This window comes from Rhizobium sp. YTUHZ044, from assembly GCF_051123975.1.
GTDB lineage: Bacteria > Pseudomonadota > Alphaproteobacteria > Rhizobiales > Rhizobiaceae > Rhizobium.
On the sequence record NZ_CP101426.1, the window covers coordinates 2824296 to 2880050 of the forward strand.

A 55755-nucleotide genomic window follows, 5' to 3' on the forward strand; every position below is an offset into this window, starting at 1 on the left:
CATGATCGGCGGACGGTCCATGCGCGGCCTGACGCCGGCCCAGCGCAACGTCGCCATGGTGTTCCAGCAATATTCGCTCTATCCGCATCTGTCGGTCCGCCAGAACCTGGAATTTCCCCTGAAGTCGCCCTTGCTGAAGACGCCGCAGCGCGTGATCGACGAGAAGGTGAACGCGATTGCGGAAATCCTCCAGATCTCCCACAAGCTCGACAACAAGGCGACCGCGCTATCGGGCGGAGAAATGCAGCGCGTGTCGATCGGGCGCGCACTGGTCAGGAACCCGCAGATCTATCTGATGGATGAGCCGCTGAGCTCACTCGACGCCAAGCTTCGCGCCGATCTCCGAATCGAGCTCAAGAATATCCAGGCCAGATCCGGCGCGACGCTGCTCTATGTCACCCACGACCAGGTCGAGGCGATGACGATGGCAACCCATGTCGGCGTTCTCCAAGAGGGCAGGCTCGTCCAGTTCGGCTCCCCGCGTGAGATCTACGAACATCCGGTCAGCATCTACGCCGCGACGCGCCTCGGGCAGCCCCGCATCAATGTCATTCCCGCGGAGCTCTTCCCAGGCGCGCCGGCGAAGGCCAAATCGATCGGCTTGCGGCCCGAGCATATCGATCAGGGCGATGGCCAGGATGCGACGGTTACGCGCGTCGAACATCTCGGCGATCAGACGCGCCTCCACATCACGTTCAAGACACATAATCTGATCACCGTCACCGACGCCCATACCGAGCTCAAGGGCGGTGAAACCATCAAGATCCAGCCGAACAAGCCGCTCTATTTCGACGCGGCCGGCATGCGCTTAGTTTAAGGGAGGCGAGAATGTCACAGTTCCTCAACAGCAAGGAAAACGCGGTCACCGAAGCACTCGACGGCCTTCTGGCCGCATCCGGCGGCGCGCTCACCCGCCTCGACGGATATCCGCATATTCGCGTCGTCGTCCGCTCCGATTGGGACAAGGGCAAGGTTGCGATCGTCTCCGGCGGCGGCTCGGGACACGAGCCCGCACACGCCGGTTTCGTCGGCAAGGGGATGCTGACTGCAGCCGTATGCGGCGATGTCTTTGCCTCGCCGAGCGTGGACGCGATCCTTGCCGGTATCCTGGCCGTCACCGGACCAGCCGGCTGCCTGCTCATCGTCAAGAACTATACCGGCGACCGCCTCAATTTCGGTCTCGCCGCCGAACGCGCACGCGCCTTTGGCCTGAACGTCAGCATGGTCATCGTGGATGACGACATCGCGCTGCCGGATCTCCCGCAGTCCCGCGGCGTGGCCGGAACCCTGTTCGTTCACAAGATCGCGGGTGCGCTCGCCGAGAGCGGCGCCGACCTCGGGGCGGTGAGCAAAGCCGCGCGCCGGGTGATCGAAAACACCAGTTCGATCGGCATGTCGCTCGATACGTGCACAGTGCCGGGCTCTCCGAAGGAGCACCGAATTCCGGACGGTCACGCCGAGCTCGGTCTCGGCATTCACGGTGAAGCCGGTGTCGAGCAGGTCGAATATTCGGGTGCGAAAGGCGCGGTCGCCGCGATGGTCGAGCGTCTTGCGCAATCGATGGATGACAGATCTCACGTCGTCCTCGTGAACAACCTCGGCGGCACCTCGGTCCTGGAAATGTCGGTCGTCGTTCACGAACTCCTCCAGTCAGCCATCGCGGGCAGGATTTCACACATCGTCGGACCGGCGCCGATGATGACGTCTCTCGACATGCAGGGATTCTCAATCTCGGTCTTCCCTGCCGGCAAGGCAGAACTGGAGCTTCTTTCCAAGCCGGTTGAACTTGCCGCCTGGCCGGGCGTGACAGCCGTCAAACCTGTTACGGTGCTTTCGCTGCCGGACGGATTGACGCCGATCGCCCCGATTGCATCAAGGCACGAACCCACCCGCCAGTTCCTGACGGATTGCTGCAATCTTCTCATCGGCGCGGAGAGGGACTTGAATGCGCTCGATGCGAAGTCGGGCGACGGCGATACCGGTTCGACCTTGGCCGGTGCTGCCCGCGCGCTCATCGAGGCGCTTGATCGTCTCCCCCTCTCTGATCACACCCAGCTCTTCCGGGCCATGGGGCAGGAACTCAGCCAGACCATGGGCGGCTCCTCGGGTGTGCTTCTCGCAATCTTCTTTGCCGCGGCCGGCGATGGCGCATCGAGCGGGCTGAGCATTCGCGAAGCCCTCAAGGCCGGCCTCTCCCGAATGCAGGAGATCGGCGGCGCGCGTCTGGGCGATCGGACGATGGTCGATGCTCTCTCGCCGGCCCTGGATGCGCTCGACGTGGGATTTGCCGCGGCTGCGGAAGCCGCCCGCGCCGGCGCGGACCTGACCGCCACGCTCGTTCATGCGAAAGCCGGACGCGCCGCATACATCAACGCCAAGCAGCTCGAAGGCCATATCGATCCCGGCGCGGAAGCGGTGGCCCGGCTCTTCGAATTCCTGGCTCTCCGCCCCGATGAGGCGGCAGAGACTGGCAGGCGCATCACCGGCTGAATGTCGACAATGACGATTATCCAGGACATGGAACTTGGCGGGCCTAGCTCAGCGATCGAAATGAAGCGTTACCAACCTTAACGAGGTGAAACCGGCGAATGCGCAATGAAGGCGGCCGCTGTGTCGTGATGCGGTTCGGGCAGGCAGCCGAGGGCCACGAGTGTGGCTCTCACCGCCTCATCGATCGGTGTGCGCGGCTCCTTGCCGAGTTCGGCCACAAGCTTGGCGTTGCTCATCCTGAGCGGCACCTTCCAGAGATAGCGCATTTCCTTGATCTCCCTCATGATGGGCATAAAAGGCGCGGCGAGCGGCACAATCCACCACGGGAAGCCGGCGATCTTTGCTTTGCCACCGGAAACGCGCTTGATCATTTCCGCCATCTGCATGCCATCGGCATCCCAGAAGCCATCCATATGATAAACGGCAAAGGGCGGCAGCCGATCGGCCCGCTCGATGAGCTGGACGATGGTTTCCGCCATGTCGGGCAGAAAGGTCCACTGATGGCCGACGCCGCGCCGTCCCGGATTCTTGATCGTGCCAACCAGCTTGCCCGGCGTCACCAGCCCCGATGAAAACCAGCTGTTGGCCGTTGCGCCCGGACCGAAGAAATCGCCGGCCCGCACGATGATCGCGCCCGCGCCGGATTGCGATGCCGCCTTCAGCCGCGTCTCCATCTCGACACGGATCGCACCCTTCCTGGTCACCGGATGCTGCGGGCTTTCCTCCGCCGGCGCCGGCAGAGCATCGGGACCGAAATTATAGACATTGCCCGGCAGAACGATGCGCGCACCGACGGCGCGAGCGGCGGCAATGGTATTGTCGAGCATCGGCAGCACGAGCTTTTCCCAGTCGCGATAGCCGGGCGGATTGACCGCGTGGACAATCAGGTCAACACCTTCAGCCGCCTCCAGCACGTCGCTGGCATTCATCGCGTCGCCCTGCACCCATTCGAATGCCGGCTCGTTCTTCGATGCCTTGGCGGCGTCGCGGTTGAGCGCCCGGATGCGCCACCCGCGGGCGAGAAGCTTGCGGGCGATTGCGCCGCCGATGCCGCCGGTCGCGCCGAGAACCAGCGCCGTGATCTTCGTCTCTCCACTCATCGCAATCATCTCCTTTCAATTGCATGAGATGACTATGCCCCTGCTTTCCGATAAACAAAATTGACGAAATAAGTGGATCAGTTATACAAAAACATATGCCTCTCGAACCAAGCTGGGATTTCTACCGCAGTTTCCTGACCGTGCTCCAGCAGGGGTCGCTTTCGGCCGCCGCGCGCGAACTGGGGCTGACGCAGCCGACCATAGGCCGCCATGTCGACGCACTGCAACAGGCGATCGGCGCCGAGCTCTTCATCCGGTCGCCGAACGGCCTCGTGCCAACCGACGCCGCACAGGCGCTGAAACCCTATGCCGAAACGCTGGCGGCAACCGCCGCCGCCCTTTTGCGCACCGCATCCGGCGAGCGCGAGAGGGTAGCCGGAACGGTCAGGGTCAGCGCCAGCGAGGTCGTCGCCGTCGAGATCCTGCCTCGGATTCTCGGGCCGCTGCAGGAAGCCTATCCCGAACTCCACATCGAGCTCTCGGCATCCGATGCGATCGAAGATCTGGTAAATCGCGAGGCCGATATCGCCGTACGCATGGCCGAGCCGCAGCAGGATGCTCTCATCGTGCGCCGCATCGGCGACATCCCGATCGGCTTCCACGCCCACCGCCGCTATCTCGAACGGCACGGCATTCCGCAAACCATGGCGGACCTCGCCAACCACCGGCTCATCGGCTTCGACCGGCAGACGGCCTACGTCCGCATGGTGATGAAACGCTATCCGGCGCCCGAAGGGATCAAATTCTCCTACAGGACCGACAGCAATCTTGCCCAGCTCTCCGCAATCCGCGCCGGCGTCGGCATCGGCCTCTGCCAGATCGGACTGGCCCGCGAAAACCCCGACCTCGTGCATGTGCTTCCCGATGCGTTCGAGATTCCGCTCGGCACATGGGTGGTCATGCACGAAAGCCTGAAGACCTCACCGCGCTGCCGCGCCACTTTCGACGCGCTGGTCAAGGGGATCCGGGCTTACCATCGTCATTCCACCGGCGCACAAGCGGAGATCGAGATCGATTTTCGATGAGAATCATGGGCAATCTCGCAGCATCTATGGAGATAACGATGCACAAGCCGGTTGAACTCGTGAGCTATGACAGGGAATGGCCGGAAGCTTTCCAGCGCATCCGAGCCAAGCTGTTGGCTTTGCTGCCGCAGGCGCTCGCCATCGATCACGTCGGCAGCACCGCCATACCCGGTATGGCCGCCAAGCCCCTCATCGATATCGACATTGTCCTTCCCGGTCTGGAGCATATCGAGAATGCGACGCAGGTGCTTCTCTCGGAAAACTACGAACCGCGCGGCAACCGTTATGACGACGAGGTTTGGGCATTCTTATCGAGAGGTTCGATGCCGGCGGAGCGCGTCTACCTTTGCCCGGCCGGCAACGGCACGCATCGAAACAGGCTGGCTTTCCGGGATTATCTCATCGCGCATCCCGAGGCGGCGGCCGATTATGCCGCGCTGAAACGCAGGCTGGCAGCTGAATTCCGAATGGATGGCGATCGCTATACCACTGAGAAGCGCGAGTTTGTCGACACGATTGTCACGCGGGCATTGAGGGGCTAGGTACATGTCGCGCAAAAGCGCGCGGTTGTGCGATAACGGCATGCGCAAAGACAAGGACTTAAATCGCAGCGAGCGAATCTGAAAGATCACGACGCGCTTTAGGGTTAATGTCCAGCGCTCTGCGAGGCTCCAGCCGATCGCTCCTGCCATAAGCCGTCGACCACCTCGGTTTCCGGCCGGTCACCGCCCTCAGCATATTCCTCATGCCATTTGCCGTTTTCGTCCTGCCAGCTGATCTCGGCGGAATCGCCGCCGACCTGCTGTTCGGCCGCGACGATGCGCGCAGCTTCGAGCGCCTCGGCATGGGTCGGGAATGCCTCGGAATAGACGCCTCCAAGCCTGTAGGCCCAACCGCCGTCATGCGGCACGACTTCATAGACCACCTTGATCATGCATCCGTCTCCTCATCATCTTGTTGCGCATTCGCATGCTTCCGGACAGGGTCCGGATCATCGCGGCCGCGTGACGAGAATTCGAGGACGCCGCGATCTGCTTTCCGGCCCCGATGGCGTTCAGTATTCCATTAAACGCCGAAGACTGCAAATAGCAGAGTGCCACCGTGCGCTTCCCTTCCGAAATCAGTGACTTAGTTAAAAGGCGTGAATCACAACGGGAGCCGAGGCTTGGGTATCGCGTCACGCCTTAACGAGGAGAGGTTTCTGGTCACCGCACTCGTCGTCGCGGTGATGGCCTATCTTCTGGAACACACGGTTATCGAGATGGGGCGCGGCTTGGCGCTCATCGCCACCGCCGCCTTGGTCGCCACTATCGTACTCGCCTCCATCCGCGTCGCCCATCATGCCGAACTCCTCGCCGTCAAGGTCGGTGATCCCTACGGCACGATGATTCTGACACTTTCGGCTCTCGCCGTCGAAGTCATCATCCTCGCCACCATGATGAGCGGCGAGAGCTCGCCGACGCTCGTGCGCGACACGATCTACTCGGCCCTGATGTTCGATATCAACGGCATCCTCGGCCTCGCGGCCCTCCTTGGCGGCCTCAAGCATGGGGAGCAGCCCTACAACGACAATTCGGGCAAGACCTACGGCGTGATGATCCTGACCGCCATGGGCATTTCGATGATCGTGCCGGAATTCGTGCCGAGCGATAAGTGGCACTATTATTCCGCCTTTACCATCGTCGCGATGATCGCTCTCTACGGCCTCTTCCTGCGTATGCAGGTCGGCCAGCACAGCTATTTCTTCAGCTACAGCTATCCGCGCTCCGAGCGGAAGCGGGAAAGTCAGGAAGAACACGGCGCCGACGGACCGGCCGCTGTCTCGATCGCCACCATCCTCGTCGGCGTCGTCATCATCGGCCTGCTGGCGGAGTTCATGTCGGCTTTCATGACCGAAGGCCTGCGCGACAGCGGCGCGCCGATCGCGGTGACCGCCGTCGTCGTCGCGGCGATTTCGGCCGCGCCTGAAATCCTGACCGCGTTGCGGGCGGCGCTCAAGAACCGAATGCAGGCGACCGTCAACATCGCCATGGGCGCCTCGCTGTCGACGGTGATCCTGACGGTGCCCGTCATGGAGGCGATCGCACTCTATACCGGCCAGCCCTTCATCATGGCGATGACCCCGGTGCAGACGGTGATGGTAACGATCACCTTGATTGCCGCCGCGATCAACCTCAACGACGGCGAGACCAACGCCATAGAAGGCATGACGCATTTCATCCTCTTCGCCACCTTCGTCATGCTGACGGCGCTTGGTCTCTGAGGGCTCCCTCACCGCGGAAAAAGGGAAAGAACAGGCTGTTTAGGCGGACTGTTGGGCGAAGAGCAGGCGTTCGCGGGCCGCGAACCATTCCTCGGCGTAATCGTCGTTCTTGTGTTCCTCGAAATAAGGCCCGCCATCGGTGAAATGGACGTTCTTGGCGTCTTCGCGGTAGTCGTATTCATTGACGAGGTAATTCCACGTCACCGGCAATTCGCCGATGAGGTCTTCATTCTCCAGCCATTTGAACTGATGGAGTTGCAGCCCGGTCGCGGTATTGACGTAGTCGGGCGTCAGCGCGCGGCATTCGTCATTGTTGAAGAGGATGAGGCTCGACCAGTTCTTCTTTTCGTACTTGGTCTGTGCCTGGCCGAGGAACTTGGTGTCGATCTTCGGCTGGTAATCGTGTTTGACGCACATGGCGGCGTAACGCTCGTCGCGCAATGCCCAAAGCTCGGCGATATCGGCACGCATCAGCATGTCGCAATCCATGAAGATGCTCCAGCCGTCGTAACCGCTGAGATAGGGCGTCAGGAAACGCGAGAAGGAAAACTCCGTGGATTGCATCGCGTTGCGCTGGCGGGTGAAAATCCCGCCAAGGTTGGAGAGCGCAATGGGCGAGAACTCGATCGGGATCGACGACTTCTCGATGATGCTCTGCACGAGAACGTGGTAGGCGACCACTTCCTTGGGATCGAATCCCACAAATATTCGAACGTTCTGTTGTTCCATTGTCCACCTTGATCGCCAGTATCGGCAACAGCTTTCGTGGCCACCCACGCCTGTTAGCAAAGGCCCGCGACAGTCATCCCTTCGACTTTTCGAGAAAACGCTGCTTGCGGGTTTTCGGTTTGAACCGCCGAAAGAAATTGTCGACGGCGCGGATGAACTTGGTGACGGACATCAGCCTGTCGATCTGGCTGTTCGTATTGTCGAGCCGCTCCGACAAGACCTCAGCCGCAGTCATCGCGATCTCGATCGGCGGCACCTCAGGAAACCGTTTGGCGAGCGCCGAATAGGGGCTGGCATCGACGCCGCCCATCATCGAGATCGATCCCATGCGCGCAAAGAGACGCAGGAAGATCTGCTCGAACGTCCAATCGTGCACGTCGAACACCTTCCACTTCTCGCTCCGTTTCGCCGAAAAGCCGGCAAGCAGGATCTTGCCCGGCAACTGCAGATCGGCGAGCCACAGCGCCACCGCAAAGCCGCTCGTCGCGATCTTGCCGATCGGATAGAGATCGGCGAGCATTTGCGTCAGATCAAGGTGACGGGCCTTAGCGCCTTCGAAGCGGCTCTTTTCGCTGAGATTTTCCTCGACGGAGACCCGGATGTTGACGACGCCGAGGAAATCGTCGCCGCCAAAGAACCGCAAGACATCCGCCGCCTCGCGCCGGTGGACGATATGGGCGCCCATCACGTCGCTGCGGGCAACCAGCATGGAATGGCCGACGAAGGGTTCGTCGAGCACCTTGTAGACCTTGTTGAAGAAGACGTAGAGCGCCGTCTCCGGCAATTCGCTCCGCAGCCGTTCAATATCGACCGCCTCGCTGTTTGCTACCAGCACGATATGGGAATAGCCCGACAACAACGCCTTCCACGCTTCCGGCGTCAGGAAATTGAAGCCACCATCCGGAGTGGTCGTAGCCTTGTTATCGCTGGGGATTGCTTCCATATCGCCTCACATGCACTTTCCAAGGACGACGCGTTCCGCCCGCCCGACTAGCTGTTGCTGAAATAGGCGCGCATCCGGGCAAGCCGCGTCAGCCCGCCGATCTGCTTTCCCACATGCGAGAGGAAGCCCGCCACTCGGTCCGTCGTCGACGGTTGCCTGCAGAAAGACGCCCAGGACGTGTTGCGAAGATCTTCGGCATAACGATCGGCCATCCGCCGGTGCACCCAGGGAACGTTCGCCTGCCACGGCTTCTTGCGGCCGGTAAAATGAAAGATGGCCGGCCGGCCGACGAAAGGCAGCAGGCCCGTCTGCGTATTCCAGCGCGGATCGAGCACCAGCCAATCGCTATCGAAAGTGACGTTCAGTGCATCCTGGTCGTTGTTCTCGAACAGGTGCGACCGTTCCTCGAAGATCTCCCGGGTCCTTGCGAAAAGCCCCCTCGCCCGGCAGGCCGACCAGTCGAACAGCAGCACGCCGGCATTGAAGTAACGGCCGCCCTCGCTCATGCCGATCTTGCGCTGGCGTGCGCCGGCCTTTTCGGGAAAGGCCATGACATAGTCGTCGACGGCAGCAAGCGCCTTGCCTTGGAGATCCCGCGTGAAGAGTTCGTCGACGGATGCCACCGCGAGCACATCGGCATCGAGGTAAAGCAGGCGCTCGATATGTTCTGGTATATCCCGATCCATATAGAGCCGCGCCAGCGTGGCGGCGGACCAGCGGCCCCGCGCCTGGAGGCCGGTGTCGGGCGTCTTATAGGGCAACACCCTGATCGCCATACCGTGAAGCCGCCCAAAATTATCGACCTCGGCGACCTCGTGCGGCTTGAGGTCAATGCCGAGAAGCAGGAACTCTACATCAGCATTGGTAAGATTGCGCTTGACGGAAAGCAGAGTGCAGCAGGCGGCCGGGAGCATGTTAACGTCAGAACAGACGATGACGGCACTCTGCTGCAAAATCCGGACCCCCGAAGCGGCAATTTGAACTTGATGCCGGATATCTAGTTGGTTTGGCGTCCGCCCGCAACAGCAGATCACCCGCCCCACCGGCACTCCCCGTCACGTTTTGAATCGGAATTCAACGACTTGCGAGGCGAAGTGGATTCAATGCGGCAACGGGTTGAATCGGGATGTGAACTTGGAGCCTTTCCTGGTCAGATTGCAGCATTCTGTTGGCTCAAACGGAGTTGGATGGTCGACCGGCCGGCGCGCGTCGGGCGATCGGCTCGGACGTACCTGCGGGTATGCCCGTCGCCAATCGCCTTTGCCCTGACGAAAACCTGCTCCGGCAGAACGCTGCAATCTGACCAGGAAAGGCTCTAAAGCCGCAGCGCCAAAGGATGATCGACGAGCAGCCGGTCGACGGTGGCAAGCTGCAAGCCTTCGACCTTGCACTGCGCCAGCAGCAGCCGATCAAAGGGATCACGCGTCTCCGGCTCGGGGTCGGCGGCAGTAATCACATGCTGAATTTCGATCCCCAGCAGGATCAGCCCTATTTCCTCAAGAGAACCGGCAATGTCTTCGAGCGGCATGCCGGGATCCAACTTTCCCAGACGAGCCTTGATCGCCGTTTCCCAAAGGCTCGCGACGCTGACGAAGCCCACGGTTTTGCTGTCGCCGAGCAGCGACGCGATCTCCGGAAATCGCGCGCCAGCATCCTTCCTCAGGATCGCGAGAACGATGTGAGTATCAAGAAGAAGTCTCATGACTCCGGCAAAGGCCTCAGGAGGAAATCCTCCGGCAGCGGATCGTCAAAATCATCCGCGATGAACGGCACCGGATTGGTAATACCCCGAGCACGAAGATAGGCCTGACCGGCCTCCAGATTCAAACCGCCGCGTTTCTGATGCGGCACCAGGTCGAACACCGGTCGGCCGTTCCGCGTGACGACAATGGTCTCGCCTGCCTCGACCTCGCGGGCAAGCTCGGTCAGGCGGTTCTTCGCGTCACGGATCGAAACGGTCTTCATGATACCAAATGTAGCCACATGCAGCCACACCGTCAACGCCGGATAAATAAAAGGCCCGCCGTCACCGGCAGGCCTTCGATCGATATGATCGCGGTTCGTTTTACTTGCAGGCGCCGCAGAAGCGCTGGATGCGGCGGCAGGCTTCCTCGAGCAGATCTTCCGACGTCGCATAGGAGATGCGGAAATTCGGGCCGAGGCCGAAGGCGGAGCCGTGAACGACGGCGACGCCTTCCGATTCCAGAAGCTCGGAAACGAAATCTTCGTCCGTCTCGATGACCTTGCCCGACGGCGCCGTCTTGCCGATCAGGCCGGCGCAGGACGGATAGACGTAGAAGGCGCCTTCCGGCACCGGGCAGACGATGCCCTTGGCCTGGTTCAGCATGGACACGACGAGGTCGCGGCGACCTTCGAAGATTTTCTTGTTCGCCGGGATGAAGTCCTGCGTGCCGTTCAGCGCTTCGACAGCCGCCCACTGGGCGATCGACGTCGCACCCGAGGTCTGCTGACCCTGGATCATGTCCATTGCCTTGATGAGATGGAGCGGGCCGGCGGCATAACCGATACGCCAGCCGGTCATGGCATAGGCCTTGGAGACGCCGTTCATCGTCAGTGTGCGGTCGTAGAGGCTGGGCTCGACCTCCACGGGAGTGACGAACTTGAAGTCGCCATAGGTCAGGTGCTCGTACATGTCGTCCGTCAGCACCCAGACATGCGGATGCTTCATCAGCACGTCGGTCAGCGCCTTCAGTTCGGCATGCGTATAGGCCGCACCCGTCGGGTTGGACGGCGAGTTGAAGATGAACCACTTGGTCTTCGGCGTGATCGCCTTTTCGAGATCGGCGGCCTGGAGCTTGAAATTATGCTCCTGGGTGGCCGAAACGAACACCGGTGTGCCGCCGCAGAGCGCCACCATCTCCGGATAGGACACCCAGTAGGGCGCCGGAATGACGACCTCATCGCCCGGGTTCAGAGTCGCCATGAAGGCGTTGAACAGGATCTGCTTGCCGCCGGTGCCGACGATCGTCTGCTCCCAGGAATATTCCAGGCCGTTCTCGCGCTTGAACTTGGCGGCGATCGCCTTGCGCAGCTCAGGGATACCGGAAACCGGCGTGTACTTCGTCTCGCCGCGGTTGATCGCGTCGATGGCGGCCTTCTTGATATTGTCGGGCGTATCGAAATCCGGCTCGCCCGCGCCGAGGCCGATGACGTCGCGTCCTTTCGCTTTCAGCTCGCGCGCTTTCTGGGAAACGGCGATGGTGGCTGAAGGCTTCACACGGGAAAGAGCATCGGCAAGGAAGGCCATGATATCGGTCCTATTGGTTAAAACGGGCAGAAAGCCGGGACCGGAGTTCTGCGGTTAGCTCTATGTCCAATGTATGACGGCATTTCAAGGGCAAAGGCGTGATGGGGGCAATGATTCTTATCGATCGTTTTGCCGCACCGGCGGGCGGACCCGCCGTCGTTCTCACCGGGACTTGCAGCGCGCAGTCGAAACGCACCGCACACTCTTGTTTGGCTGGCCGCAGCTGTCATCCTCTATCTGGCTGCGGCGGGCGAGATCACCAGCAATGTATGGAACTTGCACATCTTCCATGTGCCGGCCGCGATATTTGCGGCCACGGCGCGCTTCTTCTGGCAAAGCTTTCATCTAAGACAACCCCGGCGGTCGTGCTCCGCTTGATCTGCATCGTGGTCGTCGCTGTGGGCTGGTCGACCCTTCCCCCTCGTCAGGACGATGAAGAAGCCAATCGCCATGAAGGGCAAGCTGCTTGACGAGGAACTGGCGCGGCTGGCGAAACCGGGCGACCTTGTCGTCGCCATCGCGCCCGAGGGCCGGCGATCCCGTCGCGGTCTATTACAGCAGGGCGCGCGGATGGGTGTTTCCACCCGGCGGAGGCGATTCCGAATGGTCGAAATTCGTCGCCAATGACGCCACGGCGATCGGGCAGCTCGAGGACCTGCGCGGCAGGGGGCGGATCTGTTCGGCGTGGCGAAGAACGCCGCCGACAAGCAGGATCTACGGTTCATCGAGCATCATGTCGGCGTCATCGATTATCTGAACAAGACCGCAACCAAGCTTGTGGATTCGGATGATTTGCTGGTCTACAGAATTACCCATCCATGAACGTCACGACAATTGGGGGCACGGGATTTGGGCAGGGTATGACCCCGGCCGCGGTATTTTCACGGTGACGATGATCATGTTTTTCGTCTTTTAAAATCAGAGAGATCGCCGGATTTCAATCGCGCCACGAATAAGCCGCAACAAATGCCGCCCGCCGCCGCAATTCGGTCGCGAGCGCGCCGAGATCGAAGCTGCATCATTCCCTCATCCAAAATTGGTTATTGAGGGTAGGCCAATGTTTCTGGAAGATGAGTTCGCCATTGGGCGCATGCGCATGCGCCGGATCTCCATTTCATGTCTTGTCGCCGTCACCGCCTTTGTCGCCTGCATCGCTGCGATGCTGGGGCTTGCCTCTGCCGCCCGCGCCGAGACGCGGCAGGCATCCGGCCAGCTCGCGGCCCTTCTACGGCCGAACGACGTCAATAGCGGCTCGCTGCTCTTCCCGTCGAAGGAACCGGGCTTTTATGTCGAAGCGCCGCGGCTGAAGACCGACGTCGCAATCGCTGTTTCCGGCCCGATCGCCAGGGTGAAGGTGACCCAGCGTTTCCAGAACCCGAGCCAGGGCTGGGTCGAGGGCACCTACGTCTTCCCGCTGCCGGACAATTCCGCCGTCGATGCGCTGAAGATGCAGATCGGCGAACGCTTCATCGAAGGCCAGATCAAGCCGCGCCAGGAAGCCCGCGAGATCTACGAGCAGGCCAAGGCTGAGGGCAAGAAGACAGCGCTGCTCGAACAGCAACGGCCGAACATCTTCACCAACCAGGTCGCCAATATCGGTCCCGGCGAAGAGATCGTCGTGCAGATCGAATATCAGCAGACGGTCCACCAGTCCGGCGGCGAATTCTCGCTGCGTTTCCCGATGGTCGTCGCGCCGCGCTACAATCCGGCGCCGATCGTCCAGACCGTCGAGTTCAACAACGGTGCCGGCTTCGCAACACCGAGAGACCCGGTGGAAAATCGCGAGAAGATCGAAGCCCCGGTGCTCGATCCGCGCGAGAATGCCAAAATCAATCCGATCTCGTTGACAGTCAATCTCAAGGCTGGCTTCCCGCTCAGTGGAGTGAAGTCGTCCTTCCACGACGTCGATATCCGGGAGGACGGCGACCAGGCGAGAACGATCAGCCTGAAAGGAGACGCGGTTCCTGCCGACAAAGATTTCGAGCTCACCTGGAAAGCCGCTCCGGGCAAGACGCCAGGCGCCGGCCTCTTCCGCGAAGCGATTGATGGCAAGACCTATCTGCTTGCCTTCGTCACCCCGCCCACCGCGCCGGATGCGGCAGCGCCGGCAAAACGCGAAGTGGTCTTCGTCATCGACAATTCCGGCTCCATGTCCGGCCAGTCGATCGAGCAGGCAAGACAAAGCTTGGCGCTTGCCATCTCCAGATTGAACCCGGACGACCGCTTCAACGTCATCCGTTTCGACGATACGATGACCGACTATTTCAACGGCCTCGTCGCCGCTACTCCCGATAACCGCGAAAAGGCCATCGCTTACGTCCGGAGCCTGAACGCCGATGGCGGCACGGAAATGCTGCCGGCGCTCGAGGATGCACTTCGCAACCAAGGCCCCGTCGCAACCGGCGCTCTGCGCCAGGTCGTCTTCCTGACGGATGGCGCGATCGGCAACGAAAAACAGCTCTTCCAGGAAATCACCGCAAACCACGGCGATGCCCGCGTATTCACCGTCGGCATCGGCTCGGCGCCAAACACTTATTTCATGACCAAAGCCGCCGAGGTCGGCCGCGGCACCTTCACCCAGATTGGCTCGACCGACCAGGTGGCAAGCCGCATGAGCGAACTCTTCGCCAAGCTGCAGAACCCCGCAATGACCGATATCGCCGCAACCTTCGAAGGCATCGAAGCCGAGGATATCACGCCGAACCCGATGCCCGACCTCTATAGCGGCGAGCCCGTCGTTCTGACTGCGGAATTGCCGCAGGAAAAGCCTACCGGCAAGCTGCAGATCGTCGGCAAGACAGGCAACCAGCCCTGGCGCGTCGAGATGGATATCGCCAATGCCGCAGACGGCAACGGCATTTCCAAGCTCTGGGCGCGACGCAAGATCGACGATTTCGAGGCCCGTGCCTATGAGCGCCAGGACCCCGCGGCACTCGACAAGGACATCGAGACGGTGGCGCTCGCCCACCACCTCGTCTCGCGCGTCACCAGTCTGGTCGCCGTCGACGTCACGCCGTCGCGGCCGGCAACCGAACCGCTCGGCTCGACGAAGCTGCCGCTCAACCTCCCCGAAGGTTGGGACTTCGGAAAGGTCTTCGGCGAAAATGCTGTCCCTTCTGGCGGCGCCGAACGCCATGGCGCGGCCACGCCGGTTGGAAGAGCCGAACCGCAACGGACCGCAGCCGCACCCCAGGATCTCACCGCATCGCCCGAGATCGCCAACTTGATGGCCGCGGCGCCGACGGCGAAAGCCGCCATGCTGATCGCGCAGAAGAGCTCAACCGTGAACTTGCCGCAGACGGCGACGCGCGCCGACGAGCAGATCATGCGCGGGCTCACCATGCTGCTGCTGGCGCTGGCGGCGGCGAGCGGGCTCGCCATCTGGCGCCGCCGCCTCAAGGGTCTCGTCACTGCCGGAGCCAAGCGCGATGGCTTCTAGCAACAATCAGGAAGCGGCCGAATTCGAGCCGCTTCCGACCTATCTGGAACTCGCCATGGCCGCCGCCACGGCCCACGACATGCCGAAGGCACGGAGGAGAAAGGGTTTCTTCCTCTGGCGTCTTTCGCCGATCGAAAAGACGATCGCCTTCGCCATTGCCGGTCTTGCTTTCTACGGCTTGACGCTGATCGGCGACGGCCTCCTGCTGAAGGCGAAGGCAGAAATCTCTCAGGTCCTGCTGAAGCGTGCTTTTGCCGCCGAACTGAGCGGCAAGGAGACGAAACCCTGGCCTTGGGCCGATTTCATCACTGAAGCGAGGGTGCGTGCGCCGCGCCTCGGCAAGGAGGCGATCGTGCTTTCCGGCGCCTCCGGCCAAGCGCTCGCCTTCGGTCCGGCCTGGCTCGCCAATACACCGCAGCCGGGCGACGAAGGCACCTCCGTCATCGCCGCCCATCGCGACACCCATTTCCGCTGGCTGCAATATATAAGGCCGGGCGATACGATCGAAGTTACCCGCCGCGACGGCAAGCTATTGACATTCAAGGCCGGCGAAGGCCGCGTTGCCCCCTGGGACGCGAGCGGCATCGACCCCTCCTCCGATGGCCGCCGCCTTGTACTGACCACCTGCTGGCCTTTCGATGCGACCGAACGCGGGCCGCTGCGCTACATCCTCGAAGCCGAACTGGTCGATGGTAACGCGGCCGGCTCCGTTCAACCGGCAAACACAAAGCCGTTATTACAGACAGACTGAGGCTTGAAGCTCTGCCCTGCCCACTCCACGTTCCGGATGGAGAGACGACGGGGAAGCAAATGACAAGAATATCCGCCTTCCATTTCGCCGCGACGCTGATTCTTTTCGGCGCCACTTCGGCCAATGCGGCCGATACCGTCAACACGCAGGGTCCTACGGTTCGCGTCGAAAAACTGGCCGATGGTCTCGAACACCCCTGGGCGGTCGAAGTGTTGCCCGACGGCGCCTATCTCGTCACCGAGCGGCCGGGCCGCATACGTATCATCCGCAATGGCAAGCTTTCCGAGCCGATCGGCAACGTGCCCAAAGTGAATGCCCGCGGCCAGGGCGGTCTTATGGACGTGGCGCTTGCCACGGACTTTGTCGCGAGCAGAAAACTCTATTTCACCGCCGCCATCGCCAACAAGCAGGGCTCCGGCACCGAGGCCTTCAGCGCGACGCTATCTCCTGACGAAAAGACGCTTGAGGCGGTGACGCCGATTTTCACCATGAAGCGCTTCACCTCAGGCAACATCCAATATGGCGCGCGTATCGCGATTGCCCCTGACGGCACGCTGTTCATCAGTGTCGGCGACCGCGGCGACCGCGACCGCTCGCAGGACTGGCAGGACGATGCCGGCTCGATCGTTCACATCAATGCCGACGGCAGCATCCCCGCCGACAATCCGTTCAAGGACGGCGGCAAGGCGCTGCCGGAGATCTGGTCGAAGGGCCACCGGAACCCGCAGGGCATCTCTTTCGATGCCAAGGACGGCAAGCTCTACACCGTCGAGCATGGCGCACGCGGCGGCGACGAGATCAATCGGATCGAAGCCCGCAAGAATTATGGCTGGCCGATCATCACCTACGGCCGTGACTATTCGGGCGCCGAGATCGGCGAAGGCACCGCCAAAAAAGGGCTGGAGCAGCCGCTGCACTATTGGGATCCTTCGATCGCGCCCGGCGCGCTCGCTGTCTATCGCGGCGCCATGTTCCCGGAATGGGACGGCGACTTCCTCGTCGCGGCACTGAAATTCCAGCTGCTCTCGCGCATGCAGCGCGACGAGAGCGGCGCCTTCGTCGCCGAAGAGCGCTTGTTCGAAGGTGATTACGGCCGCATCCGCGACGTCATCGTGGCGCCCGATGGCGCGCTGCTGATGGTGACGGACGAGGACGACGGCGCGCTGCTCAGGGTCTCGCGCGCTCCGGCCAGCAACGGTTGAGCGATCACAGCGCGCTGCGCAATTCCTTGCGAATGACGAATTTCAGCCCCGACCAGGTCCCGTCGACAGCGCAGACCTTGATGTCGACCAGGCCAGTTGGCAGCAGGATCTCCCGCAGCACGTCTTCGGTGATATCGGTCGGCACGCGTGAACTCTTCTTCGGCCAGGAGATCCAGATCATGCCGTCGGGCTTTAGGACCCGCAAAAGCGTTGGCGCCGCCGCTTCCAGCACCATGCGCTCAGTGACAAATAGATGCACATAGTCAAACGCCCGCAAAAGCGTCTCGGGAAGCACGCGGACGACCGAAGCAAAACCGGCGAAACCAACGATGTCTTCGATCGTTTCGGGAACATCGAGAAGAGCGGCAGCCTGCCCATGCGCAAGCCCGAGCTTCCTGGCAAGCGGCGTACCGGAATAGCTTGCCGTTCCGGGTGCAGCCATGTCGCTCGCCGGCCGCTGTTTTTCGTGTTGCATGCCTCCACCTCCCCCATCAGCACCAAGTCTTCGCCCTTGCCTAGCGGAAAGGCAACTGCTAACCGCTCGGACACATCTCCCTTCCCTTGGAGGACGACATGACGCGCATTCAGGCGAATCTCCTCCTGTTGTTTGCCGCCGCCATCTGGGGCGGCGGATTCGTCGCACAATCGACGGCGATGAAGGCGATCGGCCCCTTCTGGTTCATCGCCCTGCGTTTTGCGGTTGCCACATTGGCCGTCTTGCCTTTCGTTCTTCTGGAAGCGCGCAAGGCAGAGGCGAAGACCAGCGCGCGCCATGCCAGGCTCTACGTCCTTACCGGCCTTGCCCTTTTCAGCGGCGCTGCCACCCAGCAGGTCGGCCTGCAGACGACGACGGTAACGAATTCCAGCTTCATCACCGGCCTCTATGTCGTCTTCGTGCCGCTCATTGCCGTGTTCTTCCTGCGCCGTGCCCCGCATTGGATCATCTGGCCGGGCGCGCTGATGGCGCTCGCCGGCATCTATCTCCTATCCGGCGGTCATCTTTCGGCGCTCACCTCAGGCGATCTCCTGACCGTGGTCTGCGCCGTCTTCTGGGCGATCCAGATCACCCTTGCCGGCACGACCGTCTCCGAGAACGGAAGGCCACTCGCGCTGGCGGCCACGCAATTTGCCGTTACCACTGTCTTCGGGCTGGCCATTGCCGCAACGGTCGAACCGATCAGCCTTTCCGCGATTTGGTCCGCAGGACCCGAGATCCTTTATGTCGGCATCTTCTCGTCCGGTCTGGCCTTCGTGCTGCAGGTAATCGCGCAGCGCTACACGACGCCGTCGCAGGCGGCGATCTTCCTTTCGTCCGAAGCGCTCTTCGGTGCATCGCTCGCAGCCCTGATTCTCGGTGAGTCGATGCCGGCGACAGGATATACAGGTTGTGCGCTAATGTTTATCGCTATGCTTGTAGTCGAGATCGTCCCCGGATTTGCTCGCCGCCGCTTGCCAGCCGTCTGAACACGCCTCCAAATATGGGTGGACGCCGGATCTGGAAAAAAATTTTAGGAACCCGCAAGGCCCGTTTACGTTGCATTTTTGGCAAAATCTGCCCGAAACTTACATTGCGGACGATATGAATCGTTAATCATCCTCCGTTCGCGACGGAAATTTTGCGTTTTTGCGCAAACCAGATGTCGGGAGCAGTGTGCCCGGAAGGACACGTTAAAAAACTTTTGCTTGCCAAAATCCCTTAAACGCAGCACTCTCGGCTCGTTCGGGCATTTTGCGAGCATGGGAAGTCCTTAAGTATTTGCGCGCCGGGAACGCTAATATTCCGGTCAGCCGGTTCCAGAAAAAGCAGGCGAAAGTCCTGCTTGGAACAGGCCGAGGTAGAGGGGACCTTTTTCTCACATTTCAAGACTTGCCTGCTAACGCCTCCCGCAAGGAGGCAATGCTATGATGCTGCCCGTGTGGATGGCGGGCAGAGAGAAAAGGACCTGACGCATGGCCGAGACTGGCACTGTAAAATTCTTCAATACCGACAAGGGCTTCGGCTTCATCAAGCCGGACCGGGGCGGCGCCGATATCTTCGTTCACATTTCTGCCGTACAGGCCTCCGGGCTGGCCGGTTTGACGGAAAACCAGAAGGTAAGCTTCGACACGGAGCCGGATCGCCGCGGCAAGGGCCCCAAGGCTGTCAATCTGCAGATTGCCGGCTGAGCCCTTAACTAGGCTGTCGAATTCGAGTTGAAGCCCGGCAGCAATGCCGGGTTTTGTCGTTCAGCCTTCGTTCAGCTAGAAATCTCTAGGACTGACACCATCGAGAAGGAGCCGGAGTTCGGTTTCCGAGATTGGGACTTGATGGTTATGAACAGGCTCGCCAAAACTCTTCTGCTGACGGCAACGGCTGCCGCGCTTACTCTCTCCGTCATCGGCGACGCCTCGGCCGGCGACCGCCACTGGCGCCATCATAACAACAACGACGCCTTGGTCGGCGGCGCTGTCGGCCTCGCCACCGGTCTGATCGTCGGCTCGGCCATCGCCAACGCCAATAACGGCCCTGTTTACGACGAACCCCGCTACATCGACCCGCCTTACGAGCCGGGATATTACGAGCCTGCTCCGGTCTATCGCGCCCCGCGCCGCGTCTATGTCGAGCAGCCGCAGTATGTCGAACAGCCGAGATATTATGCGCCCGTCCGCACCTCGGTGGAGCCCTGGTCACCGCAATGGGAGCGTTACTGCTCCTACCGCTACCGCTCCTTCGATCCGCGCAGCGGCACCTATATCGGCAATGACGGCCGCAGCCATTTCTGCACTGCAGGCTGATTGTTCAAAATTCCTGATACAAAGCGCCGCTCCTCAGCGGCGCTTTTGTTTTTTGCCGAGTTTAGGCGGTCTTCTTTTCCCAAGGCATTAGGCCCGCTTCGGCATCCGGGTCAAAATCAGTCGAGACGCTGACGGCACGCCATTCTCGATCGGCCTCGATGCGCGCCGCATCCGCTTTCTCGACATTGCGAACCGCATCGCTGCCGAGCAGCAACCGGAACGGCGGTTGTTCGAGCCCTGAAATGTGGATGACGACCGCAGCCGCCTTGGCAGGATCGCCAGGTTGACGGCCGTCATATTCACGCTGGAAGCGCACTGTGGCGCCGACCGTTTCCGCATAGTTCGCTCGCCCCTCGGCCAGCACCGTCGAGGCACCGGCAAAATCCGTTCTGAAGCCGCCCGGCTCGATCACCGTCACCCTGATGCCGAATGGCGCGATCTCTTTCGACAACACCTCCGAAAAGCCCTCGACGGCGAATTTGGCTGCCGAATAGGCGCCGCGTCCAGCCGGTCCGATACGGCCACCAACGGATGAGAACTGGATGATATGGCCCGCACCCTGTTCGCGCATCAGGGCGATCACCGCCTTGGTCATGATAACAGTGCCGAACAGGTTGGTCTCGATCTGGGCCCGGAAATCGGCAAGGCTGGTATCCTCGATCGGGCCGACATTGCCGTAGCCGGCATTGTTGACAAGCACGTCGATACGGCCGAACCGCTTCACGCCAGCTTCCACCGCGGCAGCTGCCGCCTGCTCGTCGGTCACGTCAAGCGCCAGCGTCAGCACCTGACTGCGGTACAGTTCGGAAAGAACGGCAAGCTGAGCGGGATCGCGCGCCGTCGCCACCAGATTGTCGCCGGCTGCCAGAACCGCCTCCGCCAGCGCCCGACCGAGACCACGCGAACTGCCTGTAATCAACCACACCTTCGACATCGGTAACCTCTCCTTGATTGGTTCCCGGAGCATGTAGGTCGTATTGTTTCCATTCGAAAGAAGGTACCAGTATGATCTATACACACCCTGAGGTAACTGGGAATGGCCGGCGAAATGTTCGATTTCTGTTGCAACATGACCGACGAGCAGGATGCGCGGGCGCGCGCCTTGATCGAGCGGGCGGCGGCGAAATGGCCGCTGCGCATCCTGCACGTCTTGTCCGATGCCGGCGCGCCCTTACGCTTCTCGCGCCTCATGGAGCGGGTTGAGGGCATCAGCCAGAAAGTGCTGACTCAGACGCTGCGCACGCTCGAAAACGACGGCCTCATTATTCGCACGCTCTATCCCGAGATTCCACCGCGCGTCGAATATGAATTGACGCCGCTCGGCCGCAATCTGCTCATGCAGGTTGTCACTCTCTGGCGCTGGATCGTCGAGCGCCTGGATGAGTTCGATGCGCGCAAGGCCGTGAAGCTGACGGCAACGGACATTTAAGCGGGAATGCGGATCGTCGCCCTCAAGCCTCCGAGTGGACTGTCGCCGAGCGTGACGTTGCCCCCATGGCTGCGCGCAATATCACGGGCGATCGCAAGACCGAGGCCAGTGCCCGATGCATCGAGGTTGCGGGCCGTGTCCAGCCGGAAGAACGGCTTGAACACGTCTTCGCGATTCTTTTCCGGAATGCCCGGCCCGTCATCGTCAAAAATAACAGTCAGCCACTTGGCATTGTGCTTGGCCTCGATGTCGAGCCTGTCGGCATAACGGCGCGCGTTCGAGGCAAGGTTGGTGACGAGACGCGTGAACGCATTCGGTCTGACGGAAATGTCGTCGTCGCCCTCGATCGAATAGCTGAACCTTTTACGATGCAGGACGAAATCGGATTCCAGCTTGGCGAAGATCTCGCTGAGCTTCAGTTCGCCAACATCCTCTTCGACCTCGCCGCGGGCGAAGGCCATGTAGGCTTCCAGCATCGTCTGCATATCATTGACGTCGTCGTTCAGGCCATGCAGGTCGGGATTGTCGCCGGCGAGCGCCAGTTGCAGCTTGAAGCGGGTGAGAATGGTGCGCAGATCGTGGCTGACGCCGGAAAGCATCGCCGTGCGCTGCTCGATCTGCCGTTCGATGCGTTCACGCATCAGAATGAAAGCAAGGCCGGCGCGCCTGACCTCGTCGGCGCCGCGCGGATAGAAATTGTCGGGCTTCTGCCCTTTGCCGAAGCTTTCGGCAGCCCGGGCCAGCATCAGGATCGGCCGAATCTGTCCGCGCAGGAAGAGGATCGAGATGCCGATCAGCACCAGCGACGTGCCGACCATCCAGACGATGAAGATATGGGTGTTTGAGGCATAGGTCTGACTGCGTTTGGCCAGCACCCGCAGTATCTTGTTCTCGAGCTTGATGCGGATTTCGACGAGATTCGAGTTACCAACCGTGTCGATCCAGAAAGGCCGGTGAATCTCATCGGTGATCTCATCGCTGAGAATGCCGTCAAGGATCGAGAAGAAGGGCTTGACGCGCGGCGGCGGCAGATCGCCGTCCGGCTCGATCGAAATCTGCAAGTTGAGCTGATCGCGCGCGATGCGGATGATCTCGCTATAGTCCGAATTCTGCGGATAAGTCTCGACGATCTCGATAATCGCGGCGATGTCGCGGGTGACGGCGAGCGACAGCCGTTCGGTCACCATTTGCCAGTGACGCTCCATGAAGACGGCGGCCACGACGGATTGCAGCAGCACCATCGGGATGATGATGATCAGCAGTGAGCGCGCGTAGAGTCCGGTGGGCAATCGGCGCCGCAGCCAGCGGACGATCCAGCGCCAGCCCGCCGCCGGAGCGCGGTCTTCCCGCCGCAAACTGTCCATTGTCACCATCGTCGGTCCCGGCCGTTCAGAGCACGATGCGGGAAAGTGTGAACGTCATCGGCATCATGCTCCACTTCTCAAATCTAGTCGATGCTCAGCCTGTATCCGATGCCGCGAACCGTCTGCAGCCAGACGGGGTTGGCCGGATCCTCCTCGATCTTGCGCCTGAGCCGGTTGATCTGCACGTCGATCGTCCGCTCGCCGACCTCGGTGTCATTGCCGATCAGTTCGTGACGGGGGATGGTGTCACCGGCGCGCCGCGCAAAGAGCAGCATGATTTCCTGCTCGCGATCGGTAAGCCGGATCACCTCACTGGCTTTCTTCAGCTCCTTGCGGGTCAAGGAGAAAGTGTAGGGCCCGAACATGACCTGTTCAATCTTCAGCCCCTCACCGCCAGCGTTGCGGCGCAGGATATTGTTGATGCGCAGGACCAGCTCGCGCGGATCGAAGGGTTTTGAGAGATAATCGTCGGCGCCGGCCTCGAGTCCTTCGATGCGGTTGCCCGATTCCGCCAGCGCCGTCAGCATGATGATCGGCACATTCTTGATGGCCCGAAGCCCGCGGGTGACGTCTATGCCGGATTCGCCCGGCATCATCACATCCATGATGATGAGATCGAAATCGAGACCGGCAAGTTTGCGCTGCGCCTCGGCGCCGTCGGCCGCGACAGTGACGCGAAAGCCGTTCTCCGCGAGATAACGATTGAGCAGCGCGCGGATGCGGGAGTCATCGTCGACCACCAGCAGATGCGCCGCATCGTCGGAAATACCTGTCCTGACCGCCATTCAATCCGCCTTCTTTCTGTCCCGCATGCCTCCGAGGAAGGCCTTCACGCCCTCCCGCTCCTGCGCAGAGGCTCCTTCGAATGCCCGCTCAATGCGGCGCGATTGCGGCTCTGCAAGGGCAAGCGCCAGCTCGCGGCCCGATTTCGTCGGATAAAGCTTGCGCTGCCGCCGATCCTCAGGACCGGCCACCTGGCGAATATAGCCTGAGTCGATCAGCTGTTTCAGCACCCTTGCAAGACTCTGCTTGGTGATCTTCAGTGTGTCGAGAAGATCAGCCACCGTCATGCCCGGATTGCGGTTGACGAAATGCACGACGCGGTGATGCGCCCGGCCGAAGCCGCTCTTCTCGAGGATGGCGTCAGGATCGGAAACGAAGTCGCGATAGGCGAAGAAGAACAGTTCGATGATCTCGAAATCGATACCGCCTGTATCTTCCATCGGCGTGGCCAACGGCTCCGGCTTGCCTGCTTTCAGACCGGTCTGTCGTGACACTCGGCATTTCCTTTCTCGTTCCGCATGTTGCGGGAAACTATCCGCAAAATATAGATCAGTATTGTTGGCATAAATTTACGCGGCTGCCAGCTTTGCCGAACTTTCGTGGGAGCCCCCAGCTTCTCAGTTTCCCTGACACTTCTTTTGGAAACCAAGGTCCGCCGGAATTTCCGACCGCAATAAGTAATTCCCTTACCGCCTGTGGATAAAACGTAATGGGGACAACAATCAACAGGCAGGGCGCGTTAAGCGCCGGAGAAGGTTTGGGATCGCCTGGCATCGAGGTGATCGAGGGCGCGATCCGGCCGGAGGAACTGCCTGATTTCAGCGAATGTTTCCGGTTCGGTCGCACCGGTTAGGCCGCGGAAGCAACGCCGGTCTCCAACAGGCCGAACTCTTAATATATTATTATCTTCTCATACAAAGAAAGAAAGCTGGGAAAATCCATCCTTGCGGGATTGAGGCGGGAGGAGGAATTGCCCGGACGAGGCGGCCTGCCGACCGCCTCGTTTCGGATTTCCCGATGATCTTACTGATAGACGTAGACGATCCGACGCGTACCTGGATCGACCAGCACCGGCCGGTCGTTGATCCTTGTGTAGCGGTATTCATAGTCCGGAATCGTCTCGAAAGTCACGTCGGCAGGCACTTCCGCGCCGACGACCACATCGCCGCCAAGCCGGACTGTCTCGGTCGGATTGGTCTCGATGTAGGTCCGCACCGTCTCCGGCGGAGTGATCGTTTCGACGGCTCCGACGGGGCCGATCAATTCATCGCCCGGTGCCGGCTGTGGGTCAGCCGGGACAACGCTGGCGGTGGACTCGTAGGTCACGACCGGAACGCCGATTTCGGAACGATGCTGCTCGACGATAACTTGATTGCCGCCATACTCCATCTGTAGATAATCCGCATAGACCCAGCCGCGGATCCCGTTGACGTCGACACGGCACCAGCGGCTGCCCTCGATACAGCCGTCGAGCACCGCGGTCGAGCCGCGGGTGGCAAGGCCGACTGCCGGATATTGCGGGCCCGGACCGGCGCGGACGTTGAGATCGTTGACCGTGGTCGCCACCATCTCCGCCTGCGCCAGACCGCCGCTCGCCAGGAGCACGGCTCCAGCCAATAGGATGTTTCTCTTCAAGGTCATGTGAGCGTCTCCTTGGTTTCGATGGCCGGACAACGCGCGGCGTTCTACGATGTTCCCACGCGCCCCGACCCGGCAAAACAACACCTGTAAATACGCGCTGGCAAGCAATTGAAAAACCATAACAAAACTGGACTTCCCCGACGGGCCGAACGGTGGAAGGGACGTATAAACTTGTGTTGCAGTGGGTCTTGCTGCCGTGAAACACGCGTCAAAAGCCGAAGATTTCGGCTGTCCTCGACGCCGTTTCGGACTATACCCTGAGCACCCGAGACACCCAAGCGAGGCACTTATGGGCATGCTCCAGGCCGGCATCATTCCGGTGACACCCTTTCAGCAGAACTGCACGGTCTTCTTCGATCCCGATACCCGGGAAGGCGTCGTCGTCGATCCGGGCGGCGACGTTCCGCTGATCCTTCAGGCGATTGAGAAAGGCGACCTGACCATCAAGGAAATCTGGCTGACGCACGGTCATCTAGACCATGCCGGCGGCGCCAGGGAGCTGAAGGAAGCGCTCGGCGTCGACATCGTCGGCCCGCATCAGGACGACCTGCCGCTGCTGCAGCGGATAGAGACCCAGGCCGCGACATACGGCATATCCGGATTGCGCAATGTTCTGCCGGACCGCTGGCTGAAGAACGGCGACAAGGTCTCCTTCGGCGCCCACGAATTCGAGGTCTATCACACGCCCGGCCACGCCCCCGGCCACGTAATCTATTTCAACCGCGCGCAGAATTTCGCCCATCTCGGCGACGTGCTCTTCAACGGCTCGATCGGCCGCACCGACCTGCCGGGCGGCAATCATCAGCAGCTGCTGGATTCGATCCGCGACAAGGTCCTGCCGCTCGGCGACGATGTTGGCTTTATCTGCGGCCACGGGCCCGGCAGCCGCATCGGCGACGAACGGCGAAGCAATCCCTTTCTGCAGGAAATCAGGCCTCGTTGAGCATCCAATGCAGACACATCAGGCACCCGGCAAAACGATGTGAGCCGATACTCACATCATTTTCCTGCCGTTCGGCACCGGCTGTTCGACCGCCGCAAGCACGATCGCGCCATTCTCGTCCTCGAATCCCAGCGTCAGCACTTCCGAACGGAGCGGCCCGATCTGCCGCGGCGGGAAGTTGACGACGCCGAGCACCTGCCGGCCCATCAGGGTTTCCAGCGTATAATGCACGGTGATTTGCGCCGAGGATTTCTTGATGCCGATCTCAGGGCCGAAATCGATGAGCAGCTTGAAAGCCGGCTTGCGCGCCTCCGGAAAGAGGCTAGCTTCGATGATCGTACCGACACGGATGTCGACACGCTCGAAATCGGCGTAGCTGATCTCTTCCGCCATGTGGTTCTTCCTCAGCCGGCCAGTTCCTCGGCCCGCTTGCGCGCTGCCGCGAGCGCCTTGTCGAACAGGGGCTGCATGCCGTTCTCCGCCATCAGCACGGCGAGCGCCGCCGCCGTCGTGCCGCCGGGAGACGTCACATTCTGGCGCAGCCGCGAAGCATCGTCGGGGGACTGGTGCAAGAGTTCACCAGCCCCCGCGACCGTTTCCCGCGCAAGACGCATGGCGAGGTCCGCCTGCAGGCCGAGCTTTCGGCCTGCCTCCGCCATACATTCGACGAGATAGAATACATAAGCCGGGCCACTGCCGGAAAGCGCCGTCACGGCATCGATATCGGCCTCGGCAGGCACCCATTCGACCGGGCCGGAGACGCTGAGAAGGGCATGGACGCGTTCGCGCTGCGGATTGCTGACCCCTGAATTGGCAAAGGCCCCGGTCACACCGCGGCCGACCATAGCCGGCGTGTTCGGCATGGCTCGCACCATGGCGGCTTTGCCGAGATGTCTTTCGAGAAAACCGAGCGTCTTGCCGGCTGCGACCGAGACAACGACCGTCGCCGGTCCGACGGCGCTCTTCACCGCCGGCAACACCGTCTCCATCACCTGCGGCTTGACCGCGAGGAATAAGACACTCGCCTTCAATTCCGCAGGGACCGTGGTCAGATGCATCGCACCGGCTTCCTTGATCGTCGCCAGCATCGCCGACGAGGGGCCGGGATCCACAACGATGACGGCCGAACCCGGAACGCCGCTCTTCAGCCAGCCGGAGAGCATGGCTCCGCCCATGTTTCCGGCGCCGATCAGCACGATGGGATTTACCGAGGAGAAAGCCTTCGCTGGCATCTTATGCCTCGCCTACCGTTTCGAACAGCACGGCTTCCATCGCCTTCGCCGCGTCCATGCCGGACCAGACAACGAACTGGAATGCCTGGAAATAGGCTTCGCAGGTGTCGAGCGCGCTGGAAAGCAGCACCTCTACCTGGCGATTGGTCGGCTCCGCGCCGCCTGCAAGCAGCAGCGACTGCCTGAAGATGACGACATCTTCCTGACGCCAGAGGTCGAAATGACCCATCAGCACCTGCCCGTTGATCGCCGAGAGCAGCTTGACCACCTCGTTGACCCTGATGTCGGGGACTTTGATATCGAAAGCGCAGCCAAGATGCAGCGCCTCGAATTCCTCCATCCATGAAAAGGAAACGTGATAGTCCGCCCAGCGCCCCTCGACCGTCATTGCGATCTCGTCCTCGCCGGACCGCTCGAACGACCAGTCGTTGTTGGAGGCCACGTACTCGATCATATCGACCGGGTTCGACTGACGCTCGACTTCCAATTCCATCAGGTTCATGCAGCACCTTCTTGACCGGAACGAATGCGGCTTAGCTTGGGATACGAACACAAGAAAGACACACGCAATACCGGAAACCACCATCGGATGATCGTTGAACCGCTGCCAGACTTAACGCAGATAACCTGCCCGGAGCTTACCAAGTCGCTTCGAATCATCATTTAAAATCAGTGTATAATGACCCTTGCCACCTGCCAGCCCCCAGAAGGGAAAATAGGGCGGACCTGCTGTGGAAAGCACTTCGAAACTCAATTCAGAAGGGAGATTAAACGACTCTGCGTATTGGCTTTTTTGGCTGTGTCCACAGGTGGAAAACTCACCTGGAATTTTTTGTGACAGATGCGGCGTGTGGCATGAAGGCAACGCCGCATCTGCGCCATATGGGAATTTAGTGGCTCTCGCCGGCGAGCTTGGCCTCCAACGCCGCGATACGGGCGGCAAGCGCCTCATTTTCATCACGCGCCTTGATCGCCATCTCGCGCACGGCCTCGAATTCCTCGCGCTTGACGACGTCCATGCTGTTCAGCCAACGCTCGGCCTGCGCGTTGAAAGCCGTCTCGATCTCCTTGCGGACGCCCTGGGCGGCACCTGCCGCGTCGGTCATCAGCTTGGCGAACTCGTCCATGATGCGGTTCGTTCCGGTCGTCATGGCGTTTTTCTCCCTTCGTATAAGGTGAATTCAGCCCTTCGGGGCCCCGAAGATTGAGGTAGGGCTTCGCCACCTGGGATGCAAGCGCTTTGCGCGGGATAGCCTTATCCTGAAGCAGGTAGCGGAGGAGCGATCACGAACAATGCACTTGACCGTCCGGGATCGCGGCGGCATGTTCCGCCGACCTCAACGGATGGGAAAATCTTGCCGACAGCAGCCAATCTCCTTGCCATCATGCCTTTCCCGGACATCGATCCGATCGCTTTTTCGCTCGGTCCGTTGGCGATTCACTGGTACGGCCTGGCATACGTCGCCGGCATCCTGCTTGGCTGGGCCTATGCGCGCCGCCTCGCCGCCAACGACAGTCTCTGGCCTGGCAATACATCGCCGATGACGAAGACGCAGCTCGACGATTTCATCGTCTGGGCCGCCCTCGGCGTCGTGCTCGGCGGCCGTCTCGGCTATATCTTCTTCTATGACCTCTCCGCCATCCTGCGCGATCCCATCCGCGCAGTCGAAATCTGGAACGGCGGCATGTCCTTCCACGGCGGCCTGACCGGCACGACGATCGCCATGATCATCTTTGCCCGCCGCAATGCCATTCCGATCTGGAGCCTGTTCGATATCGTCGCCGCCGTCGTTCCCTTCGGCCTGTTCTTCGGCCGCATCGCCAATTTCATCAATGGCGAGCTCTGGGGCCGGCTGAGCGACGTCCCCTGGGCCGTGGTTTTCCCGACCGGTGGTCCCTTCGCCCGCCATCCGAGCCAGCTCTACGAGGCCGGCCTTGAGGGCATCGTTCTGCTCCTGGTGCTTGCCGCCCTCGTCTACGGCATGCGCGCGCTGAACAGCCCTGGCTTCATCACGGGCGTCTTCGTCTGCGGTTATGCACTGTCGCGCATCTTCGTCGAGTTCTTCCGCGAGCCGGACGCCCAGCTCGGTTACCTCCTCGGCACCAACTGGCTGACCATGGGCATGATCCTCTCCTCCCCGATGATCCTGCTCGGCCTCTGGGCGATCCTGCGGGCCCGTCGCCAGGCCGCGCCGCAGCTCTAAACCGGCAGGACGCGCGACATGACCACCGCTCTAGGCGAAAAGATCAAGGCGATCATCCAGGCCAACGGCCCGATCAGCGTCACCGACTATTTCTCGCTCTGCCTCGCCGATCCCGAGCACGGCTATTACCGCACCCGCGAGCCCTTCGGCCGTTCCGGCGATTTTGTCACCGCGCCCGAAGTCAGCCAGATCTTCGGCGAGATGATCGGCGTCTTCGTCGTCCATGCCTGGCAGCGTCATGGCACGCCGGCAGATGTGCGCCTGGTCGAGATCGGCCCCGGCCGAGGCACGATGATGGCGGATATGCTGCGCGTCATCGCCCGCATTGCCCCGCCGCTCTTCGACACGATGAGCGTGCATCTCGTCGAAACCAGCGAGCGCCTGCGCGACGTCCAGAGCCAGACACTCGAAGCTTATGGCGAAAGGATCGCGTGGCACGGTGGCTTTGATGAGGTCCCGCCGGGCTTCACGCTGATTGCCGCCAACGAATTGTTTGACGCGATCCCGATCCGGCAGTTCGTCCGCACGCAAACGGGTTTCCGCGAGCGCATGGTCGGTCTTGACGCCGATGGCGAACTGACCTTTGCCGCAGGTGTCGCGGGCATCGATCCTGCCCTACTGCCGGAACCGGTGCAGAACCTGCCGCTCGGCACGCTCTTCGAGATCTCGCCCGCCCGCCAGGCCGTGATGATGGCGATCTGTGAGCGGCTGCGCGCCTTCGGCGGCACGGCGCTGGTCATCGACTACGGCCATCTCGTCACTGGCTTCGGCGATACGCTGCAGGCGGTGCGCATGCATGAATTCGATCCGCCGCTCGCCCACCCCGGCGAAGCTGACCTGACGAGCCATGTCGATTTCCAGCAGCTCGCCGAGACGGCGATGACGGCCGGCCTCCATCTGAACGGCGCCCTGCACCAGGGTGACTTTCTGACCGGCCTCGGCATTCTCGAACGCGCCGCCGCCCTCGGGCGTGACCGCGAACCGCAGACCCAGCAGGTGATCCAGTCGGCGATCGACAGGCTTGCCGGCGCCGGTGAGGGTCGGATGGGCGAACTCTTCAAGGTCATGGCGGTCTCCCACCCTGCCGTTGATCTCATGCCCTTTCGCCCGGTGGATTGACAGGGCGCAGGCGGCTGAGCCAACATCCGCGCGAAACAGGAACTTGAAGCGCGCCGTGGATGCGATGCGCTCGGGACAAAACAAACCCCTCGAAAAACCCGGAATTACAGATGCAGGACGCGGCCTCTCCCGCACCGATCCAAAGCACGCTGCTGAACGAAGCGACGGGCGGCACCATCCGCCACGGTTATTTCACCCGGAAAGGCGGTGTTTCCGAAGGGATCTATCGCGGTCTCAACGTCGGCCTCGGCTCCAACGACGAGCGCGGGAACGTCGTGGAAAACCGCCGCCGTGTCGCCGCCTGGTTCGATCTGCCGCTCGAGCGGCTGGCAACTGTTCATCAGGTGCATTCGCCCGACGTCGTGACGATTGGCGCCGATTACGATGGCGCCCGTCCCGACGCGGACGCGATGGTGACGGCAGTTCCCGGCATTGCCCTTGGCGTGCTGGCCGCCGATTGCGGCCCGATCCTCTTTGCCGACCCCGAAAATCGCGTCATCGGCGCCGCCCATGCCGGCTGGAAGGGCGCGCTGACCGGTGTTCTCGAAAACACCATTGCCGCCATGGAAGCATTGGGAGCCGACCGCGCCAGCATACTGGCCTGCCTCGGCCCCTCGATCAGTCAGGCGAGTTACGAGGTCGGGCCGGAATTCGTCGATCGCTTCGTCGCCGAGAATTCGGACTACGAACGCTTTTTCAAGCCGTCCGCAACGCCGGGCCGCGCCATGTTCGATCTGCCGGCGCTGACGATCGACAGGCTGACGCGGGCTGGCGTGCAGGCCGAAAGCCTCGGGCTCTGCACCTATCCGGATAGCGAGCGCTTCTTTTCCTATCGCCGGACGACACATCGCGGCGAGCCGGACTACGGCCGCCAGATTTCAGCGATATCAATCAGGGAGACTTGAGCAGAATGGCACTGCACTTCGAAAAGGCCGAGTTCGCAAGCCGGCTTGCGCGCCTCACCGAGAAGATGAAGGAAGAAAAGCTCGACGCCCTGCTGCTCTTCGCCCAGGAAAGCATGTACTGGCTGACCGGCTACGACACCTTCGGCTACTGCTTTTTCCAGACGCTGATCGTCAAGAGCGACGGCACCATGGCGCTGATCACCCGCTCGGCGGATCTTCGCCAGGCCAGACACACATCGATCCTTGAGGACGTCCACATCTGGGTCGACAGGGTCAATGCCGATCCGACGCTCGACCTGAAGAACCTCATGGTCGAGATGGATCTGCTCGGCGCCCGCATCGGCGTCGAATATGACACCCACGGCATGACCGGCCGCGTCGCCCGTCTGCTCGACGCACAATTGACCACTTTCGGCCAGATCGTCGACGCCTCCTATCTCGTCAGCCGTCTTCGTCTCGTCAAGAGCCCGACGGAGGTCGCCTATGTCGAGCGCGCCGCCGCTCTCGCCGACGACGCGCTCGACGCCGCGATCCGGCTGACAAGGCCCGGCGCTGACGAAGCCGATATCCTCGCCGCCATGCAGGGTGCGGTCTTTTCCGGCGGCGGCGATTATCCCGCCAACGAGTTCATCATCGGCTCGGCTGCCGACGCCCTGCTCTGCCGCTACAAGGCCGGCCGCCGCAAGCTTGACGCCAACGACCAGCTGACGCTGGAATGGGCCGGCACCTATGCGCATTACCATGCCGCCATGATGCGCACGATCGTCATCGGCGAGCCGATGCAACGCCATCGCGAGCTCTACAATGCCTGCCGCGAAACCATCGAGGCGATCGAGACCGTGCTGATGCCCGGCCACACCTTCGGTGACGTCTTCGACATGCATGCCAGGATCATGGACGAGCGCGGCCTCGCCCGCCACCGGCTGAATGCCTGCGGTTATTCGCTCGGCGCCCGCTTCTCGCCCTCCTGGATGGAGCACCAGATGTTCCATGTCGGCAATCCGCAGCCGATCGAGCCGAACATGTCGCTGTTCGTGCACATGATCATTGCCGATTCCGATACCGGCACGGCAATGACGCTCGGACAGACCTACGTGACGACCGCGGATGCGCCGCGCGCACTTTCCCGTCATTCGCTCGATTTCATCGGCCTTTGAAGACCGGGACTGACCGGTGAGAATCCGGAATTGACAGAGTACCATCCCCGCCCGCATAAATCCGGGCGGGCTGGTACGATTGTGGGAAGGACGGATCACGGGATGACGCGAACTGCGACTGTGCCCACGCTCCTGTTCGTCATTGCTCTGCTGACCGCCTGCAACACCACCGACGCGCTGACGCCGCTAGTCGGCATCGGCGAATCCTCCGGAACTCCGCCGTCAAGTCCGGTGACGCAGGGCGAGGCAGAACGTCTGGCCGGCACCCGCCAGCCGGTTTTTGCCGGGAGCACGCAGCCGAGTGGCTATCATCCGGCCTATGATCAGTCGCAAAGAACCTATCGACCCGGCAGCGGCGCGCCGCCGACGACGATGCAGGAGCAGGCAGACGCGCTGTCGAGAAACGGCTCCTCGCCCGCCGCCTCCGCCCCGATCGAGGGACAGGCGCTGCCGCCGGCCGCTGCCGGCGCCGAGACTCCAACACAGCCCGGCCAGCTGCTTGACACGCAGCAACCGCAGCAGACCGCCGGCCTCGCGCCCGGCGCATCTTCCGCGCGTGGCAATACGGTGCGCTTCCTGCCGATCATCGGGGCGCCGGTGCAAGCCGTGACTCCGCTCTCGCGCCAGCTCGGCGCCGAGGCGCGCGCCCACGGCCTTTCCATCAAGAGCTCGAATGACACGAGCAGCGATTACATCCTCAAAGGTTACCTCTCTGCCTTCGGTGACGAAGGCAAGGTCACCGTGGTCTATGTCTGGGACGTTCTCGATGGCGGCGGCGCCCGCCTGCACCGAATCCAAGGCCAGGAAAGCGTGCCGACAGCCGCGGCCGACCCTTGGGCGGGTGTCCCGGCTTCGGTGATGCAACAGATCGCTTCGAAAACCATCGCGGAATTCACCTCCTGGCGGCAAACTCAGGGTGGTTAGTCACAAACTTTTTGCAAATATGAAAGTCTGTGGCGCCTTTGCCCTTGCATTCACGGGGAAGCTGACTAAAAAGCGCGGCTATCAGCGCATAATAGGCGGACCAAAATGAAGGTTTTCGCAGGCAATTCGAACCGGCAACTCGCCGAAGCGATCTGCAACTATCTCAATGTTCCTTTGGGAAGAGCCAGTGTCCGAAGGTTTGCCGACCAGGAAATCTTCGTGGAAATCCAGGAAAACGTGCGCGGCGAGGACGTCTTCCTCGTGCAGCCCACCGCCTTTCCCGCCAACGACCACCTGATGGAGCTGCTGATAATGATCGACGCGATGCGTCGTTCGTCGGCACGCCGTATCACGGCCGTTCTTCCATATTTCGGCTATGCCCGTCAGGACCGCCGCGCATCCGGCCGCACGCCGATCTCCGCCAAGCTGGTTGCCAACCTCATCACCGAAGCCGGCGCGGATCGCGTCATGACGCTCGATCTCCATGCCGGTCAGATCCAGGGTTTCTTCGATATCCCCACAGACAACCTCTTCGCCATGCCCGTGCTGACGCGCGACATCAAGAGCCATTATGACCTCAGCAACGTCATGGTCGTCTCGCCCGACGTCGGCGGCGTGGTGCGCGCCCGCGCGCTCGCCAAACGGCTGGACTGTCTTCTGGCCATCGTTGACAAGCGTCGTGATCGGCCGGGTGAATCCGAGGTCATGAATATCATCGGCGACGTCACCGGCAAGGACTGCCTGCTGATCGACGACATCGTCGATTCCGGCGGCACCCTCTGCAATGCGGCCGACGCACTGCTCGCCCAGGGTGCCTCCAGCGTCACCGCCTATATCACGCACGGCGTTCTCTCGGGCGGCGCGGTCACCCGCGTCACCTCCTCGAAGCTGCGTGAACTCGTCATCACCGATTCAATCCAGCCGACAACGGCGGTGCTTTCAGCGCACAATATCCGCGTCGTGACGACGGCCCCGCTGATCGGCGAAGCCATCAGCCGCACGAGCCAGGAAGAGTCGGTCTCCAGCCTTTTCGATTAAAAAGCCTCCTCCGTCATACTCGGCGTGCCGAGCATCTGGCCCTTGCAATTCCTTGGCAGGAAAGCATTATTTTCAGATATTTAATCGGCCGGATGAGATCCTCGGCACAAGGCCGAAGATGGCGACACGGCTTTTGCAGTGGTTTGTCAGCGGCCTGAAGGCCGGCACAAGCCGGCCTCTTTCTTTTTCGATTCCAATCGAGAACCTTCAAGGCTGCTGCGGCGGCGCAGGTATCACGTCCTGTCCTTGATCCGGTTCCTGCTCCTGGTCCGACTCCAGCCCCTGATCCTGATTCGGGCCATCCGGTCCCTTGATCTGCTGGCCATTGACCGCCACGGAACCGTCGCGGCTGATGCTGACGTCCCAGCGCGAACGGCCATCCGGATCGATCTTGGCAAAGCCCTTCACCATCATGATGCCGAAGGAGACCTGGTTGAGATCGGGGTCCGTCTTGGCAAGCTCCTGGACCGCCGCGATCGTCTTGTCGAGATCGCGGGCGAGGATCGTCGCCTCCATCGAATAGTCCTTCTCGGTATCGACGCGACCTTCGATCCTGCCGGTTATATCGACGTCATAGACCTGCGATTTGGCACTGATCTTCGGAAACTCGACGGCAAGCCGGCCATCGCGGAAGAGCTTCTTCGCCATCTCCTCGCCGGTCTTCTCGGACGCCGAATCTTTGAAATCCATCGCCATGAGGGCGTCGCCGAAGCTTGCGAAATCCAGGTTCGGAAGCGCGAGCTGGAAATCGAAGTTGCTCGGCATGAAGGCCGAATAGTTTGCCGGCATCAGCGGTGTGTCGAGGCTGATCTCCTGCGCATTCATGCCGAAGCCAAAACGCATTGCGTCACTGGGCCCATCGATGGCGAGGTTGTAGCCGAATGCCTTGGCGCCGCCCTTGCCCATCTCGCTGCTGACGGTCAGGTCGTTGACCCCGATCGTCTCGCTGAACAAGGTCAGAAGGGGGAAGGCTTCCTTCACTATTCCCTTTATCTTGTCGCTGTTTTCCGGGCTCAATTCCTTCTCATCGAGATGGTCGAGCACGAAGAAGACTATCTCGCGAATCTGCTTGGCCGGCAGGCCGTTCACCTTGGCATCGACATCGATTGAGCCGGCACGAAGTTCGATGGGCGGCATTTGCAGGCCGGAAACCTGCTCGACGAAATCAGACATCGAGCCGCTGCCGGCAAAATCGATACGTCCATTGCCGCCTGTGCTGTCGGTCGAACTCAGCTTCTGGTCCATGCTGGCGATGCTGGCATGGACTTCCTCGGTTTCGGACTTGCTTGATGCCTTGATGTCTTTAGCCGCGAAGGTGCCGGAGCGCAGATAGCTGATCGCCGGGTCGAAGACGCCGGTGTAAACAAGCGACGCGATGGAATAGGTGAAATCCGTCGGCTTCTGGTCTGGACCCTTGAAATGGCCCGAGACGTTGAGCTTGTTGTCGCCTTCGACGTTCCAGAGCCCGCTGTCCAATGGCGTGGCGAACATCGAAAACGGTGTCAGCCCTGTGATCGCAAACGTCGCCGGATCGGCCTTGGTAAGCAGCTTCGCCAGATCATAGATGACCTCATAGCGCGTGCCGGCCGGATTGACGGTGATGAGACCGCTTTTTGCCAAATCCTGCGGAAGCAGCTTCGTCAGGGTCTCCTTGACCGCATTGGCGCCCTCCTGGTTGATCTCCGCGCCCTCGGCCCCGGTGAAAAGGCAAAGGGCAAGCATACTCGTTGCCGTGACAAGTTTGAGACGCATGGTCCGGTTTTCTCCTCAGCCGCTTTTCGGTTGCGGCCATCCAAAGATGCGAAGCGCGCCGATGTCAAGCCAAGCGGCGATAGGCACTGGCAATCTTGCCTTTGACCAGGTGCAGATCGCGAGTGATTTCGACAAGGTTCTCGCATTGGGATGGGTGCGGATGCAATCTGGGCGAGTTCGCTCTTCTCAAATGATGGAGCGCCCCGGCGAAAGCCCCTCCATCGTCGGAAAACCGGCGCTCTCGGCAACTTGCGTTTCAGGACGACTTATACTATAGGCCACCGGTCCGCGTAGACACCCTTGGAGGCAACGCGGATGAGGACGGGAAAACCCGCCTCCGGTTCGACGGAACAAGGCTTTTGCCCGCCGCCGAACTCTCCAAATAACCTCGAAAGGAAAAGCCATGAGCCAGGAAACTTACGAGCTCAAGGCCGAGGCGCGCGAACGGGTTGGTAAGGGGTCCGCCCGTGAACTTCGCCGCAACGGTTTGATTCCCGCTGTCATCTATGGTGACAAGCAGGCCCCCATTGCCATCGCTATCAACACCAATGAGGTGACGAAGCGCATTCATGCCGGTGGCTTCATGACCACCGTAGCGACCATCGAAGTCGACGGCAAGAAGTACAAGGTTCTGCCGAAGGACTACCAGCTCGATCCGGTCCGCGACTTCACGCTGCATGTCGATTTCCTGCGGGTCTCCGGCAACACCCAGGTGACCGTCGAAATCCCGGTTCACTTCGTCAATGAAACGAAGTCTCCGGGCCTCAAGGTCGGCGGCGTTCTGAACATCGTCCGCCACGCAGTTGAAGTTCACTGCCCGGCCGATGCGATCCCGGAATTCTTCAACATTGACCTCAGCGGCAAGAAGATCGGCGACAGCATCCATATTTCGGAAGTCACCCTTCCGAAGGGCGTCAGCCCGGTCATCGACCGCGACTTCACGATCGCCACCATCGTCGCTCCGGCTGCCGGCGTCGACGAGAGCGCCACGGAAGCTGAAGGTGAAGCCGAAGCCTGATCGCTTCGACCAATTGAAAGCATATAGCCCGCCTCCCCGGTGAACTGGCTCTAGAAAGTTGCCATCCAACTTTCTAGAGCCAGCTTACGGGGAAGGCGGGCTTTTCATTGCCTGCCAAGCCTCCGTTTCAGCAACATTTAACATATTCGTGAAAGCATGGGCCGTCAGCTGCGAAGAAGCCGGCCCGAACGCGCGACAGCAAATATGCCGGCCTGGGGGAGTAGACGGAACCATGAACAATTCCGTTGAGAACAGGTTTTTTGGGATTGTTTGCGGAGCGCTGCTTGTTTTTGTCGCTCCGCTTTTTGTTCTCTTCCTTTTTCTTTCCTCGGAGCGCGCCGACAAAGAAATACGCGACCATATCTCTGTTCTTCTTGTCGCCAACGCTCAGGCGCTGGCAAAACCGCTCTGGGACCTCGACGAGGAAAGTGTCACCCAGATCAGCGCGACGGTCGTTTCCCAAGGCGCCATCGTCAAGGTCGAGGTGCGTGATCAGTCGGGCCAGCTCGACGTCAGCCAATCCACCATTCCGCGTTCCTTTGACGGCAAGCTCGTGCAGGTGTCGCGTGCCATCATCTACAACACCGTCGACGGTCCGAAGAACCTCGGCAGCATCAGCGTCTATTATCCCGCCCTCGGACTGTTTTCCGGTCTGAAGCAGGAAGAGGTCGTCTTCATTTCGATCTTCATCTTCGCGGTTCTGACCGTTTTCGGCACAGCGCTGATCGGCAACCGATTCTTCGTCATCCAGCCGCTGATGCGTCTGACGGCGGCAATCGAGGCCACCCGGCAGCTCGGCTCGCGCCATCATGTAGACTGGCAGTCGAACGACGAGATGGGACGGCTTGCCCGGAGCTTCAACGAGATGCAAACCAAGCTCGAAAGCGAGGAGATGGAGCTGAAGCTCGCCCATCGTCGCGCCACCGATATCTACAATCTGACACCCGCCATGCTCTTCTCGCTCGATGAGGAAGACCGCATCACCGCCGTCAGCGACTATTGGCTGCTTGCCACCGGATATAGCCGCCCCGAGATCATCGGCCGCAATTTCGCAGATCTGGTGACGTCAAGCAGCCGCGATAAGTTCGTCAAGCGCCGCCAGGGCGAAAATGGCATGACGGTCACCGTCAAATTCGTCTGCCTGGACGGCCGCACCATGGACGTCCTCATTATGGAATCGGAAGCCGCCGCCGGCGCTCACGATCGCCTCTCGCTGTCCGTCATGACGGATGTGACCGAGCTCAAGGCTTCGGAGGACCGCAACCATCGCCAGGCAATCACCGACCATCTGACCGGGCTCCTCAACCGCCAGGGCTTCGAGGCGGTGCTCGACAACAAAATCGCTGCCGCAGACGCCGCCGGCCAGGAACTCGCCTGCCTCTTCGTCGATCTCGACCGCTTCAAGTGGATCAACGACAATATGGGGCACGCTGCCGGCGACACGGCGCTGATCGAACTCGTCGAGCGCCTGAAGACCCATCTTGCCCCCTCCGACGAGGCGGCCCGTCTCGGCGGCGACGAGTTCGCCATCCTGCTGCCGGCGAAAGACGCCGAAACACGCGCAAAGGCGATGTGCGAGCAGATCGCCTCAATCTTCGAAACGCCATTTGCCCCGGACATGCATCTGAGCGCTTCCATCGGCATCGCCATCTACCCACATCATGCCGCGACCGCCGCCGAGCTGCTGCAGAAATCCGACATGGCCATGTATGCCAAGAAGCGGGACGGCAAGAACGGCGCACAGCTCTTCGACAAAGCCATGCTCGACCGCGCCCGCAGCCGCGCCGAAATCGAGGCCAATATCGAAGCCGGTCTCTCCGAGAACTGGTTCGAGGCGTTCCTGCAGCCAATCGTCAATCTGAACGGCCGCGGCGTCGCCGGTTTCGAGGCGCTGATGCGGCTCAACCATCCGCAGAAGGGCCTGATGCCGCCGGCCGAAATAATCAGCGTCGCAGAGGAGACGGGCAAGATCGTCCGCGTCGGCAACCTCATCATGGAAAAGGCGATCTCCAATCTCGCGAAAATCTCTCGCATATCGGGGATGCAGGATACCTACCTTGCCATCAACTTCTCGCCGCTGCAGTTCGAGCCGGCGCTGCCTGCCCGTCTTGCCGCGATCGTCGGTCGCCACGGCATCCGCCCCGAGCGCATCGTCGTCGAAATCACGGAAGCCGTGCTGATGCACGACAACCCGCAGATTCGCATGATTGTCACGGAACTTCGCCGCTTCGGCTGCCGCATCGCGCTCGATGATTTCGGCACCGGCTACTCGTCGCTGAGCTACCTCAATCGTTTCCCTGTCGATATCATCAAGATCGATCAGTCCTTCACCCGCGCGATTAACGACGGCGACGACGACGTGCGCCAGAAGAGCCGCATGCTGATTGAAGGCATCACCACCCTGTCCCACAAGATGAACTGCACCGTCATTGCTGAGGGCATCGAGACGGAAGAGGAATGCCGCACGCTTCACCAGATGGGTCTGGACTACGGCCAGGGTTATCTCTTCCATCGTCCGCAGCACGCAGCCGCACTCATCGAGGAACTGATGGCCCCGCAGTCGGCCGTCGCGCGCGCCTCATAAACGAAGACCCAAGGAGATGAGACGATGAAAAAGCTCCTGCTTCTCGCATGCCTGGCGCTGCCCTGCGCGGCTCACGCACAGACGGTTGCCTTCACGACCGAGGATTACGCTCCCTTCAACTATCGCGAAGGCAAAGAGATCAAGGGCGCGACCGTCGAGCAGGTCGAGAAGGTGATGGCCGCGATCGGCGTCGACTACACGATCGAGGTCATGCCTTGGGCGCGTGCTTTCAGCCTTGCCCGCACCGCGCCGATGACATGTGTTTTCGCCACCGCCCACAACAGCGCGCGCGACCCACTGTTCAAATGGGTCGAACCGCTGCTCATCGACCGAAACATCCTGATCACCCGCAAGGGTTCGGGCATCACCGCCAGCAATCTCGAAGAGGCAAAGAAATATACGATCGGCACCCAGCGCGAGGACTACACCGAGACGATCCTGAAGGAGAAGGGTTTCACCAAGCTGGACGTCGCCAGTGACTTCAACGCCACACTGCGCAAGCTGCTCAGCGGCCGCATCGACATGATGCCGATCTCCGAACTCTACTTCGAAAAGCTGAAGGCCGATCAGCCGGTGGAGATCGTAACCGTGCTCTCCTCCCAGCCAATGGGCATCGCCTGCGAGAAGAGCTTTCCCGACGATCTGCACGCCAAGATGCAGGCTGCCCTCGACAAGCTGATCGCTGATGGCGACCAGAGGCAGATCTTCCAGAAATACGGCATGAACCTGTCGGACTGATGCCGCTCGGTGCGCCCGCCGCCCTTTCCGCTTGACTTTGCTCCCGTTTCCGGGTGGTGAACGTCGGAAAAGCTTAAGCGAGGACGACAGGCCATGCTGATCATTGCGGGTCTCGGCAATCCCGGCGGCAAATACGCCGGCAACCGCCACAATATCGGCTTCATGGCCGTCGACGCCATCCATCGGCGCCACAGCTTCTCCCCCTGGTCGAAGAAGTTCAAGGCGGAAATTGCGGAGGGAGAGCTTGGCGGCGACAAGGTCCTGCTGATCAAGCCGCAGACCTACATGAACCTCTCCGGCGAGGCCGTCGGCGAGGCGATGCGCTTCTACAAGCTCCAGCCCGCCGACCTCGTCGCGATCTATGACGAACTCGACCTGCCCCCTGGCAAGGCGCGGCTGAAGACCGGCGGCGGCCATGGCGGCCATAACGGCATCAAGTCGCTGGACGCCCATTGCGGCAAGGAATACCGGCGGCTGCGCCTTGGCATCGGCCATCCCGGCGTCAAGGAAATGGTGCAGAACCACGTGCTCGGCGATTTCGCCAAGGCCGACAAGGTCTGGCTGGAGCCGCTTCTCGATACGCTCGCCGACAATGCCGACATGCTGGTGCGAAACGAGGATTCGCAGCTGATGAACAAGATCGCGCTGGCGCTCGGCGGCAAGGCCGAGGAAGAGAATCCGCGAAAGGAAAGCAGGGATAGCGACAAGAAGCCGGCCGGCCAATCGCATATCCGCCAGGCCCGCAACAGCAATCAGCCGAAGCTGCCGACCAGCGGCCCGATGGCCGAGATGCTGAAGAAGATGTTCGGCAACAAGGGGGAATAAGACGGATGCCGGACCAGGATCTTAACATCCCTCCGGCGCCGGCAATCTTGTCCGCCAACCTCGCTCAGCCCGGCATGACCTGTTCATCGGCTTTGCTGGCAATTTTGCTGCTGCGACCTCGCGGTGATCATCGTCCCAAATCTGACGCGGAACGCCGGCTGTTACAAGGTGATGCGGCTCACCGGCTATAAAAACCCGGCGACGCTGCGCTTCTACGAGACTTGCCTCTTCCTGCAGGACAAGACGGGCTATCAGATCCGCCGGCCCTGAGCCCAGCTATTCCTCAGGCTCGGTGGTGAACATCAACGGAAAGCCCATCTCCTTGGCAAGGTCGATGCCCTCCTTGGCCTTGGTCTCGGCAATATCCTTAGCGCAGACGACGACCACGCAGGAGCCGAGCTTGTGCGCCGTCATCATCACCCGATAGCCGGTCTCCTCGCTCATGCGGAAAACGACCTTCAGGATCACGATGACGAATTCGCGCGGCGTATAATCGTCGTTGACGAGAATGACCTTGTAGAGCTTCGGCCTGTCCAGCTTCGGCTTCACCTTGGTCTTCGGTTTCAGGGCAACGTCATTGTCACTCATCGGAAAATCCACCCGTTGATGACATGAAAAGGCGGAAGAAACATCCGCCGGACTATATTGCACCGTCAGCACGGCAGTTCAATGACGGATATCACTCCGACGAGAGCAGCAGGCAGGCTCGCCCGGCGCTTTCGACGATGGCGGCAGCCTTCCTGTTGAAGGTCGCGAATACTTCGCCGCCAAGCCTGCGGCCTTCGAAGACGATGACGCCATCGGCGAAATCCCCGCCGGCATCGAGGAAGGACAATCCAGCCTCGACAGCTGCTCTATCGTAGACGACCTTCCTGTCGGCTATCAGCAGCCGGATGGTCGCGGCGATCTCGGCGGCGCTTTTGCGATAAATCCGACCGACGACCCAAACGAACTCGCAGAACGTCAGGTTGGAGACGAACAGCTGCTCAGCCTCGCGCATCAACATCCTTGCACGTTCCGTTTGCTTCGGATCGTCATCCACGGCCGCCCGCACGAGCACATTCGTATCAACGATCATCAGCGACGCCGACCTCGCCAGCCCCGCCCGCCTTTATGGCCTCATCGATCTCCTTGAGCGTCGCATGAATATTGCCCTTGTTCTCGATACTTCCGAAGAAACTCTCGATGGAGCCGCTGGCCGGCTGCGTTTTGACCGCAACGACCTCAAGCTTGCCACCAGGCAGGAGATCGACATCGATCTTGTCGCCGGGCCTGATCCCGAGGTGCCGAAGCACTTCTTTTCTCAAGGTGACCTGTCCTTTTGCCGTCACTGTCAGGGTTGTCATGTCAGCTCTATCCTTTCCGCCAAAGGTAAGGCTAAACCGCCTTACCTTCAAGCCGGCCGGCCTTGCTTTTTCGATTCGTGCCGCAAACCCTTGACCCGAGCCGGCCATTCCCGCATAGGCAGGGCAAAGTTTACCACTAGATATGGATCAAGCCATGGGCTTCAAATGCGGCATCGTCGGTCTGCCGAACGTCGGCAAATCGACCCTCTTCAACGCGCTCACCAAGACGGCGGCCGCGCAGGCGGCGAACTACCCCTTCTGCACCATCGAGCCGAACACCGGCGAAGTCGCGGTGCCCGATCCGCGCATGCGCAAACTTGCCGACATCGCGAAGTCCAAGGAACTGATCCCGACCCGCATCTCCTTCGTCGATATCGCCGGCCTCGTCCGCGGCGCCTCGAAGGGCGAAGGCCTCGGCAACCAGTTCCTCGCCAATATCCGCGAAGTCGACGCCATCGTGCACGTGTTGCGTTGTTTCGAGGACAGCGACATCACCCATGTCGAGGGCCGCATCAATCCTGTCGCCGATGCCGAGACGATCGAGACCGAACTGATGCTCGCCGATCTCGAGAGCCTGGAGCGCCGCACTGAGCAGACGCGCAAGCGCGCCACCGGCAAGGACAAGGAGTCGATGGCGATGCTGCCGATCATGGAAGCCTCGCTGAAGCTGCTCAACGAAGGCAAGCCGGTGCGCACGCTGCTGTCGAAGCTCGATGCCGAGGAGATCGGTATCCTCAAGGGCCTCAACCTCCTCACCTCGCATCCGGTGCTCTACGTCTGCAATGTCGCCGAAGGCGATGCCTCGACCGGCAACGAATTCACCGCCGCCGTCGCCGCCATGGCGAAGGAGCAGGGCGCCGAAACCGTCATCATCTCGGCGGCGATCGAAGCGGAGGTCGCCCAGCTTGCCGAAGAGGAAGCCAAGGAATTCCTCTCTGCCCTCGGCCTTGACGAGGCGGGCCTCGACCGGCTGATTCGCGCCGGCTACAAGCTGCTCGACCTCATCACCTATTTCACCGTCGGCCCGAAGGAAACGCGCGCCTGGACGATCGAGCGCGGCACCAAGGCGCCGCAAGCCGCCGGCGTCATCCACTCGGATTTCGAACGCGGCTTCATCCGCGCCAACACCATCGCCTACGACGATTACATCAAGTACAATGGCGAAGTTGGCGCCAAGGATGCCGGCAAGGCGCGCGACGAAGGCAAGGAATACGTCGTCCAGGACGGCGACGTCATCCACTTCCGTTTCAACACCTGATGAAATCGTTGCCGCGTTAACCGGGCGGCAGCCTGTTTGCGATTGCCGGCGGCAGTGCCCTGAGCACCAGCCGCCGAAGCGGCATCCAGCCTGTTCCGATAATGAGCACGATCGCGCCGACGACGAGCAGCGTCGTGAAGATGTAGGTGTCGACAGTCGCATTTCCCTTCCGAACGACGCTGAAGATCGCAAAGCCGAGGGACAGCAGCCCCGACGTGACGAAGGCGCGACGATCGATGACGAGGCCGATCAGCATCAGCGCCGCCACGGTCGCGACGACCACGGGAGTCCGGGCCGACATGTTCGCCAGGTCGAAGATCCTGCCGCTTTCCCCGAACGACAGTAGGGAGACGGCACTGTAGAGCAGCGCCGGCGCCGCGCCGAGATGCAGCCAAAAGGCGATATCCGAACGCGTCGTCCGCCGCAGCCGGTCGCCGAGATCGAAATAAAGCGCCGTCGCGAACAGGCCGAGCGCGCACACGAAAGCGACCGCGGCCAGCACACCAAGATGATCGACAAAAAACGCGGGATTGCCGCTGAGACCTTGCACCAGTCGCAAAAGCAGCGTGAGCACCAAAGCAAGCGTCGATATGATGGTGAGCGCCAACGACAACGGCACGCGATAGCGGACATAATAGACGCCGAGCAGGATCGGAAAGCCGGCGACGAACTGCGTCAGATCCGCCCCGATTTCGGAGGTCCACGGCGTGAAGACGCGGGACATCATCAAAAATGTCCAGCAGAACAGTGCGATCGTCAGGCTGACAGCCGGCAAAGCGAGCCGCTGGCGCCGCACCAGGATTTCCGAAAGCACGATGATGGCAACCGGCACGGCGTAAAGTGGCGCCAGCCCCCAGAGGCCGACGACCGCGACAATTACGCCGATGGTGATCAGCACGTCGTGAAAGCCGCGCACGAAGCGCGGCGTCTCGGTATCCGACCATGTTTGCTGCGGTTCGGCTGTTGTTGTCACCGGCGCTTCGGCAACGGCAACGCCGCGCTCGATGAGAAACGGCAGAAGACGCCCGCCCGCTTCCGGCGAAATCAGCCCCTCGCGCGCCGCTTCGTCGAGTATCGACCTCAGTTCAGTCATGCCGGTTTCTCCCCGGAATCATTGAGCCCGCGCGGATGCTATTGTAAGCATTATGCGCTGCATATGGCGGAGGAGAAAATGCCGGCAGAAAAGCTGTCTTTCGAAGATTTCGAGCCCGGACACCGTTTCCCCCTCGGTCCCAAGCTGGTGCTCGCCGCAGAAATCATCGAGTTCGCCAGAGAATTCGACCCGCAGCCGATGCATCTCGACGAGGCTGCCGGCCGCGCCAGCATCCTCGGCGGACTTGCCGCTTCCGGCTGGCATACCTCAGCAATGCTCATGCGCATGATGGCCGACAGCTATATATTGAACGCCCTCTGCGAGGGGGCGCCGGGCATCGATCTGATGGAATGGCGAAAGCCGGTGCTCGCGGGCGATACGCTGCAGGGCCATTCGAGCGTACTCGAAACGCGGCCGATGCGCTCGCGCCCCGGCATGGGCATCGTCAAATTCCGCCACGTGCTGGAAAACCAGCGCGGCGAACTCGTCTGCCTTTCGGAGAATTCGGTCATGATCCGCATGCGCCCCCCGCGGGACGCCGATATGAACCCGGAGCTGCCGGCATGAGAATGTCCGAACTTTATCCTTTCGGCGCGAAGGCCGAAATCGGCAGCTATGCCTTCACCGAGGAAGACATAATCCGCTTTGCCGGACGCTACGATCCGCAGCGTTTTCATATCGACAAGGAAGCGGCGAAAGACACCCTTTTCGGCGGCCTCTGCGCCTCGGGCTGGCATACCACGGCCGCCTGGATGCGGACCTTCCTCGCCTTCTGGAAAAAGCAAAGCATCGCGCTTAGGGAAAGAGGCCTGACGGCACCGAACCTCGGCCCCTCGCCCGGTTTTCAGAAGCTGCAATGGCTGCGGCCCGTCTTTGCAGGCGACGTCGTGAGCTATTCCGTCGCCCTTCTCTCCAGCCGGCCGCTCGCGTCGCGGCCGGGGTGGCACCTCAACACCATTCTCTGCGAAGGCGTCAATCAGAACGGCGATCCGGTGATGCGCTTCGAAAGCGGTGTGCTGGAGTACGACTGACCCCGTCGCAACAGGGGTCAGTGTCCAGTGAATTCGACCAGCGTGTGCACCACGACGCCGAGTTCTTCCAGCTTCCTGCGACCGCCAAGATCGGGCAGGTCGATGACGAAGCAGGCGCCGACCACTTCCGCGCCCATTTGGCGCAGAAGCTGCGTCGCCCCCACGGCCGTGCCGCCGGTGGCGATGAGATCGTCGACCAGGATCACCTTCTCCCCAGGCTCGACCGCATCACGATGCATCTCCATCTCGTCGACGCCATATTCCAGGCTGTAGGCGATCCGCACGGTGTCATGCGGCAGCTTGCCCTTCTTGCGGATCGGCACGAAGCCCGAGGAAAGCTGGTGCGCCACCGCACCGCCGAGGATGAAGCCGCGAGCCTCCATGCCGGCGATCTTGTCGATCTTCAGGCCCGCATAAGGCTGCACGAGTTCGTCGACCGCGCGGCGGAAAGCGCGGGGATTGCCGAGCAGCGTGGTGATGTCGCGGAAAATGATGCCGGGCTTGGGATAGTCAGGAATGGAGCGGATGCTGGCGGCAAGCTCCGAAAGCATATTGTTCATGGAAAGTCCGTATCTGCGAGCGCATAAAACCGGCTGCACCCTATCAATTGCCGGGGGTGGAACCAACAAAAAAGGCGGCTCGCAAGCCGCCTTTCGAATTCGGACACGGAACGCTCAATGTTCCTTGTTGGCGTAAACCGAGCGCTTTGTCAGGTAGATCAGCACCGTAAAGATCGCCAGGAACACCATGACCATGAAGCCGGTGCGCTTGCGCTCCTCGAGATGCGGTTCAGCGGCCCACATCAGAAAAGCGGAAACGTCCTTGGCGTACTGATCGACAGTCGCCGGCGCGCCGTCGTCATACGTTACCTGGCCGTCGGAAAGCGGCTTCGGCATAGCGAGAACGGCGGCAGCATGGAAATACGGGTTATAATGCGCGCCCTGAGCCACCTGGAAGCCGGATGGCGGCTCTTCATAGCCGGTCAGCAGCGAGTAGATGTAGTCCGGGCCGCTTTCCTGATACTGCGTAAAGATGTCAAAGACGAATTGCGGGAAGCCGCGCTCGACCTCACGGGCCTTGGCGATCAGCGAAAAATCAGGCGGAGCCGCACCGTTGTTGGACGCAGCCGCCGCTTCAGCATTGGCGAAGGGCGATGGGAAATGATCCGAAGGGACTGCCTTGCGGGTGAACATTTCGCCGGCCGAGTCCGGCCCGTCCTGAACTTCGTAATTGGCAGCGAATGCCTTCACCTGTGCCTCGGAATAACCGAGTTCGTCGAGCGTGCGGAAAGGCACGAGGCTCATCGAATGGCAGGCAGAACAGACTTCCGTGTAAACCTTGAGACCGCGCTGGAGCTGAGCCTTGTCGTAGTGGCCGAAGGGGCCTGCAAAGCTCCATTCCTGCTCCTTTGGCTCCTTTAGCGGATAGTGCGGCGTCGCGCCTTCCTCGTGATGCGCGGGAGCTGCACCATTCGCGGGCGTCGCTTCCTCTGCGAAAGCGGCACTGCCAAGGAGAGCGGCGACGGCAAGCGGCAGAATGCTTGCAACAAGCGTTTTCATAGTTCTATTCCCTTCCGTCGCTCGCTTACGCATTGGCCGCCGCGGCGGCGCCAGTGGTCTTGTTGCGCTTTTCAAGCACCGCTTCAGTGATCGAGTTCGGGATGCGGCGCGGCGTTTCCACCAGACCCAGAACTGGCATCGCGACCAGGAAGAAGGCGAAGTAGAGAAGCGTGCAGATCTGCGACACGATGACGTAGCTGCCTTCCGCAGGCTGCGAACCGAGCCAGCCGAGGATGATCGCGTTGAGCACGAACAGCCAGAAGAACAGCTTGTACCAGGGACGATAGACCGCCGAACGGACCTTCGAGGTGTCAAGCCACGGCAGGAAGAAGAGCACGATGATTGCGCCGAACATCACGAGCACGCCACCGAGTTTGGAGTCGATCGGGCCGATGTTGAAGGTGATCGAACGCAGCATCGCGTAGAACGGCAGGAAGTACCATTCGGGAACGATGTGGGCGGGCGTCTTCAACGGATCGGCCGGGATGTAGTTATCGGCGTGACCGAGGAAGTTCGGCAGGTAGAAGACGAAATAGGCGTAAACGAGCAGAAAGACGGAGACGCCGAGGGCGTCCTTCATCGTCGCATAGGGCGTGAAACGCACCGTGTCCGTCTTCGTCTTGACCTCGACGCCGGTCGGGTTCGTCTGGCCGGTCACATGCAGCGCCCAGATATGCAGGACGACGACGCCCGCAATCATGAAAGGCAGCAGGTAATGCAGCGAGAAGAAACGGTTCAGCGTCGGCTGATCGACGGCAAAGCCGCCCAGCAGGAACTGCTGCACCCATTCGCCGACCAGCGGGAAGGCCGAAAAGAAGCCGGTAATGACGGTCGCGCCCCAGAAGGACATCTGCCCCCAGGGCAGGACGTAGCCCATGAAGCCCGTCGCCATCATCAGCAGGTAGATGACCACGCCCAGGATCCAGAGGATTTCGCGCGGTGCCTTGTAAGAGCCATAGTAGAGGCCCCGGGCAATGTGCAGATAGACGGCGACGAAGAAGAAGGATGCGCCGTTGGCATGCAGGTAGCGCAGCAGCCACCCGTGGTTTACGTCGCGCATGATCTTTTCAACGGAGTTGAAAGCGATCGTCGTGTCGGCGGCGTAGTGCATGGCGAGCACGACACCCGTCAGGATCTGCACGATCAGCATGACGGAAAGCATCGCGCCGAAGGTATAGGCGTAGTTCAGGTTTCTGGGAACCGGATATGCCACGAAGCTGTCATAGACCATGCGCGGCAGAGGCAGGCGCGCATCGACCCATTTTTCGAAGCCGGTTGATGGTTCGTAGCTGGAATGGCCACTCATAAATCAGTCTCCCCTCAACCGATCTTGATTTTGGTATCGGACACAAATGAAAAGGTCGGAATCGCCAGGTTCTGCGGCGCAGGGCCTTTGCGAATGCGGCCGGCCGTGTCGTAGACCGAGCCATGGCAGGGACAGAACCAACCATTGTACTCACCGGCCTGACCGAGCGGAACGCAACCGAGATGGGTGCAGGTGCCGATCATGACGATCCAATTTTCCTTGTCCTTGCCACCCGAACGGTCAACACCGGTTGCCTGCGCTTCAGGTGGAAGGTTTGCGTTGCGCGCGATCGGATCCTTGAGATCCGCCAGCGGAACATCAGCTGCCGCTTTCACTTCCTCCGGTGTGCGGTTGCGGATAAAGATCGGCTTGCCGCGCCACTTGACCGTCAGCGACATGCCGGGCTCAAGGCTCGCGACATCGACTTCGATGGAGGCAAGCGCCAGCGTCGATGCATCCGGACGCATCTGGTCGATGAACGGCCATGCGACAGCAACGGCGCCGACAGCGCCCGCCATACCAGTGGTGAGATAAAGGAAATCACGGCGAGTGGGCTCTGCTGAAGCCTCGCTTGTCGTTACGTGTTCGCTCACGGCTTAACCATCCTCTGCGCAATTATCGCGGAATTCCGCCCCGCCCCCTCTGCTGACGAATCGATCTGGACACATTTCGGCCATAGATTCCCCGGCAATCCGGCGCGTTCTAAGCTTGATCGCAAATTATGTCCAGCCTTGGCAAGGGGATGAGGGCACAATGTCGCGGGAAATTTCAGATGAATTTTTTACGGCAAACACCCGCTTGCCCTTATGTTGCATTGCAACACAAAAGCCACCGTGTTAGGCGCAACCGCAACGATGCCAGCCAGCCGGACCCGAGCGGATGAGAGACACGATCTTTTGCGTAATGAGCGTTCTCACAACCCTCGTTCTCGCTATCATCTCGCTGCGCTATGCCAAAGATTTCTATCTGCTTTCTCTTTTTTATAGCTTCCAGATCCATCTGGCAGCGGCCGCAGCAGTGGCCTCCGGCATAGCCCTCCTCTTCAAGCGCCATTGGTACGCGCTGCTGACACTTGGCGCATCGATGGTTCTCGCCGTCCACGGCATCGTGATGGCGCGTGAATTCGTCGAGCCTGAGGTAGACGAGAGCCGCCCTGCTCTCTTCAAGCTGATGTCCTTCAATATAGAGAATGACAATTTCGCAAACGGCGCTGATATCGCCGACATGGCGATCGGATCCGGCGCCGACGTCGTCAACATCCTCGAGGCCGAACCGGTATTGTCCGAATTGCCGCGACTGCTGAAGACATACCCCTATTACGTCGGCTGCGGCGTCGGCATGGAGCAATGCGATACGCTCGTCCTGTCGAAGCGCCCGCTGATCGAACCTCGCATCCGCAGCCTCGGCCTGCTGTGGCGCAACCGGCTGACGATCTCGACGATCGATTTCGACGGCCAGAAGGTCAACTTGCTCGCCGCGCACCTGACCAAACCCTATTATGACGAATTCCACGGCCTGGAAGTCGAAGATCTCGCCGAGATTATCTCTTCGCTACCGGGACCGCTCGTGCTTGCTGGTGATTTCAATACGTCGATTCTGGCGCCGGATGTGCAGTATCTCATGCGCAGCCAAGGCTTGGGCACAGCATCGCTGGAGCCTGCGACATGGCCGATCGCCGCCGGCCCGCTCGGCATTTCGATCGATCACGTCTTCAGCAAAGCGCCCCTGCGGCTGAAATCGGTCCGCCGCATCGAGAACAGTTTCGGATCAAACCATTTTGGCCTCATGGCGGAATTCGTCCTCGATCCTTGAGCCTGCATCCTCGTCGGACGCGAGAAATCCGCCGGACTGGCGTGCCCAGAGTTCCGCATAGAGCCCGCCGCGGCGAAGCAGCTCGTCGTGGCTGCCCTCCTCGATAATCCGGCCAAGGTCGACGACGATCAGCCGGTCGAGCGCGGCGATCGTCGAAAGCCGGTGGGCGATTGCGAGCACTGTCTTTCCCTCCATGATCCGATGGAGATTGGACTGGATCGCTTCCTCCACTTCCGAATCGAGCGCCGACGTCGCTTCGTCGAGAACCAGGATCGGCGCGTCCTTCAGCATGACTCGCGCGATGGCGATGCGCTGCCGCTGCCCGCCCGATAGTTTGACGCCGCGTTCGCCGACATGCGCATCGAAACCTCTACGGCCCTGCTGATCCTGCAGGCGCGCAATGAAGTCCACAGCTTCGGCGCGTCGGGCCGCGTCGACCAGCCGCTCCTCGCCGGCATCCGGTCGTCCGAACAGGATATTGTCGCGCACGGAACGGTGCAGCAGCGACGTATCCTGGCTGACGACGCCGATCTGCATCCGCAGCGATTCCTGGGTCACGGCCGATATATCCTGACCGTCGACCAAGATGTGGCCGTCCTGGATGTCATAGAGGCGCAGCAGCAGATTCATCAGCGTTGATTTGCCGGCGCCCGAACGCCCGACGATCCCGACCTTCTCGCCCGGGCGGATGGTCAGGGAGAAATTCTCGACGACGGGCTGCTGACCCTTGCCGTAGCGGAAGGAGACATTGTCAAAGCGGACGCCGGGCTGGCGGATCACCAGGCTCTTCGCATCCGGCCGATCGACGAGCCCGAGCGGCTGCGAAATCAGTTCGGCGGCGTTCTGAATGGTGCCGAGATTGCGCATGATGCCGTTGAACTGCGTCATCAGCCTGCCGAGCAGGAAATTCAGCCGGAGCACCAGCGCCAGCGAGAACGCCACCGCGCCCGAGCTGACGAGGCCGCGCAGCCAGAGATCGACGCTCAAGCCCGCCATCGTCACGATCATCAGGCCGGAGAGCAGCGCCATGGAGGCCCTCACACCGGTAATGAACCGCGTGAAGCGCATCACCGTGTCCTGATAGATATCGAAACCTTGGCGCATGTAGCGGTCGCTCTCTTCATCGCGCGCGAACAGCTTCAGTGTCTGCATATTGCTATAGGCGTCGACCATCCGGCCGTTCAGCATCGATCCGGCCTCCGCCGTTTCGCGCGAGTGATGGCGGATCCGTGGGACGAAGTGGCGGGCAAGCAGGCTGAAGGCGCCAAGCCAGAACAGCACGACGGCGGCGAGCGTAAAGTCCAGCCTGGCGACGAGCACCAGCGTCGTTACCGCATAAATTCCGACAAACCAGACGCTTTCCATCAACGAGGTGACGAGATCCCCGGTTGCCTGGCCGGCCGACCAGACCTTGGTGACGATACGCCCGGAGAAATCGCTCTGAAAGAACGACAATGATTGCCTTGAGACATGGAGATAAGATTGCCAACGTGCTAGATTGTAGAAGCCCGGCGTGATCACCTGCTGATCGACGAGGGCAATCAGGAAGGCAACGACGAAGCGCACGAGCCCGATGAGAGCGAGCATGCCGAACAGCTCGCCGCCATGGGCCGCGATAAGACCGCTCCAGCCGGCGCCGGGCGCAATACTAGCGAGAATATCGACGAGGCGTCCGACGAACCAGAAGAGTGCGGCCTCGATTGCCGCCGACGTGCCGCCGAGAATGAGCATGGCGATGAACGGCATCTTCGCCTGGCCGATGTAGAACCAGATGAAACCGAGCGTAGCGCGCGGCGGCTGCAAGTCGTCGCGCCGGCGGAACGGATCGATCCAGGTTTCAAACAGGCGGAAGAGGGGTCGCAGAAACATGCAAGCGATATAGGCGGATTGAGGGGAGTGGCAAAGGGAATGAAAAGCGGACGCAACCTTATATTTTGGTAATAGACGATAACATCGGCGGCATCGCCATTGATTGCCCCCGAACCCGTCACAATCTGACGATAGGATCGCGCTTAACCGGAGAGACGTCATGGAAACGAAAATGCTCGATGCGCATATTCCGCTTCCGCTTGCAGAAAGGTTGGATGCCCTGGCTCTCGACCTGGCGTTGCCGCGCGACGAGATCGTCATCGAGGCTATCGCCGCCTGGCTCGACAGCGAGGAGCGCCGCCGCATCGTGGCGCTGCGCACGATCGCGGCCGCCAACAGCATCGTCGTCGTCGGACATGACCGCGTGATCGACTGGGCCGACAGTCTTTGAAAAGAACGCCGGCACGAGCGCATCCGGTCTTCGACAATCGTCTCGCGAGCACAAATCATCGAAATCATGAAAATGCCCTCCCCGCTCACGCCGGGAGGGTCGATTCTTATTCCGCGGCCTCTTCCGCCTCTTCGGCATGATCGGAGAGGAAGCCGCCGGACTGGCGGTTCCAGAGGTCGGCGTAGATGCCGCCGCTTCCGATCAGTTCGGCGTGCGAACCGGCCTCGACGATCCGCCCCTTGTCGAGCACGATCAGCCGGTCCATCTCCGTCAGCGTCGAAAGCCGGTGGGCGATCGCGATCACCGTCTTGCCCTCCATCAGGGCGAAGAGGTTTTCTTGGATCGCCGCCTCGACTTCGGAATCGAGTGCCGAGGTTGCCTCGTCGAGCACGAGGATCGGCGCATCCTTTAGGAAGACGCGGGCGATCGCGATCCGCTGCCGCTGACCACCTGAGAGCTTGACGCCGCGCTCGCCGACCTGCGCGTCGAGCCCCTGGCGGCCCTGCATGTCAACGAGCCCTTCGATGAACTCCCAGGCATTGGCGCGTTTGGCCGCTTCGATCACTTCGGCGTCGGTGGCCTCCGGCCGGCCATAGGCGATGTTGTCGCGGATCGAACGGTGCAGCAGCGAGGTGTCCTGCGTCACCACGCCGATCAGCGAACGCAGGCTCTCCTGCGAGACGCCTGATATATCCTGCCCGTCGATCGTGATGCGGCCGGCCTCCAGGTCATAGAAGCGCAGCAGCAGGTTCATCAGCGTCGTCTTGCCGGCGCCGGAACGACCGACCAGACCCACCTTCTCGCCTGCCTTGATGTCAAGCGACAGATTGTCGATGACACCCTTGCCCTTGCCATAGTGGAAGCGAATGCGATCGTAATGGATCGCCCCCTTCTTGGCCGTCATTGCGGGCGCATTCGGCTGGTCGATGATGTCGTGCTGCTTGCTCATCATCTCCATGCCGTCATAGACCGTGCCGATATTCTCGAACAGCGCCGAGACTTCCCACATGATCCACTGCGACATGCCGTTGACGCGCATGGCAAGACCGATGGCGATGGCGATCGCTCCGACCGAGATCGCCCCGTTCAGCCAAAACCAGATCGACAGGCCCGAGACGACAAAGAGCGCGACGCAGTTGTTCAGGTAGACGCTGATATGGAACAGCGTCACCTTTCGCATCTGCTTGTGCACGGTCTGCAGGAACTCGTCCATGCCCTGTTTGGCATAAATCTCCTCGCGTCCCGCATGCGAGAACAGCTTGACGGTTGCGATGTTCGTATAGCTGTCGACCACGCGGCCCGTCATCATCGAGCGCGCATCCGCCTGCTGGGCCGCGATCTTGCGAAGCCGGGGCACGAAGTAAGAGACGATGCTGACATAGACTGCGAGCCAGATGAGGATCGGGATCATCAGCCGCCAGTCGGCCGCGGCAATCACGATGATCATCGTCAGGAAATAGCTGACGACATAGACGAAGACGTCGAGGATCTTCATCACCGTTTCGCGCACGGCAAGCGAGGTCTGCATCACCTTGGTCGCGACACGCCCGGCAAACTCGTTGGCGAAGAAGGTCATGCTGTGGCGCAGCAGGAAGCGGTGCATCTGCCAGCGCGCCATCATCGGATAATTGCCGAGCAGCATCTGGTGCATGATGAGGGAATCGAGCCCTGCCGCCAGCGGCAAGCCGACCAGCACCAGAGCCGCCATCCAGAACAGCTTGTGGCCTTCCGTCTGCAGGAAGGTGGCGCGATCGGCATTGGTCAGCCAGTCGACGATGTCGCCGAGGAACTGGAAGAGCGCCACTTCGCCGATGGCAATCAGCGACGTCAGCACCGCCATCAGGCCGAGCCACGGCGCTGCCGGCTTGCTGTAATGCCAGCAGAAGGCAAAGAGACCTTTCGGGGGGGCGACGGGCTCCTCGCTCGGAAAGGGATTGAGTCGCTGCTCGAACCAGCCAAACATGAAATTGCTCCGAAACATCACCGTTCCGGCTCCCGGCTTCGCGCCATCCCGGCGCATGCAAGCACATATGGGAACCGGACGTTCAAGGGGCGAGGCTGAAACAGCCGCACAATGGATCAAAAGGGAAGTTTTAGAAAAAAGCCCGCTCTAGCGGTGCCATGTCGCCTTGATCGGCATCACGGCAGGAAAGCGCGTAATGAGCAAAATATTCATGCGGCCCTCCCTGCTGGCGTTCGAAGATGTGCATGCATAACGCGAAAAGTGCGAAACTTCCAGACCTGAACTGGCGCAAATAGCACGTTTTAGGGCCAAACCGCGTCCTGTTGCGCCGAAATCACAGTTGTATTAGGCCTCCCCGCGTCTAAACGAACAAGCGGCGTATACATGGCGAACCTCAGACTTGCACTTTATCAGCCGGACATTCCCGGCAATACCGGCACGATCCTGCGCCTTGCAGCCTGCCTCGGCTTTGCCGTGGATCTGATC

57 protein-coding genes and 3 pseudogenes (2 of these 60 running past the window's edge) are annotated in these 55755 nt (G+C 61.0%); 31 read left to right on the forward strand and 29 right to left on the reverse strand.

Annotation, left to right across the window (positions count from 1 at the left end):
* Both NL154_RS14105 and NL154_RS14110 read left to right on the forward strand, forming a co-directional pair.
* Positions 1–817: the 3' portion of an ABC transporter ATP-binding protein gene (locus NL154_RS14105; RefSeq protein WP_221146982.1), read on the forward strand. Its footprint begins 179 nt before the window's first position; 817 of the gene's 996 nt are visible here — the last part of the coding sequence; its start codon lies beyond the left edge, outside the window; its stop codon occupies positions 815–817.
* An 11-nt stretch (positions 818–828) separates the two neighbouring features.
* On the forward strand, positions 829–2490 hold the full coding sequence (locus NL154_RS14110; protein ID WP_221155678.1) for a dihydroxyacetone kinase subunit DhaK: 1662 nt from the start codon (positions 829–831) through the stop codon (positions 2488–2490).
* 77 nt (positions 2491–2567) lie between these two features.
* On the opposite strand, the gene NL154_RS14115 is transcribed toward NL154_RS14110, so the two are convergent.
* Positions 2568–3590 (reverse strand): NAD-dependent epimerase/dehydratase family protein, encoded by a 1023-nt coding sequence (locus NL154_RS14115; RefSeq protein ID WP_221146980.1) that lies wholly within the window; start codon positions 3588–3590, stop codon positions 2568–2570.
* A gap of 95 nt (positions 3591–3685) precedes the next feature.
* Here NL154_RS14115 and NL154_RS14120 point away from each other — a divergent pair, with 95 nt between their 5' ends.
* Both NL154_RS14120 and NL154_RS14125 read left to right on the forward strand, forming a co-directional pair.
* The gene (locus tag NL154_RS14120; RefSeq protein WP_434732838.1) at positions 3686–4615 is read left to right on the forward strand and encodes a LysR family transcriptional regulator; all 930 of its coding nucleotides are present in this window, start codon (positions 3686–3688) and stop codon (positions 4613–4615) included.
* A 32-nt stretch (positions 4616–4647) separates the two neighbouring features.
* On the forward strand, positions 4648–5157 hold the full coding sequence (locus tag NL154_RS14125) for a GrpB family protein (RefSeq protein WP_210631585.1): 510 nt from the start codon (positions 4648–4650) through the stop codon (positions 5155–5157).
* Positions 5158–5261: 104 nt separating this feature from the next.
* On the opposite strand, the gene NL154_RS14130 is transcribed toward NL154_RS14125, so the two are convergent.
* Positions 5262–5549, reverse strand: coding sequence for a DUF2188 domain-containing protein (locus NL154_RS14130; protein ID WP_064804010.1), 288 nt, complete (start codon positions 5547–5549; stop codon positions 5262–5264).
* A gap of 231 nt (positions 5550–5780) precedes the next feature.
* Between NL154_RS14130 and NL154_RS14135 the strand changes: the two genes are divergently transcribed.
* On the forward strand, positions 5781–6878 hold the full coding sequence (locus NL154_RS14135) for a calcium:proton antiporter (protein ID WP_210630500.1): 1098 nt from the start codon (positions 5781–5783) through the stop codon (positions 6876–6878).
* Positions 6879–6917: 39 nt separating this feature from the next.
* Here the strand turns inward: NL154_RS14135 and NL154_RS14140 are convergent, their stop codons facing one another.
* The 6 genes from NL154_RS14140 to NL154_RS14165 form a co-directional block, all read right to left on the reverse strand.
* Positions 6918–7607, reverse strand: coding sequence for a glycosyltransferase (locus NL154_RS14140; RefSeq protein WP_210630499.1), 690 nt, complete (start codon positions 7605–7607; stop codon positions 6918–6920).
* Between the two features lie 73 nt (positions 7608–7680).
* Positions 7681–8550: a 3-deoxy-manno-octulosonate cytidylyltransferase gene (locus NL154_RS14145; protein ID WP_210630498.1), complete on the reverse strand. Its 870-nt coding sequence runs from the start codon at positions 8548–8550 to the stop codon at positions 7681–7683.
* 47 nt (positions 8551–8597) lie between these two features.
* The gene (locus NL154_RS14150; RefSeq protein WP_210630497.1) at positions 8598–9503 is read right to left on the reverse strand and encodes a glycosyltransferase family 8 protein; all 906 of its coding nucleotides are present in this window, start codon (positions 9501–9503) and stop codon (positions 8598–8600) included.
* Positions 9504–9865: 362 nt separating this feature from the next.
* Entirely contained in the window at positions 9866–10252 is a 387-nt protein-coding gene (locus NL154_RS14155; RefSeq protein WP_210630496.1) for a type II toxin-antitoxin system VapC family toxin, read from the reverse strand.
* Positions 10249–10515 carry a type II toxin-antitoxin system Phd/YefM family antitoxin gene (locus NL154_RS14160; protein WP_210630495.1) on the reverse strand — a complete coding sequence of 89 codons (267 nt, stop codon included), beginning with the start codon at positions 10513–10515 and terminating at the stop codon, positions 10249–10251. The genes NL154_RS14155 and NL154_RS14160 overlap by 4 nt, the downstream gene beginning before the upstream one ends.
* Positions 10516–10615: 100 nt before the next feature.
* Complete coding sequence (locus NL154_RS14165; protein ID WP_221146978.1) at positions 10616–11818, reverse strand: pyridoxal phosphate-dependent aminotransferase; 1203 nt, start codon at positions 11816–11818, stop codon at positions 10616–10618.
* 207 nt (positions 11819–12025) lie between these two features.
* Here NL154_RS14165 and NL154_RS14170 point away from each other — a divergent pair.
* The 4 genes and pseudogenes from NL154_RS14170 to NL154_RS14185 all read left to right on the forward strand — a co-directional run.
* Positions 12026–12640 (forward strand): annotated as a pseudogene (locus NL154_RS14170) (glycosyl transferase); the annotation flags it as partial.
* 235 nt (positions 12641–12875) lie between these two features.
* Entirely contained in the window at positions 12876–15257 is a 2382-nt protein-coding gene (locus NL154_RS14175) for a marine proteobacterial sortase target protein (protein WP_434732839.1), read from the forward strand.
* The gene (locus NL154_RS14180; RefSeq protein ID WP_210630492.1) at positions 15247–16008 is read left to right on the forward strand and encodes a class GN sortase; all 762 of its coding nucleotides are present in this window, start codon (positions 15247–15249) and stop codon (positions 16006–16008) included. The genes NL154_RS14175 and NL154_RS14180 overlap by 11 nt, the downstream gene beginning before the upstream one ends.
* A 59-nt stretch (positions 16009–16067) precedes the next feature.
* Positions 16068–17210, forward strand: coding sequence for a PQQ-dependent sugar dehydrogenase (locus tag NL154_RS14185; protein ID WP_210630491.1), 1143 nt, complete (start codon positions 16068–16070; stop codon positions 17208–17210).
* Between the two features lie 4 nt (positions 17211–17214).
* On the opposite strand, the gene NL154_RS14190 is transcribed toward NL154_RS14185, so the two are convergent.
* Positions 17215–17685 (reverse strand): DUF3052 domain-containing protein, encoded by a 471-nt coding sequence (locus NL154_RS14190; RefSeq protein WP_210630490.1) that lies wholly within the window; start codon positions 17683–17685, stop codon positions 17215–17217.
* A 98-nt stretch (positions 17686–17783) separates the two neighbouring features.
* Here NL154_RS14190 and NL154_RS14195 point away from each other — a divergent pair, with 98 nt between their 5' ends.
* The 3 genes from NL154_RS14195 (at position 17784) to NL154_RS14205 (ending at position 19985) form a co-directional block, all read left to right on the forward strand.
* Positions 17784–18674 (forward strand): DMT family transporter, encoded by an 891-nt coding sequence (locus NL154_RS14195; RefSeq protein ID WP_210630489.1) that lies wholly within the window; start codon positions 17784–17786, stop codon positions 18672–18674.
* Between the two features lie 486 nt (positions 18675–19160).
* On the forward strand, positions 19161–19376 hold the full coding sequence (locus tag NL154_RS14200) for a cold-shock protein (protein WP_003561293.1): 216 nt from the start codon (positions 19161–19163) through the stop codon (positions 19374–19376).
* Positions 19377–19523: 147 nt separating this feature from the next.
* A complete protein-coding gene (locus tag NL154_RS14205; RefSeq protein WP_210630488.1) occupies positions 19524–19985 on the forward strand; it encodes a BA14K family protein in 462 nt (153 codons plus the stop codon).
* A gap of 61 nt (positions 19986–20046) precedes the next feature.
* Here NL154_RS14205 and NL154_RS14210 read toward each other — a convergent pair whose 3' ends face one another.
* Positions 20047–20919, reverse strand: coding sequence for an oxidoreductase (locus tag NL154_RS14210; RefSeq protein WP_210630487.1), 873 nt, complete (start codon positions 20917–20919; stop codon positions 20047–20049).
* Between the two features lie 71 nt (positions 20920–20990).
* Here NL154_RS14210 and NL154_RS14215 point away from each other — a divergent pair.
* Positions 20991–21414: pseudogene (locus NL154_RS14215) on the forward strand (winged helix-turn-helix transcriptional regulator).
* Here NL154_RS14215 and NL154_RS14220 read toward each other — a convergent pair.
* The 4 genes from NL154_RS14220 to NL154_RS14235 form a co-directional block, all read right to left on the reverse strand.
* Positions 21411–22787: an ATP-binding protein gene (locus NL154_RS14220; protein WP_210630485.1), complete on the reverse strand. Its 1377-nt coding sequence runs from the start codon at positions 22785–22787 to the stop codon at positions 21411–21413. The pseudogene NL154_RS14215 and the gene NL154_RS14220 overlap by 4 nt on opposite strands.
* Before the next feature lie 74 nt (positions 22788–22861).
* Entirely contained in the window at positions 22862–23563 is a 702-nt protein-coding gene (locus NL154_RS14225; protein WP_210630484.1) for a response regulator, read from the reverse strand.
* Positions 23564–24055 carry a MarR family winged helix-turn-helix transcriptional regulator gene (locus NL154_RS14230; protein WP_210630483.1) on the reverse strand — a complete coding sequence of 164 codons (492 nt, stop codon included), beginning with the start codon at positions 24053–24055 and terminating at the stop codon, positions 23564–23566.
* Positions 24056–24584: 529 nt separating this feature from the next.
* Complete coding sequence (locus NL154_RS14235; RefSeq protein ID WP_221146974.1) at positions 24585–25202, reverse strand: DUF1236 domain-containing protein; 618 nt, start codon at positions 25200–25202, stop codon at positions 24585–24587.
* A gap of 289 nt (positions 25203–25491) precedes the next feature.
* Between NL154_RS14235 and NL154_RS14240 the strand changes: the two genes are divergently transcribed.
* A complete protein-coding gene (locus tag NL154_RS14240) occupies positions 25492–26145 on the forward strand; it encodes an MBL fold metallo-hydrolase (protein WP_434732840.1) in 654 nt (217 codons plus the stop codon).
* Between the two features lie 51 nt (positions 26146–26196).
* On the opposite strand, the gene NL154_RS14245 is transcribed toward NL154_RS14240, so the two are convergent.
* From NL154_RS14245 to NL154_RS14260, 4 genes are all read right to left on the reverse strand, one after another.
* Entirely contained in the window at positions 26197–26538 is a 342-nt protein-coding gene (locus NL154_RS14245) for a tRNA-binding protein (RefSeq protein WP_221146972.1), read from the reverse strand.
* Positions 26539–26549: 11 nt separating this feature from the next.
* Positions 26550–27377, reverse strand: coding sequence for a pyrroline-5-carboxylate reductase (proC, locus tag NL154_RS14250; protein ID WP_221146971.1), 828 nt, complete (start codon positions 27375–27377; stop codon positions 26550–26552).
* A 1-nt stretch (position 27378) separates the two neighbouring features.
* Positions 27379–27879, reverse strand: coding sequence for a YbjN domain-containing protein (locus tag NL154_RS14255; RefSeq protein ID WP_004680153.1), 501 nt, complete (start codon positions 27877–27879; stop codon positions 27379–27381).
* A 388-nt stretch (positions 27880–28267) separates the two neighbouring features.
* On the reverse strand, positions 28268–28528 hold the full coding sequence (locus NL154_RS14260) for an accessory factor UbiK family protein (protein ID WP_210630478.1): 261 nt from the start codon (positions 28526–28528) through the stop codon (positions 28268–28270).
* Between the two features lie 204 nt (positions 28529–28732).
* Here NL154_RS14260 and lgt point away from each other — a divergent pair, with 204 nt between their 5' ends.
* The 6 genes from lgt (at position 28733) to NL154_RS14290 (ending at position 34724) form a co-directional block, all read left to right on the forward strand.
* Positions 28733–29581 (forward strand): prolipoprotein diacylglyceryl transferase, encoded by an 849-nt coding sequence (gene lgt / locus NL154_RS14265; protein WP_434732841.1) that lies wholly within the window; start codon positions 28733–28735, stop codon positions 29579–29581.
* An 18-nt stretch (positions 29582–29599) separates the two neighbouring features.
* On the forward strand, positions 29600–30700 hold the full coding sequence (locus NL154_RS14270; protein ID WP_210630476.1) for a class I SAM-dependent methyltransferase: 1101 nt from the start codon (positions 29600–29602) through the stop codon (positions 30698–30700).
* A gap of 110 nt (positions 30701–30810) precedes the next feature.
* Positions 30811–31605: a peptidoglycan editing factor PgeF gene (pgeF, locus tag NL154_RS14275; RefSeq protein WP_210630475.1), complete on the forward strand. Its 795-nt coding sequence runs from the start codon at positions 30811–30813 to the stop codon at positions 31603–31605.
* A gap of 5 nt (positions 31606–31610) precedes the next feature.
* Entirely contained in the window at positions 31611–32762 is a 1152-nt protein-coding gene (locus NL154_RS14280; RefSeq protein ID WP_221146969.1) for a M24 family metallopeptidase, read from the forward strand.
* Between the two features lie 102 nt (positions 32763–32864).
* Entirely contained in the window at positions 32865–33686 is an 822-nt protein-coding gene (locus NL154_RS14285) for a hypothetical protein (RefSeq protein WP_210630473.1), read from the forward strand.
* A gap of 105 nt (positions 33687–33791) precedes the next feature.
* Entirely contained in the window at positions 33792–34724 is a 933-nt protein-coding gene (locus NL154_RS14290) for a ribose-phosphate pyrophosphokinase (RefSeq protein WP_210630472.1), read from the forward strand.
* 207 nt (positions 34725–34931) lie between these two features.
* Here the strand turns inward: NL154_RS14290 and NL154_RS14295 are convergent, their stop codons facing one another.
* Complete coding sequence (locus NL154_RS14295; protein ID WP_434732842.1) at positions 34932–36476, reverse strand: hypothetical protein; 1545 nt, start codon at positions 36474–36476, stop codon at positions 34932–34934.
* 403 nt (positions 36477–36879) lie between these two features.
* Between NL154_RS14295 and NL154_RS14300 the strand changes: the two genes are divergently transcribed.
* From NL154_RS14300 to NL154_RS14320, 5 genes and pseudogenes are all read left to right on the forward strand, one after another.
* On the forward strand, positions 36880–37494 hold the full coding sequence (locus tag NL154_RS14300; protein WP_210630470.1) for a 50S ribosomal protein L25/general stress protein Ctc: 615 nt from the start codon (positions 36880–36882) through the stop codon (positions 37492–37494).
* Between the two features lie 232 nt (positions 37495–37726).
* Positions 37727–40078 (forward strand): EAL domain-containing protein, encoded by a 2352-nt coding sequence (locus tag NL154_RS14305; RefSeq protein ID WP_210630469.1) that lies wholly within the window; start codon positions 37727–37729, stop codon positions 40076–40078.
* 24 nt (positions 40079–40102) lie between these two features.
* Complete coding sequence (locus NL154_RS14310) at positions 40103–40816, forward strand: substrate-binding periplasmic protein (RefSeq protein WP_210630468.1); 714 nt, start codon at positions 40103–40105, stop codon at positions 40814–40816.
* A 93-nt stretch (positions 40817–40909) separates the two neighbouring features.
* Positions 40910–41641 carry an aminoacyl-tRNA hydrolase gene (pth, locus tag NL154_RS14315; RefSeq protein WP_210630467.1) on the forward strand — a complete coding sequence of 244 codons (732 nt, stop codon included), beginning with the start codon at positions 40910–40912 and terminating at the stop codon, positions 41639–41641.
* A gap of 5 nt (positions 41642–41646) precedes the next feature.
* A pseudogene (locus tag NL154_RS14320) lies at positions 41647–41911 on the forward strand (hypothetical protein).
* Positions 41912–41917: 6 nt separating this feature from the next.
* Here NL154_RS14320 and clpS read toward each other — a convergent pair.
* The 3 genes from clpS to NL154_RS14335 all read right to left on the reverse strand — a co-directional run bounded on the left by clpS (position 41918) and on the right by NL154_RS14335 (position 42987).
* On the reverse strand, positions 41918–42229 hold the full coding sequence (gene clpS, locus NL154_RS14325) for an ATP-dependent Clp protease adapter ClpS (RefSeq protein WP_210630466.1): 312 nt from the start codon (positions 42227–42229) through the stop codon (positions 41918–41920).
* A gap of 91 nt (positions 42230–42320) precedes the next feature.
* Entirely contained in the window at positions 42321–42719 is a 399-nt protein-coding gene (locus NL154_RS14330; protein WP_210630465.1) for a type II toxin-antitoxin system VapC family toxin, read from the reverse strand.
* Entirely contained in the window at positions 42709–42987 is a 279-nt protein-coding gene (locus tag NL154_RS14335; protein ID WP_210630464.1) for an AbrB/MazE/SpoVT family DNA-binding domain-containing protein, read from the reverse strand. Before NL154_RS14335 ends, NL154_RS14330 begins: the two co-directional genes overlap by 11 nt.
* Before the next feature lie 154 nt (positions 42988–43141).
* Here NL154_RS14335 and ychF point away from each other — a divergent pair, with 154 nt between their 5' ends.
* Positions 43142–44245, forward strand: coding sequence for a redox-regulated ATPase YchF (gene ychF, locus NL154_RS14340; protein ID WP_434732843.1), 1104 nt, complete (start codon positions 43142–43144; stop codon positions 44243–44245).
* Between the two features lie 16 nt (positions 44246–44261).
* Here ychF and NL154_RS14345 read toward each other — a convergent pair whose 3' ends face one another.
* Positions 44262–45338: a hypothetical protein gene (locus tag NL154_RS14345; RefSeq protein WP_434732844.1), complete on the reverse strand. Its 1077-nt coding sequence runs from the start codon at positions 45336–45338 to the stop codon at positions 44262–44264.
* Positions 45339–45416: 78 nt separating this feature from the next.
* On the opposite strand from NL154_RS14345, the gene NL154_RS14350 reads away from it, so the two are divergent.
* Together NL154_RS14350 and NL154_RS14355 are read left to right on the forward strand one after the other, a co-directional pair.
* Positions 45417–45905 (forward strand): MaoC family dehydratase, encoded by a 489-nt coding sequence (locus tag NL154_RS14350; protein ID WP_221155648.1) that lies wholly within the window; start codon positions 45417–45419, stop codon positions 45903–45905.
* On the forward strand, positions 45902–46369 hold the full coding sequence (locus tag NL154_RS14355) for a MaoC family dehydratase (RefSeq protein WP_221146962.1): 468 nt from the start codon (positions 45902–45904) through the stop codon (positions 46367–46369). Before NL154_RS14350 ends, NL154_RS14355 begins: the two co-directional genes overlap by 4 nt.
* Positions 46370–46386: 17 nt before the next feature.
* Here NL154_RS14355 and NL154_RS14360 read toward each other — a convergent pair whose 3' ends face one another.
* From NL154_RS14360 to petA, 4 genes are all read right to left on the reverse strand, one after another.
* On the reverse strand, positions 46387–46929 hold the full coding sequence (locus NL154_RS14360; protein ID WP_210630460.1) for an adenine phosphoribosyltransferase: 543 nt from the start codon (positions 46927–46929) through the stop codon (positions 46387–46389).
* 114 nt (positions 46930–47043) lie between these two features.
* Positions 47044–47928: a cytochrome c1 gene (locus NL154_RS14365; protein WP_210630459.1), complete on the reverse strand. Its 885-nt coding sequence runs from the start codon at positions 47926–47928 to the stop codon at positions 47044–47046.
* Positions 47929–47953: 25 nt separating this feature from the next.
* The gene (locus NL154_RS14370; protein ID WP_085778917.1) at positions 47954–49234 is read right to left on the reverse strand and encodes a cytochrome b; all 1281 of its coding nucleotides are present in this window, start codon (positions 49232–49234) and stop codon (positions 47954–47956) included.
* A 14-nt stretch (positions 49235–49248) separates the two neighbouring features.
* Positions 49249–49827 carry a ubiquinol-cytochrome c reductase iron-sulfur subunit gene (petA, locus tag NL154_RS14375; protein WP_011426278.1) on the reverse strand — a complete coding sequence of 193 codons (579 nt, stop codon included), beginning with the start codon at positions 49825–49827 and terminating at the stop codon, positions 49249–49251.
* Between the two features lie 286 nt (positions 49828–50113).
* Between petA and NL154_RS14380 the strand changes: the two genes are divergently transcribed.
* Positions 50114–51046, forward strand: coding sequence for an endonuclease/exonuclease/phosphatase family protein (locus NL154_RS14380; RefSeq protein ID WP_221155646.1), 933 nt, complete (start codon positions 50114–50116; stop codon positions 51044–51046).
* Here NL154_RS14380 and NL154_RS14385 read toward each other — a convergent pair.
* Positions 51002–52915: an ABC transporter ATP-binding protein gene (locus tag NL154_RS14385; RefSeq protein WP_210630457.1), complete on the reverse strand. Its 1914-nt coding sequence runs from the start codon at positions 52913–52915 to the stop codon at positions 51002–51004. The two genes, NL154_RS14380 and NL154_RS14385, sit on opposite strands and share 45 nt — an antisense overlap.
* Before the next feature lie 160 nt (positions 52916–53075).
* Here NL154_RS14385 and NL154_RS14390 point away from each other — a divergent pair, with 160 nt between their 5' ends.
* Entirely contained in the window at positions 53076–53306 is a 231-nt protein-coding gene (locus tag NL154_RS14390) for a CopG family transcriptional regulator (protein ID WP_210630456.1), read from the forward strand.
* A gap of 106 nt (positions 53307–53412) precedes the next feature.
* Here NL154_RS14390 and NL154_RS14395 read toward each other — a convergent pair whose 3' ends face one another.
* Entirely contained in the window at positions 53413–55269 is a 1857-nt protein-coding gene (locus tag NL154_RS14395; RefSeq protein WP_221146961.1) for an ABC transporter ATP-binding protein, read from the reverse strand.
* Between the two features lie 384 nt (positions 55270–55653).
* Between NL154_RS14395 and NL154_RS14400 the strand changes: the two genes are divergently transcribed.
* Positions 55654–55755: the 5' end (the start) of a tRNA (cytidine(34)-2'-O)-methyltransferase gene (locus NL154_RS14400; RefSeq protein WP_221164419.1), read on the forward strand. Its footprint extends 360 nt past the window's final position; 102 of the gene's 462 nt are visible here — the first part of the coding sequence; the start codon lies at positions 55654–55656; the stop codon falls past the right edge of the window.

Excerpts from the sequence above, each read along its gene's own strand:
- NL154_RS14110 (WP_221155678.1), top strand. The coding sequence starts at position 829 with ATGTCACAGTTCCTCAACAGCAAGGAAAACGCGGTCACCGAAGCACTC.
- NL154_RS14115 (WP_221146980.1), bottom strand. The coding sequence starts at position 3,590 with ATGAGTGGAGAGACGAAGATCACGGCGCTGGTTCTCGGCGCGACCGGC.
- NL154_RS14120 (WP_434732838.1), top strand. The coding sequence starts at position 3,686 with ATGCCTCTCGAACCAAGCTGGGATTTCTACCGCAGTTTCCTGACCGTG.
- NL154_RS14130 (WP_064804010.1), bottom strand. The coding sequence starts at position 5,549 with ATGATCAAGGTGGTCTATGAAGTCGTGCCGCATGACGGCGGTTGGGCC.
- NL154_RS14140 (WP_210630499.1), bottom strand. The coding sequence starts at position 7,607 with ATGGAACAACAGAACGTTCGAATATTTGTGGGATTCGATCCCAAGGAA.
- NL154_RS14145 (WP_210630498.1), bottom strand. The coding sequence starts at position 8,550 with ATGGAAGCAATCCCCAGCGATAACAAGGCTACGACCACTCCGGATGGT.
- NL154_RS14155 (WP_210630496.1), bottom strand. The coding sequence starts at position 10,252 with ATGAGACTTCTTCTTGATACTCACATCGTTCTCGCGATCCTGAGGAAG.
- NL154_RS14160 (WP_210630495.1), bottom strand. The coding sequence starts at position 10,515 with ATGAAGACCGTTTCGATCCGTGACGCGAAGAACCGCCTGACCGAGCTT.
- NL154_RS14165 (WP_221146978.1), bottom strand. The coding sequence starts at position 11,818 with ATGGCCTTCCTTGCCGATGCTCTTTCCCGTGTGAAGCCTTCAGCCACC.
- NL154_RS14175 (WP_434732839.1), top strand. The coding sequence starts at position 12,876 with ATGTTTCTGGAAGATGAGTTCGCCATTGGGCGCATGCGCATGCGCCGG.
- NL154_RS14180 (WP_210630492.1), top strand. The coding sequence starts at position 15,247 with ATGGCTTCTAGCAACAATCAGGAAGCGGCCGAATTCGAGCCGCTTCCG.
- NL154_RS14185 (WP_210630491.1), top strand. The coding sequence starts at position 16,068 with ATGACAAGAATATCCGCCTTCCATTTCGCCGCGACGCTGATTCTTTTC.
- NL154_RS14190 (WP_210630490.1), bottom strand. The coding sequence starts at position 17,685 with ATGCAACACGAAAAACAGCGGCCGGCGAGCGACATGGCTGCACCCGGA.
- NL154_RS14195 (WP_210630489.1), top strand. The coding sequence starts at position 17,784 with ATGACGCGCATTCAGGCGAATCTCCTCCTGTTGTTTGCCGCCGCCATC.
- NL154_RS14200 (WP_003561293.1), top strand. The coding sequence starts at position 19,161 with ATGGCCGAGACTGGCACTGTAAAATTCTTCAATACCGACAAGGGCTTC.
- NL154_RS14205 (WP_210630488.1), top strand. The coding sequence starts at position 19,524 with ATGAACAGGCTCGCCAAAACTCTTCTGCTGACGGCAACGGCTGCCGCG.
- NL154_RS14210 (WP_210630487.1), bottom strand. The coding sequence starts at position 20,919 with ATGTCGAAGGTGTGGTTGATTACAGGCAGTTCGCGTGGTCTCGGTCGG.
- NL154_RS14220 (WP_210630485.1), bottom strand. The coding sequence starts at position 22,787 with ATGGTGACAATGGACAGTTTGCGGCGGGAAGACCGCGCTCCGGCGGCG.
- NL154_RS14225 (WP_210630484.1), bottom strand. The coding sequence starts at position 23,563 with ATGGCGGTCAGGACAGGTATTTCCGACGATGCGGCGCATCTGCTGGTG.
- NL154_RS14235 (WP_221146974.1), bottom strand. The coding sequence starts at position 25,202 with ATGACCTTGAAGAGAAACATCCTATTGGCTGGAGCCGTGCTCCTGGCG.
- NL154_RS14240 (WP_434732840.1), top strand. The coding sequence starts at position 25,492 with ATGGGCATGCTCCAGGCCGGCATCATTCCGGTGACACCCTTTCAGCAG.
- NL154_RS14245 (WP_221146972.1), bottom strand. The coding sequence starts at position 26,538 with ATGGCGGAAGAGATCAGCTACGCCGATTTCGAGCGTGTCGACATCCGT.
- proC (WP_221146971.1), bottom strand. The coding sequence starts at position 27,377 with ATGCCAGCGAAGGCTTTCTCCTCGGTAAATCCCATCGTGCTGATCGGC.
- NL154_RS14255 (WP_004680153.1), bottom strand. The coding sequence starts at position 27,879 with ATGAACCTGATGGAATTGGAAGTCGAGCGTCAGTCGAACCCGGTCGAT.
- NL154_RS14260 (WP_210630478.1), bottom strand. The coding sequence starts at position 28,528 with ATGACGACCGGAACGAACCGCATCATGGACGAGTTCGCCAAGCTGATG.
- NL154_RS14270 (WP_210630476.1), top strand. The coding sequence starts at position 29,600 with ATGACCACCGCTCTAGGCGAAAAGATCAAGGCGATCATCCAGGCCAAC.
- pgeF (WP_210630475.1), top strand. The coding sequence starts at position 30,811 with ATGCAGGACGCGGCCTCTCCCGCACCGATCCAAAGCACGCTGCTGAAC.
- NL154_RS14280 (WP_221146969.1), top strand. The coding sequence starts at position 31,611 with ATGGCACTGCACTTCGAAAAGGCCGAGTTCGCAAGCCGGCTTGCGCGC.
- NL154_RS14285 (WP_210630473.1), top strand. The coding sequence starts at position 32,865 with ATGACGCGAACTGCGACTGTGCCCACGCTCCTGTTCGTCATTGCTCTG.
- NL154_RS14290 (WP_210630472.1), top strand. The coding sequence starts at position 33,792 with ATGAAGGTTTTCGCAGGCAATTCGAACCGGCAACTCGCCGAAGCGATC.
- NL154_RS14295 (WP_434732842.1), bottom strand. The coding sequence starts at position 36,476 with ATGCGTCTCAAACTTGTCACGGCAACGAGTATGCTTGCCCTTTGCCTT.
- NL154_RS14300 (WP_210630470.1), top strand. The coding sequence starts at position 36,880 with ATGAGCCAGGAAACTTACGAGCTCAAGGCCGAGGCGCGCGAACGGGTT.
- NL154_RS14305 (WP_210630469.1), top strand. The coding sequence starts at position 37,727 with ATGAACAATTCCGTTGAGAACAGGTTTTTTGGGATTGTTTGCGGAGCG.
- NL154_RS14310 (WP_210630468.1), top strand. The coding sequence starts at position 40,103 with ATGAAAAAGCTCCTGCTTCTCGCATGCCTGGCGCTGCCCTGCGCGGCT.
- pth (WP_210630467.1), top strand. The coding sequence starts at position 40,910 with ATGCTGATCATTGCGGGTCTCGGCAATCCCGGCGGCAAATACGCCGGC.
- clpS (WP_210630466.1), bottom strand. The coding sequence starts at position 42,229 with ATGAGTGACAATGACGTTGCCCTGAAACCGAAGACCAAGGTGAAGCCG.
- NL154_RS14330 (WP_210630465.1), bottom strand. The coding sequence starts at position 42,719 with ATGATCGTTGATACGAATGTGCTCGTGCGGGCGGCCGTGGATGACGAT.
- NL154_RS14335 (WP_210630464.1), bottom strand. The coding sequence starts at position 42,987 with ATGACAACCCTGACAGTGACGGCAAAAGGACAGGTCACCTTGAGAAAA.
- ychF (WP_434732843.1), top strand. The coding sequence starts at position 43,142 with ATGGGCTTCAAATGCGGCATCGTCGGTCTGCCGAACGTCGGCAAATCG.
- NL154_RS14345 (WP_434732844.1), bottom strand. The coding sequence starts at position 45,338 with ATGACTGAACTGAGGTCGATACTCGACGAAGCGGCGCGCGAGGGGCTG.
- NL154_RS14350 (WP_221155648.1), top strand. The coding sequence starts at position 45,417 with ATGCCGGCAGAAAAGCTGTCTTTCGAAGATTTCGAGCCCGGACACCGT.
- NL154_RS14355 (WP_221146962.1), top strand. The coding sequence starts at position 45,902 with ATGAGAATGTCCGAACTTTATCCTTTCGGCGCGAAGGCCGAAATCGGC.
- NL154_RS14360 (WP_210630460.1), bottom strand. The coding sequence starts at position 46,929 with ATGAACAATATGCTTTCGGAGCTTGCCGCCAGCATCCGCTCCATTCCT.
- NL154_RS14365 (WP_210630459.1), bottom strand. The coding sequence starts at position 47,928 with ATGAAAACGCTTGTTGCAAGCATTCTGCCGCTTGCCGTCGCCGCTCTC.
- NL154_RS14370 (WP_085778917.1), bottom strand. The coding sequence starts at position 49,234 with ATGAGTGGCCATTCCAGCTACGAACCATCAACCGGCTTCGAAAAATGG.
- NL154_RS14380 (WP_221155646.1), top strand. The coding sequence starts at position 50,114 with ATGAGAGACACGATCTTTTGCGTAATGAGCGTTCTCACAACCCTCGTT.
- NL154_RS14385 (WP_210630457.1), bottom strand. The coding sequence starts at position 52,915 with ATGTTTCTGCGACCCCTCTTCCGCCTGTTTGAAACCTGGATCGATCCG.
- NL154_RS14390 (WP_210630456.1), top strand. The coding sequence starts at position 53,076 with ATGGAAACGAAAATGCTCGATGCGCATATTCCGCTTCCGCTTGCAGAA.
- NL154_RS14395 (WP_221146961.1), bottom strand. The coding sequence starts at position 55,269 with ATGTTTGGCTGGTTCGAGCAGCGACTCAATCCCTTTCCGAGCGAGGAG.